This is a genomic window from Streptomyces sp. NRRL F-5122, from assembly GCF_001507435.1.
Lineage (GTDB): Bacteria > Actinomycetota > Actinomycetes > Streptomycetales > Streptomycetaceae > Streptomyces > Streptomyces lannensis.
This window is the reverse complement of the sequence record NZ_LMWH01000059.1, coordinates 53,930-111,600: the sequence shown is the minus strand read 5'-3', so window position 1 is coordinate 111,600 and position 57,671 is coordinate 53,930. Positions and strand designations below refer to the sequence as shown.

Annotated in this window: 49 protein-coding genes (2 of these 49 running past the window's edge); 15 read left to right on the top strand and 34 right to left on the bottom strand. The window is 71.0% G+C overall.

Annotated features, from left to right (window positions below; translation table 11 throughout):
* The 5 genes from ADL25_RS09595 to ADL25_RS09575 all read right to left on the bottom strand — a co-directional run.
* Positions 1 to 1,324 carry the 5' portion of a serine/threonine-protein kinase gene (locus tag ADL25_RS09595; RefSeq protein ID WP_079050265.1) on the bottom strand. 326 nt of this gene lie to the left of the window's left edge, so the window shows 1,324 of its 1,650 coding nt (coding positions 1–1,324); the start codon lies at positions 1,322 to 1,324; its stop codon lies beyond the left edge, outside the window.
* A gap of 92 nt (positions 1,325 to 1,416) precedes the next feature.
* Entirely contained in the window at positions 1,417 to 3,072 is a 1,656-nt protein-coding gene (locus ADL25_RS09590; RefSeq protein ID WP_059127228.1) for a serine/threonine-protein kinase, read from the bottom strand.
* 138 nt (positions 3,073 to 3,210) lie between these two features.
* Positions 3,211 to 4,839 carry a serine/threonine-protein kinase gene (locus tag ADL25_RS09585; RefSeq protein WP_059127227.1) on the bottom strand — a complete coding sequence of 543 codons (1,629 nt, stop codon included), beginning with the start codon at positions 4,837 to 4,839 and terminating at the stop codon, positions 3,211 to 3,213.
* Between the two features lie 230 nt (positions 4,840 to 5,069).
* Complete coding sequence (locus ADL25_RS09580) at positions 5,070 to 7,664, bottom strand: protein kinase (RefSeq protein WP_059127226.1); 2,595 nt, start codon at positions 7,662 to 7,664, stop codon at positions 5,070 to 5,072.
* 170 nt (positions 7,665 to 7,834) lie between these two features.
* On the bottom strand, positions 7,835 to 9,874 hold the full coding sequence (locus ADL25_RS09575; protein WP_059127225.1) for a serine/threonine-protein kinase: 2,040 nt from the start codon (positions 9,872 to 9,874) through the stop codon (positions 7,835 to 7,837).
* 278 nt (positions 9,875 to 10,152) lie between these two features.
* Here ADL25_RS09575 and ADL25_RS09570 point away from each other — a divergent pair, with 278 nt between their 5' ends.
* A complete protein-coding gene (locus tag ADL25_RS09570) occupies positions 10,153 to 11,217 on the top strand; it encodes a serine hydrolase domain-containing protein (protein WP_059127224.1) in 1,065 nt (354 codons plus the stop codon).
* Between the two features lie 107 nt (positions 11,218 to 11,324).
* Here ADL25_RS09570 and ADL25_RS09565 read toward each other — a convergent pair whose 3' ends face one another.
* On the bottom strand, positions 11,325 to 13,031 hold the full coding sequence (locus tag ADL25_RS09565) for a glycerol-3-phosphate dehydrogenase/oxidase (RefSeq protein ID WP_079050264.1): 1,707 nt from the start codon (positions 13,029 to 13,031) through the stop codon (positions 11,325 to 11,327).
* Positions 13,032 to 13,289: 258 nt separating this feature from the next.
* On the opposite strand from ADL25_RS09565, the gene ADL25_RS09560 reads away from it, so the two are divergent.
* Positions 13,290 to 14,498: a nucleotide sugar dehydrogenase gene (locus tag ADL25_RS09560; protein ID WP_059127222.1), complete on the top strand. Its 1,209-nt coding sequence runs from the start codon at positions 13,290 to 13,292 to the stop codon at positions 14,496 to 14,498.
* Positions 14,499 to 14,626: 128 nt separating this feature from the next.
* On the opposite strand, the gene ADL25_RS09555 is transcribed toward ADL25_RS09560, so the two are convergent.
* The 4 genes from ADL25_RS09555 to ADL25_RS09540 form a co-directional block, all read right to left on the bottom strand.
* Positions 14,627 to 15,751 (bottom strand): GuaB3 family IMP dehydrogenase-related protein, encoded by a 1,125-nt coding sequence (locus ADL25_RS09555; RefSeq protein WP_059127221.1) that lies wholly within the window; start codon positions 15,749 to 15,751, stop codon positions 14,627 to 14,629.
* Positions 15,752 to 15,912: 161 nt separating this feature from the next.
* Complete coding sequence (gene guaB, locus ADL25_RS09550; protein ID WP_059127220.1) at positions 15,913 to 17,421, bottom strand: IMP dehydrogenase; 1,509 nt, start codon at positions 17,419 to 17,421, stop codon at positions 15,913 to 15,915.
* Between the two features lie 232 nt (positions 17,422 to 17,653).
* Positions 17,654 to 18,229: a sigma-70 family RNA polymerase sigma factor gene (locus ADL25_RS09545; RefSeq protein WP_059127219.1), complete on the bottom strand. Its 576-nt coding sequence runs from the start codon at positions 18,227 to 18,229 to the stop codon at positions 17,654 to 17,656.
* A 257-nt stretch (positions 18,230 to 18,486) separates the two neighbouring features.
* Positions 18,487 to 19,098, bottom strand: coding sequence for a response regulator transcription factor (locus tag ADL25_RS09540; RefSeq protein WP_003948568.1), 612 nt, complete (start codon positions 19,096 to 19,098; stop codon positions 18,487 to 18,489).
* Positions 19,099 to 19,479: 381 nt separating this feature from the next.
* Here ADL25_RS09540 and ADL25_RS09535 point away from each other — a divergent pair, with 381 nt between their 5' ends.
* On the top strand, positions 19,480 to 19,812 hold the full coding sequence (locus ADL25_RS09535; RefSeq protein ID WP_059127218.1) for a WhiB family transcriptional regulator: 333 nt from the start codon (positions 19,480 to 19,482) through the stop codon (positions 19,810 to 19,812).
* 167 nt (positions 19,813 to 19,979) lie between these two features.
* Here the strand turns inward: ADL25_RS09535 and ADL25_RS09530 are convergent, their stop codons facing one another.
* The gene (locus ADL25_RS09530; protein ID WP_059127217.1) at positions 19,980 to 20,876 is read right to left on the bottom strand and encodes a LysR family transcriptional regulator; all 897 of its coding nucleotides are present in this window, start codon (positions 20,874 to 20,876) and stop codon (positions 19,980 to 19,982) included.
* Between the two features lie 80 nt (positions 20,877 to 20,956).
* Here ADL25_RS09530 and ADL25_RS09525 point away from each other — a divergent pair, with 80 nt between their 5' ends.
* From ADL25_RS09525 to ADL25_RS09515, 3 genes are all read left to right on the top strand, one after another.
* Positions 20,957 to 21,631 carry an MOSC domain-containing protein gene (locus tag ADL25_RS09525; RefSeq protein WP_059127216.1) on the top strand — a complete coding sequence of 225 codons (675 nt, stop codon included), beginning with the start codon at positions 20,957 to 20,959 and terminating at the stop codon, positions 21,629 to 21,631.
* Positions 21,632 to 21,720: 89 nt separating this feature from the next.
* On the top strand, positions 21,721 to 22,494 hold the full coding sequence (locus tag ADL25_RS09520; RefSeq protein WP_059127278.1) for an SDR family NAD(P)-dependent oxidoreductase: 774 nt from the start codon (positions 21,721 to 21,723) through the stop codon (positions 22,492 to 22,494).
* A 117-nt stretch (positions 22,495 to 22,611) separates the two neighbouring features.
* Complete coding sequence (locus ADL25_RS09515; RefSeq protein ID WP_059127215.1) at positions 22,612 to 23,319, top strand: ester cyclase; 708 nt, start codon at positions 22,612 to 22,614, stop codon at positions 23,317 to 23,319.
* Between the two features lie 182 nt (positions 23,320 to 23,501).
* Here ADL25_RS09515 and groL read toward each other — a convergent pair whose 3' ends face one another.
* The 3 genes from groL to ADL25_RS09500 all read right to left on the bottom strand — a co-directional run bounded on the left by groL (position 23,502) and on the right by ADL25_RS09500 (position 26,614).
* Positions 23,502 to 25,127 (bottom strand): chaperonin GroEL, encoded by a 1,626-nt coding sequence (gene groL, locus ADL25_RS09510; protein ID WP_059127214.1) that lies wholly within the window; start codon positions 25,125 to 25,127, stop codon positions 23,502 to 23,504.
* Positions 25,128 to 25,274: 147 nt separating this feature from the next.
* Complete coding sequence (gene groES / locus ADL25_RS09505) at positions 25,275 to 25,583, bottom strand: co-chaperone GroES (RefSeq protein WP_003998759.1); 309 nt, start codon at positions 25,581 to 25,583, stop codon at positions 25,275 to 25,277.
* Between the two features lie 242 nt (positions 25,584 to 25,825).
* Complete coding sequence (locus tag ADL25_RS09500) at positions 25,826 to 26,614, bottom strand: polysaccharide deacetylase family protein (RefSeq protein WP_059127213.1); 789 nt, start codon at positions 26,612 to 26,614, stop codon at positions 25,826 to 25,828.
* A 260-nt stretch (positions 26,615 to 26,874) separates the two neighbouring features.
* On the opposite strand from ADL25_RS09500, the gene ADL25_RS09495 reads away from it, so the two are divergent.
* Positions 26,875 to 28,047, top strand: coding sequence for a class I SAM-dependent methyltransferase (locus ADL25_RS09495; protein ID WP_059127212.1), 1,173 nt, complete (start codon positions 26,875 to 26,877; stop codon positions 28,045 to 28,047).
* 1 nt (position 28,048) lies between these two features.
* On the opposite strand, the gene ADL25_RS09490 is transcribed toward ADL25_RS09495, so the two are convergent.
* The 7 genes from ADL25_RS09490 to tsaB all read right to left on the bottom strand — a co-directional run bounded on the left by ADL25_RS09490 (position 28,049) and on the right by tsaB (position 33,611).
* Entirely contained in the window at positions 28,049 to 29,257 is a 1,209-nt protein-coding gene (locus tag ADL25_RS09490) for an RNA polymerase sigma factor (RefSeq protein ID WP_079050270.1), read from the bottom strand.
* A gap of 114 nt (positions 29,258 to 29,371) precedes the next feature.
* A complete protein-coding gene (locus ADL25_RS09485) occupies positions 29,372 to 29,728 on the bottom strand; it encodes a YciI family protein (RefSeq protein ID WP_059127210.1) in 357 nt (118 codons plus the stop codon).
* Positions 29,729 to 29,883: 155 nt separating this feature from the next.
* Positions 29,884 to 30,963, bottom strand: a complete 1,080-nt coding sequence (locus ADL25_RS09480; RefSeq protein ID WP_059127209.1) for an LCP family protein — start codon at positions 30,961 to 30,963, stop codon at positions 29,884 to 29,886.
* Positions 30,964 to 31,086: 123 nt separating this feature from the next.
* On the bottom strand, positions 31,087 to 31,344 hold the full coding sequence (locus tag ADL25_RS09475; RefSeq protein ID WP_059127208.1) for a hypothetical protein: 258 nt from the start codon (positions 31,342 to 31,344) through the stop codon (positions 31,087 to 31,089).
* On the bottom strand, positions 31,341 to 32,438 hold the full coding sequence (gene tsaD / locus ADL25_RS09470; protein ID WP_059127207.1) for a tRNA (adenosine(37)-N6)-threonylcarbamoyltransferase complex transferase subunit TsaD: 1,098 nt from the start codon (positions 32,436 to 32,438) through the stop codon (positions 31,341 to 31,343). The genes ADL25_RS09475 and tsaD overlap by 4 nt, the downstream gene beginning before the upstream one ends.
* Positions 32,431 to 32,961, bottom strand: a complete 531-nt coding sequence (gene rimI / locus ADL25_RS09465) for a ribosomal protein S18-alanine N-acetyltransferase (protein WP_059127206.1) — start codon at positions 32,959 to 32,961, stop codon at positions 32,431 to 32,433. Before rimI ends, tsaD begins: the two co-directional genes overlap by 8 nt.
* Positions 32,958 to 33,611 (bottom strand): tRNA (adenosine(37)-N6)-threonylcarbamoyltransferase complex dimerization subunit type 1 TsaB, encoded by a 654-nt coding sequence (tsaB, locus tag ADL25_RS09460; RefSeq protein WP_059127205.1) that lies wholly within the window; start codon positions 33,609 to 33,611, stop codon positions 32,958 to 32,960. The genes rimI and tsaB overlap by 4 nt, the downstream gene beginning before the upstream one ends.
* A 178-nt stretch (positions 33,612 to 33,789) precedes the next feature.
* On the opposite strand from tsaB, the gene ADL25_RS09455 reads away from it, so the two are divergent.
* Positions 33,790 to 34,344 carry a hypothetical protein gene (locus ADL25_RS09455; protein ID WP_079050262.1) on the top strand — a complete coding sequence of 185 codons (555 nt, stop codon included), beginning with the start codon at positions 33,790 to 33,792 and terminating at the stop codon, positions 34,342 to 34,344.
* A 46-nt stretch (positions 34,345 to 34,390) separates the two neighbouring features.
* Here the strand turns inward: ADL25_RS09455 and ADL25_RS45905 are convergent, their stop codons facing one another.
* The 7 genes from ADL25_RS45905 to glmS form a co-directional block, all read right to left on the bottom strand.
* Positions 34,391 to 34,573, bottom strand: coding sequence for a hypothetical protein (locus tag ADL25_RS45905; RefSeq protein ID WP_079050261.1), 183 nt, complete (start codon positions 34,571 to 34,573; stop codon positions 34,391 to 34,393).
* Positions 34,574 to 34,821: 248 nt separating this feature from the next.
* A complete protein-coding gene (tsaE, locus tag ADL25_RS09450) occupies positions 34,822 to 35,352 on the bottom strand; it encodes a tRNA (adenosine(37)-N6)-threonylcarbamoyltransferase complex ATPase subunit type 1 TsaE (protein WP_059127203.1) in 531 nt (176 codons plus the stop codon).
* Positions 35,321 to 36,550 carry an alpha/beta fold hydrolase gene (locus tag ADL25_RS09445; RefSeq protein WP_059127202.1) on the bottom strand — a complete coding sequence of 410 codons (1,230 nt, stop codon included), beginning with the start codon at positions 36,548 to 36,550 and terminating at the stop codon, positions 35,321 to 35,323. The genes tsaE and ADL25_RS09445 overlap by 32 nt, the downstream gene beginning before the upstream one ends.
* Before the next feature lie 68 nt (positions 36,551 to 36,618).
* A complete protein-coding gene (gene alr / locus ADL25_RS09440) occupies positions 36,619 to 37,782 on the bottom strand; it encodes an alanine racemase (protein ID WP_059127201.1) in 1,164 nt (387 codons plus the stop codon).
* 86 nt (positions 37,783 to 37,868) lie between these two features.
* Positions 37,869 to 39,314: an NAD(P)H-hydrate dehydratase gene (locus tag ADL25_RS09435; RefSeq protein ID WP_107116557.1), complete on the bottom strand. Its 1,446-nt coding sequence runs from the start codon at positions 39,312 to 39,314 to the stop codon at positions 37,869 to 37,871.
* 40 nt (positions 39,315 to 39,354) lie between these two features.
* On the bottom strand, positions 39,355 to 39,726 hold the full coding sequence (locus tag ADL25_RS09430; protein ID WP_059127200.1) for a holo-ACP synthase: 372 nt from the start codon (positions 39,724 to 39,726) through the stop codon (positions 39,355 to 39,357).
* Positions 39,727 to 39,988: 262 nt separating this feature from the next.
* Positions 39,989 to 41,836: a glutamine--fructose-6-phosphate transaminase (isomerizing) gene (gene glmS, locus ADL25_RS09425; protein WP_059127199.1), complete on the bottom strand. Its 1,848-nt coding sequence runs from the start codon at positions 41,834 to 41,836 to the stop codon at positions 39,989 to 39,991.
* A 570-nt stretch (positions 41,837 to 42,406) separates the two neighbouring features.
* Here glmS and coaA point away from each other — a divergent pair.
* The gene (gene coaA, locus ADL25_RS09420) at positions 42,407 to 43,375 is read left to right on the top strand and encodes a type I pantothenate kinase (RefSeq protein WP_059127198.1); all 969 of its coding nucleotides are present in this window, start codon (positions 42,407 to 42,409) and stop codon (positions 43,373 to 43,375) included.
* Between the two features lie 190 nt (positions 43,376 to 43,565).
* Here the strand turns inward: coaA and glmM are convergent, their stop codons facing one another.
* The 3 genes from glmM to rplM form a co-directional block, all read right to left on the bottom strand.
* Positions 43,566 to 44,924 (bottom strand): phosphoglucosamine mutase, encoded by a 1,359-nt coding sequence (gene glmM / locus ADL25_RS09415; RefSeq protein WP_059127197.1) that lies wholly within the window; start codon positions 44,922 to 44,924, stop codon positions 43,566 to 43,568.
* Positions 44,925 to 45,163: 239 nt separating this feature from the next.
* Positions 45,164 to 45,676 carry a 30S ribosomal protein S9 gene (rpsI, locus tag ADL25_RS09410; protein ID WP_059127196.1) on the bottom strand — a complete coding sequence of 171 codons (513 nt, stop codon included), beginning with the start codon at positions 45,674 to 45,676 and terminating at the stop codon, positions 45,164 to 45,166.
* 42 nt (positions 45,677 to 45,718) lie between these two features.
* Positions 45,719 to 46,162 carry a 50S ribosomal protein L13 gene (gene rplM / locus ADL25_RS09405; protein WP_059127195.1) on the bottom strand — a complete coding sequence of 148 codons (444 nt, stop codon included), beginning with the start codon at positions 46,160 to 46,162 and terminating at the stop codon, positions 45,719 to 45,721.
* A gap of 448 nt (positions 46,163 to 46,610) precedes the next feature.
* Between rplM and ADL25_RS09400 the strand changes: the two genes are divergently transcribed.
* The 6 genes from ADL25_RS09400 to ADL25_RS09375 all read left to right on the top strand — a co-directional run bounded on the left by ADL25_RS09400 (position 46,611) and on the right by ADL25_RS09375 (position 55,121).
* Positions 46,611 to 47,486: a hypothetical protein gene (locus ADL25_RS09400; RefSeq protein ID WP_059127276.1), complete on the top strand. Its 876-nt coding sequence runs from the start codon at positions 46,611 to 46,613 to the stop codon at positions 47,484 to 47,486.
* 87 nt (positions 47,487 to 47,573) lie between these two features.
* A complete protein-coding gene (locus ADL25_RS09395) occupies positions 47,574 to 48,920 on the top strand; it encodes a glycoside hydrolase family 26 protein (protein WP_159044906.1) in 1,347 nt (448 codons plus the stop codon).
* A 263-nt stretch (positions 48,921 to 49,183) separates the two neighbouring features.
* The gene (locus tag ADL25_RS09390) at positions 49,184 to 50,635 is read left to right on the top strand and encodes a glycosyltransferase family 2 protein (RefSeq protein WP_234380772.1); all 1,452 of its coding nucleotides are present in this window, start codon (positions 49,184 to 49,186) and stop codon (positions 50,633 to 50,635) included.
* A gap of 20 nt (positions 50,636 to 50,655) precedes the next feature.
* Positions 50,656 to 51,882, top strand: a complete 1,227-nt coding sequence (locus ADL25_RS09385; protein ID WP_059127193.1) for a glycoside hydrolase family 113 — start codon at positions 50,656 to 50,658, stop codon at positions 51,880 to 51,882.
* Between the two features lie 16 nt (positions 51,883 to 51,898).
* On the top strand, positions 51,899 to 52,999 hold the full coding sequence (locus ADL25_RS09380) for a nucleotidyltransferase family protein (protein WP_059127192.1): 1,101 nt from the start codon (positions 51,899 to 51,901) through the stop codon (positions 52,997 to 52,999).
* Positions 53,000 to 53,048: 49 nt separating this feature from the next.
* Positions 53,049 to 55,121, top strand: coding sequence for an acyltransferase family protein (locus ADL25_RS09375; RefSeq protein ID WP_059127191.1), 2,073 nt, complete (start codon positions 53,049 to 53,051; stop codon positions 55,119 to 55,121).
* Between the two features lie 50 nt (positions 55,122 to 55,171).
* Here ADL25_RS09375 and truA read toward each other — a convergent pair whose 3' ends face one another.
* The 3 genes from truA to ADL25_RS09360 form a co-directional block, all read right to left on the bottom strand.
* Positions 55,172 to 56,014, bottom strand: a complete 843-nt coding sequence (gene truA, locus ADL25_RS09370) for a tRNA pseudouridine(38-40) synthase TruA (RefSeq protein ID WP_059127190.1) — start codon at positions 56,012 to 56,014, stop codon at positions 55,172 to 55,174.
* 71 nt (positions 56,015 to 56,085) lie between these two features.
* On the bottom strand, positions 56,086 to 56,601 hold the full coding sequence (rplQ, locus tag ADL25_RS09365; protein ID WP_059127189.1) for a 50S ribosomal protein L17: 516 nt from the start codon (positions 56,599 to 56,601) through the stop codon (positions 56,086 to 56,088).
* 133 nt (positions 56,602 to 56,734) lie between these two features.
* Positions 56,735 to 57,671, bottom strand: partial view of a DNA-directed RNA polymerase subunit alpha gene (locus tag ADL25_RS09360; RefSeq protein ID WP_003966937.1) — the 3' portion only. 86 nt of this gene lie beyond the right edge of the window; only the last 937 of its 1,023 coding nucleotides appear in the window; its start codon lies beyond the right edge, outside the window; its stop codon occupies positions 56,735 to 56,737.

Genomic DNA, 57,671 nt, shown 5'->3' with positions numbered 1-57,671 from the left:
CCTTGATCTGATGGGAGCTGTCCTCGGACCCCCGCGCCAGATGCAGCACGACCGAGATGCTGCCGCTCAGATCGGAGTACGTCACCCAGTTCTTGTCGGTGTCGTCCTTCGCGGGCCTGTACACCCGGTAGTTCGCGGGCACCGCGAGCGTCGCGCCCAGCGCCTTCTCCCGGTGCTGCTTCCAGCCGTCCGGCAGCGGCCCCGCGAACGGGTCCGCGACGACCAGAGCGATCACCGCCGCCGCCGCTACGACCGCGGCGCCGATCCCGAGCAGCGCCTTGCGGCCGAGACGCACGCCTCGGCCGCCGGGGACGGTGAGCGGCACACCCTGCGTCGGCTGCGGCTCTCTCACCGCCTCCTGCAGCAGACGCCGGACCTCGGCCGCGTCCGGGCGTCGCTCGGGCTCCTTGGTCAGCAGGCCGTTGATCACGTCGGCGAGCGGACCGCGGGCCGGGGCCGTCGGAGTGGCGTGGAGGACGGACTGGAGAGTGGCGGGGGTGTTGGCGCGGCGGAACGGCGAGACACCCTCCGTCGCCGCGTACAGCACCACACCGAGCGACCACAGATCGGACGCCGGCCCGGGGCGCCGGCCCAGCACCCGCTCCGGCGCGATGTACTCGGGCGAGCCGACGAAGCCACCCGTGTCCGTCAGATTCGTCTCGCCCTCGATCTGCGCGATGCCGAAGTCGGTCAGCACGACCCGGTCGTACCGGCCGAGCAGGACGTTGGCGGGCTTCACATCGCGGTGCAGGATGCCCGCCGCGTGCGCGGCCTCCAGCGCGCCGAGCACCTCGAGGCCGATCCTCGCCGCCTCGCGCACCCCGAGCGTGCCCTCCTGGAGTACATCGCCCAGGGACCGGCCCTGCACCAGCTCCATCACGATCCAGGGCCTGCCGTCGACGACCGCCACGTCGTGCACGTTCACGACGGAGGGATGGTCCAGACGCGCGGCGGCCCGTGCCTCACGGCGCATCCGCTCGTAGGCGTTGGCCTGTTCGCGCTCGGGGAGGTGGTCGGGGACCCTCGGTTCCTTGACGGCCACCTCACGGTCCACCGTCTCGTCCTTGGCCCGCCACACCGTGCCCATGCCCCCGTGGCCGAGCTTGGCGAGCAGCCGGTAGCGGCCTGCGACGAGCCGCCCGGCCCCCGGCTCCCGCGGCGCGTCCGGTGCGACCCGGGTGGGGACGGCCTGGGGCTGGGAGGTCGCCTGCGGTTGCGGCTGTGCGTACGGGTTTCCCGGGTACGGCACGCCGGGCCGCGGCGCCTGCAGTCCGAAACTCGTCGGCTCGTCGGGCCGTTGAGGCCCTCCCCCGTATGTGCTCATGCGCTCATGCTTATCGTGCGGGCGCTCCTTCAGCCACCCCCCGTCCCACACCGGTCACAGACCCGTGACGCACCGGGTGAGATGTCTCCGGTTCAGGACGGGACGAACGTGTCCACCGCGACGTCGAAGTACTCCTTCGCCTCCCGCACCTTCCCGACCGGCGCCGACACCCACACGTCGTACATCCGGCCGCCCTGCTCCCAGCACAGGTCGTAGGTGTGCCGCGGGCCCTCGGCCGCGGAGAAGCCGTTCCAGGTGAACTCCCAGAGCGCCGCCGGGTTCCCGCCGTGCGACGTGCCGACGACCCGGCCGTCCCGGTAACCCGGGTTGTTGTCCGGCCCGTCGGCGGCCGAGCGCCGCATCACCGCGAGCGGGCCGCCCTCTTCGGGTTCGGCCGCCTTGATGCCGATGCGGAACGTCCGGCCGGGCGACATGTAGAAGATCCGCTCGCCCTGCGGGACACGCGTGAACCCTTCCGGCACGGCGAGCGAGAACCTTCCCGCGTCCCGTATGCGCCGGTACCCGGAGGGCGCCCCGGGTACCGGGGCCGATGCCGCAGGAGACGCCGGGGCCGAGGAGGGCGGGCGCGTCACCGTCACCGTGGGGGCGGGCGCGGACCCCAGGCCGGACGGCTCCGTGCCCACCGATGTACGCGGCGGCGACGAACTCGCGGGCGTGCCGGGGGCGCCACCGCCGTCGCGCAGCAGCAGCGCAGCCGCCGAGACGCCTGCTCCGGCCATCGCCGCGACCAGCGCGGCCGCGACCAGGGCGCCCCGTGCGGACGGCTTGCCCGCCGTGGATCCGGCTCCCGCCTGCCGCGCGGCCGCCTCGCGCCCGTCCCACGGGACCGGCGGCACGACGCGCCGGGGCATGTCCCGCTGCGTCGGTGTGTACGCCACCGGCACCCTCGGCGTCCGTCCGGTCTCCAGGAACTCCCGCAGCAGCCGCTCCGCCTCCGCTCCGTCCAGACGCCGGCCCGGATCGCGCTCCAGCAGCCCTCGTACGACGGGAAGGATCGGCTGAGCCTGCGCGGGAGGCCGGATCTCGTCGACGACCACCGCATGCAGGATCCCGCCCAACGAGTCCCGCCGGAACGGCGACTCGCCGCTGAGCACGGCGCACAGCAGCGCACCCAGTGACCACAGATCGGACTCGGGCCCGGTGCGCACCCCGGACATCCGCTCGGGCGCGGTGTACTCGGGCGAGCCGACGAAGGAGCCGCTCTCGGTGAGCGTGGTGGCGCCCTCGACCTGCGCGATACCGAAGTCGGTGAGGACGACGCGGTCGGTCTCCGCCTCCATCAGCACGTTCGCGGGCTTGAGGTCGCGGTGCAGCACACCCGATTCGTGCGCGCGGCGCAGCGCGCCCAGCAGGGCGATGCCGATCCGGGCGGCCTCGCGCGCGTCGACGGGTCCGCGGTCGGCCAGGCGCTCGGCGAGCGAGCCTCCGACGATCAGCTCCATCACGATGTAGGGACGCTCGTCGTGCTCGACGACGTCGTGCACGACGATGATGTGCGGGTGCCGCAACTGCGCGACCGCGCGCGCCTCCCGCAGGGTGCGCTCGCGCTGCAGCCGGGCCTCTTCGGTGGAGAGCGAGGTGTCGAGGACGAGCTCCTTGACCGCGACCTGCCGGCCGAGCAACTCGTCGGTCGCCCGCCAGACGACGCCCATGCCGCCCCGGCCGATCCGCTCCTGAAGCCGGTAGCGGCCCGCTATCACACGGACGTGTCCCCCCTCGGTCCCCATGAGCCCCATGATGCCGCACGGGACACGAACCCTCCCGGACGCTGTCGTCACAGTGGCCGACAAGCGACGCAAGAGGGCGTACGGACGAGGTGCGGTGGACGTTCGGGGGCGCACGAGGGGGCGTGCTGGCCCCGGCCGTCAGCCGGTCGGCTGACGCCAGGCCCTCAGCAGCACGTCGAACTGCTTGCGCATCGTGTCCCAGTCCTCCGCCGGACCGGACATGTAGATGGCGTACTCGACTCCGTTGCGGCCGATGTACGTCTCCTCGATGTCATGGCGCGGACCGGGGAACGGCGTCACCGCGGTGAACGTGAACTCCCATTCGGAGCCTGGGCAGTCGCGGTAGATGTTCTTGTGCAGCGTCACCCGGTTGTAGTCGGTCAGCCCCTGAATCTGCTGTTCGAGGTCGACCTGGTGCTCGTACGACTCGTCGAAGTCCGGCGAGTCGTCGATGGCTATGCGGATGAAGTGCCGGCCGCCGTCGGGCGTGTAGTCGGTCTGGAAGGAGTCGTACTTCTTGCGCTTCCACTGCTTGCCCGGAAGGGCGATGGTGAAGCCCACCACCGGATCCTTCTTGCGCACCCACCCGTCGGGCAGGCCGCTCCCGGCCTGCTGCGAACCCTGGGCGGGCGAGGCCGAGGTGGAGGTGGAGGTGGAGGTGGAGGTGGAGGTGGAACCGACGGACAGGCCGGTACCGGTGTCCCGGTCGGCGAACCAGTTCACGGCCACCGCGCCCGCCGCGCCGACGACCGCGGCCACCGCGAGGACCAGCGCGACCGTGCGGCCGCGGCGCCGCGCACGCGGTGCGGGCGGCGCCGCGGGCTGAAGCCGGGTGCGCCCGACCGCCTGGGCCTCGTGCTCCTCGCGCCGCCCCGGGGAGTTCACCGTGGTGTCCTCGCGGTGCGGCAGGTCGACGTGCTGCGTCGATACGTACTCCTGTGCCGACCTCGGCCGCCGTCCCTCGGCGGCCTCGGCCAGCATCTGCTCCAGCTGTGCCGCGCCCGGCCGGTGCACCGGATCCTTGCTCAGCAGGGCCGCGATCACCGGGCCCAGCGCACCCGCGAACTGCGGCGGCGCCGGGTTCTCGTCCACCACGGCCTGCATGGTGGTCAGCGGCGAGGTGCGGCGGAACGGCGACCTGCCCTCCACCGCCGTGTACAGGGTGGCGCCGAGCGCCCAGAGGTCGGAGGCGGGGCCCGGGTCGTGGCCGCGGACCCGCTCGGGTGCGAGGTAGTCGACGGACCCGACGATCTCCCCCGTGCGCGTGATGGTCGAGTCGCCCTCGACCTGCGCGATGCCGAAGTCGGTGAGCAGCACACGTCCGTCGGTGGCGAGCAGCACGTTGCCCGGCTTCACGTCGCGGTGGAGGACGCCCGCCGCGTGCGCGGCGCCCAGCGCGCGCAGGACCCACAGCCCGATGCGCGCCGCCTCGGGTGCCTCGATACGGCCGCGTTCCTTGACCGCGTCCGCCAGCGAGCCGCCCTCGACCAGCTCCATGACGATCCAGGGCCGGTTGTCGTGCTCCAGGACGTCGTGGATGGTGACGACGGCGGAGTGGTTGATACGCGCGGCGGCCCTGGCTTCGGCGTGGGTCCGGGCGAGCAGTACCGCACGGTCACTTTCCGTGACGTACAGGGCGGCCGTCAGTTCCTTGATGGCGACAGCCCGGTGCAGCACCTCGTCGTGGGCGCGCCACACCCGGCCCATGCCGCCGCTGCCGATGGAATCGACGAGCCGGTAGCGGCCCGCGAGGAGCAGGCCCTGCATCTGATTCACGTTTCCCCGCAATGCTCTTGACGAGGTCACATTAAAGAGGGGCCCCCACCCAGGGAACCGGCGGGGGCGGAACGGAGACCGCACTGTGACGGTTCTCCCTTCCACGTACGGGACGGAACCACCGCACACTCAGCCCAATCGGACCCCGTTGCTTGTGCGTTGAACGAGCTTTGCGAGGTTCGCGGGGCGTGCGGAACGGGGCGAGCGGTGACGGACCGTGCTCAGCCGGTCGCCTGGTAGGTCTGCTCCGCCTGCTCGTACAGGCGGGTCACCTCGTCGCGTTCGGCCTCCGGACCGCGGACCTGCACCACGTGGTAGCGGCCGCCCACGGTGACGACGAGATTGCGCACGAACAGCTCCCGGCCGTCACCGTCGGTCCAGGTGAACTGCCCCTCGACCAGGGTCCGTCCGCCGACGTCGATGCGCCGCATCCCGCTGGAGGTGGCCCAGGTCGAATCGCGGAACGGCTGCAGTTCGGGCTCCGACTCCCGCTGGTAGGACAGCGGATCCGTGCCGTACGTGGCGGTGCTGTCGCGTCCGGGCACGACGATCAGCTCGAAGTCGCCCCGGGAGTAGACGACCTGGGAGCGCCCGTTCTTCGGCGTGCGCTCCCATCCCTCGGCCACTGCGACACGGAAGCCCTCGGGGTCCTCTCGCACCGTGAAGCCCTGGGCGGCCTGGCCCCCGCTCGTCTGCGTCTCCGCCGAACCGGCGGTCGGCGAAGGGCTCTTGGAACCCTCCCGGCCGGGCCGCCCGGCGGCGCTCGTGGCGGACTGCCGTGGGGCGGGGCCCACTTCACCGGCGGCGCGGGTGCGCTCCCCCACCGTGCCGCCGCCGCGGCTGCCGGAGTCGGCCTTCGGCATGAACACCATCGCGTACGCGAGCGCCGCGGCCAGTGCGAGCAGGATCAGCAGAAGCAGGGTGCGGCCGAGTCTCCGGGGCCGCGGTGGCCGGTCGTCCCTGACCCGCCTGTGACGGGCGTGGGTGGTCGCGGGAACCCCGGCGCGACGCCTGCGGACCAGCTCGCCGCGGCGGCGCACGATCGGCAGTCGCCCGGGGTCGACCGGCGGCGCCGCGACGACATGCGCGCCCGCATCCGGCTCCGGGGCGGATCTGACGAGGGAGCGCAGCCAGCCCCGCAGTTCCTCGAAGTCGGGGCGGTCGATGGGGTCCTGACGCAGCAGCGACTCCACGACAGGGCGCAGCGATCCGCACTCCTCGGCGAAGGCGGGCGGTTCCGCACAGACGAGCTGAACCAGCTCGGCGGTGTTCTCCTCGGGGTAGGGCGCGTGGCCCTGGACCGCACGGAACAGCAGCGCGCCCAGGGCCCAGAGGTCGGTCGCGGGCCCGATCGGCGCGGCCAACTGCCAGTTCTCGTGCACCGGTCCGGCCTGCTCGGGCGCCCACCGCTCGGTGACGGGCCCGACGACGGCCATCCGCGCCTGCCGCGCGCGCTCGGCGGCCAGTGCGGTCGCGGGGCCGCGGTGGTTCCACTGGGTACCGGGAGCGGCCGGGGCGGCGCCGGGCACTCCCGCGGCCGCGGTCTCGTACGGCCTGCCCGTACGGGAGCCGGGGGCGGCGTACGGGCCGCCGCCCTCTCCCTGCGGCGCGGAGGTGCCGCCCGGCAGCGCGGCGTGCCCCCGGCCGTCGGTCACGGGCGCCGCGGGACGTGGGACCGCGCCGTGCCAGGACGTCGTGCGGCCCACTCCATAGGGGTCGACGATCTGCCCGGGCGGGGTGTCGGTGCGGCGCTCCACCACCTCCCCGGACGCCTGGGACGGTGCCGCGGGGCCGGTGCCGGCAGTACGGGGTCCGGGCAACGCCGTCCGGTCGCCGCGCTGTTCCTCCTGCACCCGGGCCGCGGCCCGCGCGCCCGCGCGGTACGCAGCGATCGCCCCGGCCCGGGCCGCGCGCACATCTCCGGCGGACTCCAGCGCATGGGGTCCCGCCGCGGGCACAACACCATCGGGGATGCCGGCACCGGGCGCCGTGCCGCCCGCCCGCGCTTCGATCGCGGCCCGCCGCGCGGCCTCCGGGTCCATGCCCTGCGCGGCCCCGCCCACGGGCCCGTGCGTACCGCCGGTGGGCCGCCCACCGGGACCTCCGGCTGCGGGACCGCGGTCCGCCGGGGCACCGGGCCGGGAGCCGGGGGCGTCACCGGCCCCGGTCGTGGTTGCGTCGGCCTGCTCGGACTCCCGTGGTGGCACCGGGTCGTAGCCGCACAGCGCTTCCTCCGCGGCGCCGGCCGCCAGACCGGTCAGGACCACGCGTCCGTCGTCGCAGACGAGGACCGTGCGCGCGGTGATGTTGCGGTGCACCCAGCCGTGGGCGTGCAGCACGCGCAGCGCCATGAGGACGTCGGAGGCGACCTCGGCGGCCCGGTACGGCGTCAGCGGGCTCTGCCCGAGCAGGTCCTCCAGCGGACGTGCCGCCACCAGTTCGCTCACTATCCACAGCGAACCGCCCTCGGCGAACACGTCGAAGACCTGGTCGAGCCGGGGGTGGTCGGGTATCTGCGCGGCGGCCTGCGCCGCCTCGATCGCACGGCGCACCGCGGGTTCGGCCGGCCGTCGTGTGGCCGCCGTGCGGGCGGAGGCGCCCCGGGACCGGCCCTCGCGCGCCACGAATCCGTCGGGCAGTCCGTCCGCGCCGAGCACCTCGGCCTCGACCACCTCGGGCAACGGCACCTGGCGTACCAGGACTTCCTGACCGCTGTAGGTGTCGAAGGCGCGTGTCTCGGCCAGTTCGTATTCATCGGGGGGTGGCAGCGGCAGGCGGTAGCGGTCGGCGAGTACCCGACCCGCATAGTCGTCCACGATGCCTCCCCCTGCCGCCCGGTTGGTCAATTCCGTTCGCCTTGCGTCCCGTTCTGGATGCGTACGGTCCGCAATCCCTCACGATACGTGCCGGAGGCAACCGGCAACCCGGGGATGTCATATCTCCCCGCCACACAACCGCGTCGAACATCAGCGCGATGCGTGGAACGTCACGACTTGGGGCGGAAGGTCTCCGTCAGCGCCTTCCAGGTGTCCTTGCGCGGATCGCCGTCCCAGCCGGACGCCTTCGCCGTGTACAGCAGTGCGTAACCCTGGTGCGCGTTGACGACGAACCCGCGGTCGATGACCCGGTAGGCGGTGCCTCCGTCGGAGTACGAGAACTCCCAGTCGGCGGTGTTCCAGCCGCGGTAGTCCACCTTCTCGATCCGGATCCGCTTGTACTGGGAGCGCGTCATGTAGCGCTCCTGGTTCTTCCAGTCGGCCACCGGATCGTCCTTGGGCGTGGACGTCCAGGCGACGAGCAGCCGCTGTCCGTCGGGGCCGGTGAAGCGGTCCCCGGCGGAGTCCGACGAGCTGTACTTCCAGCCGTCCGGCAGCCCGATCGAGTAGCCCTGACCGCCCTTGTACGGCGTCGTCGCCTCGTTGTCGTCCGACGGGGCTGACGGGGCGCTGCCGCTCGCACTGGCGCTCGCCGCCGGCGAACCGCCCCCGGTGTTCTGCTCGTCCGGATCGCCGGTCGCGGTGCCGCTGTCCGTGTGCGAACCGTCGTCCTTGGTCCCGCCGCCGGCGGTGGCCTCCCCGGACACGGCCGACTTGGCGGCCCCCTTCTTGCTGTCCTGCGAGCCGCCGTCACCACCGTGGAGCGCGATCGCGAGCACCGTCCCGAGCACGGCGAGGGCCACCACGACGGCGACGATCACCAACGTGCGCTTCGGCACCACATCGGTGATCGGGGCCCGCGGCGGCTGGGCCGGGCGCGGCGGCCGGTCCGGGTCGGGCACGATGGGCCAGCCCGAACTCGGCTTCGCCGTACCGGAGTCCGATCCGACGACGGCGGTGGTGTCCCTCTCGCCGGACGAGGCGTCCGCCGGACGGGGCACACCGGGCGTCCCGGCCGCGGGCGCCGCCGGGCTCCCGGACGACGCGGCCTCGGACGTCTCGTCGTTCGTGGATCCCGAGGTCCTGGACCGCGCAGCCGTCGCGGCGGCGGCCGTGGCCGCGCCGGCCGACACCGCGGCCTTGCGCACGGACCTGAGCGCCCCGCGCAGCCGCTCGGCGGCCTCCTCACCCCGCTTGGCGGGCTCCGGGCTGTCGGCCCCCGTGCTCGCAGGCCCCTCGGGTGCCGGCGGCAGGGCCACGACCCGGGTCGCGTCGGCCGGCTGCGCCTCCTTGGGATCGGGCGCGTGGATGACCTCGGCGAGCATCGCCCGCGCGCCCCGGTCGTCCAGCCGCTGCTGGGGATCCTTGGCGAGCAGCCCGTAGATGACGTTCTTCAACGGGCCCGCGTGCTTCGGCTCCTCGACCGGTTCGGTCATCACCGCCGTCAGCGTGGCGATGGCCGATCCCTTGTCGTAGGGCGGCACGCCCTCGACCGCCGCGTACAGCAGTCCGCCGAGCGACCACAGGTCCGCCGCCGGGCCCGGCTTGTGACCGCGCGCCCGCTCCGGCGAGATGTAGGAGGGCGCGCCGACGAGCATGCCGGTGGAGGTGATGGACGGGTCGCCCTCGACCTGCGCGATGCCGAAGTCCGTGAGAACGACGCGGCCGTCCTCGGCGATCAGCACGTTCGACGGCTTCACGTCGCGGTGCAGGATGCCCTCGCGGTGCGCGGCGCGCAGCACGTCGAGGACCGCGAGCCCGACCTCCGCGGCGCGCTTCGGCTCCAGCAGGCCGTCCTCGCGGATGACCTCGGCGAGGGACTTGCCCTCGATCAGCTCCATCACGATCCAGGGCCGGTCGTCCTCGTGGACCACGTCGAAGACGGTCACCGCGCCGTTGTTGCGGATCCGGGCGATCGCCTTGGCCTCACGCAGCGTGCGTGTGATGAGCCGGCGCTTCTCGTCCTCGTCGATGCTCGAGGGGAACCGCAGCTCCTTCACGGCGACCGTGCGGCCCAGGGTCTCGTCCTTGGCGCGCCACACGGTGCCCATGCCGCCGCGGCCGAGTACATCCCCCAGCCGGTAGCGCCCGGCGAGGAGACGTTCGCTCTTGTCCTGACGGGGTGTGCCCGCCCGCTCCGCCTCCGACATGCGTCCCCTCATGCAACCCGCCCTGACAGAGCCTCCATTGTCCCTCACGCACGGACCGTCCAACGCCCAGGGTGCCCCTGATCCTGCGGCTCGCCCCGCGCCCGAGGACGTCCCTCCGGACGGACACCGTGCCGTCGAGGCCTCGGGGTGCGCCACGGTGCCCGGCACGGGCCGCCGTCACGCCCCTGCCCCGCCGCCGGAGCCGGTGCCGCGCGGGCCCTGCCCGACCCCGTCACAGGGTCGTCCTCCATGATGGGCCGCGACGAGGAAGGAATCCGATGCCGCTGCGCCGGACACCCCGGACCCGGACCCTATTGGGCGTACCGGTATGCCTGGCGCTGCTCGGAATCGCCCCGGGCGGCTCGCAGGCCCGCCTGCCCGCGGAGACGGACGTCGTCCTGCCCCGGCTCGCGGTGGCGGCCCGCGCGCCCGCGGCCTCGGCCGCGCTGCTGGCCCGGGACGGGACGGACTCGCGCTTCGCGCACGCCGGTCCCGGGATCGCCCGCGCCGACCACTTCCGCGCCGGCAGCGTCACCAAGACCTTCATCGCCACGGTGGTGCTGCAACTGGCCGCCGAGCACCGGCTGTCCCTGTCGGACTCGGTGGAGGACCATCTGCCGGGACTGGTACGCGGCGCGGGCAACGACGGCCGCACGCTGACCCTGCGCGCCCTGCTCACCCACACCAGCGGCCTGGCCGACTTCACCGCGGACACCAGGGGCCTCGTCCCCCTGACCCCGCTCCAGGCCGTGCGCATCGCGCTCGCCCACCCGCCGACCGCGCGGGGTCGCTTCGCGTACTCCAACACCAACTACGTCGTGCTCGGCATGATCGTCCAGCAGGTCACCGGTCACTCCTACGCCGTCGAGGCCGAGCAGCGCATCATCGCTCCCCTCCGGCTGACGGGCACGTCCTTCCCGGGCAGCCGCACCGCCCTTCCCGCGCCGCACGGCCGCGCCTATGCCGCCGACGGGTCCGACGTCACCGAGCTCGACCCCCGCGTGGCCGGGGCGTCCGGCGAGCTGGTGACCACGCTGGCCGATCTCGACCGCTTCTACGCGGCCCTGCTCGGCGGCTCACTGCTGCCCAGGCGCCAGCTCGGCGAGATGCTCGACACCCGCGCCGCACAGGGCGTGTACGGCATGGGGCTCTATCCGGAGAAGCTTTCGTGCGGCACGACGGTGTGGGGACACGACGGGCGGATCTCCGGCAGCTATGTGCGCAGCGCGGCGACCGTCGACGGCCGACACGTCCTCACCTTCCGTGTCGACACGGACGGATTCGAGGACCCCGGACTGGAACGGTCCCTGCTCACGTCGGAGTTCTGCCCCCGCACCTTCTAGAGCGGCCCTGCTCGCGGGGGCCGTCCCGGACCGCCTCACTCGTCCGGGCGATCCGCTCCGCGCACGGGGGTCCGATCCGCGGCGGCTGTGAGCGGACTGGTGTCCGTCTACAGCGGCACGATGTCCGGTGCGCCGAGCCGGGCCGCGTCCGCCGTCAGGTCGTCGGGCTGCCGCTGCGACTCCCGCTCCGCCTCAACCCGCTTGTCGTAGTGCTCGATTTCCCGTTCTATCTGGTCCCGGTCCCAGCCGAGCACCGGCGCCATCAGCTCGGCCGCCTCCCGGGCGCTGCGCGTGCCGCGGTCGAACGTCTCGATGGAGATGCGCGTCCGCCTGGTCAGCACGTCGTCGAGGTGCCGCGCGCCTTCGTGCGAGGCGGCGTAGACGATCTCCGCACGGAGATAGTCGTCCGCCGCCCGGAGCGGCTCGCCCAGCGAAGGATCGGCCACGATCAGGTCGAGCACCTCCTCGGCGAGCGACCCGTAGCGGTTCAGCAGATGCTCCACCCGCACCACATGCAGGCCGGTGCGTTCCGCAATCCGCGCCCGCCCGTTCCACAGCGCCCGGTAGCCCTCGGCGCCGAGCAGCGGGATGTCCTCGGTGACGCACTCGGCCACGCGCCGGTCGAGGCCGCGTACCGCCTCGTCGACGGCGTCCTTGGCCATCACCCGGTAGGTGGTGTACTTGCCGCCCGCCACCACCACGAGACCCGGCACCGGGTGGGCCACCGTGTGCTCGCGGGACAGCTTGCTGGTGGCGTCCGACTCCCCGGCGAGCAGGGGCCTCAGGCCCGCGTACACGCCCTCCACGTCGTCCCGGGTGAGCGGGACCGCGAGCACCGAGTTCACATGCTCCAGCAGATAGTCGATGTCCGCGCTGGAGGCCGCCGGATGCGCCTTGTCGAGGTTCCATTCGGTGTCGGTCGTGCCGATGATCCAGTGCCTGCCCCACGGTATGACGAAGAGGACGGACTTCTCGGTGCGCAGGATCAGGCCGGTCGACGAGCTGACCCGGTCCTTCGGTACGACCAGATGGATGCCCTTGGACGCCCTGACGTGGAACTGCCCCCGCTCGCCCACCATGGCCTGGGTGTCGTCCGTCCACACCCCTGTCGCGTTCACGATCTGGTGGGCGCGGATCTGGTACTCGCCGCCTCCTTCCACGTCCTGCACCGTGGCACCGACGACCCGCTCGCCCTCGCGCAGAAATCCCGTCACGCGCGCGCGATTGGCGACCTTCGCCCCGTACCAGGCGGCCGTGCGGACCAGGGTGGCGACATAGCGGGCGTCATCCATCTGCGCGTCGTAGTACTGCAGGGCGCCGACCAGCGCGCCCTTCTTCAAGCAGGGCGCGATGCGCAGCGCGTGACTGCGGGTCAGGTGCCGGTGCAGCGGAAGGCCGCGGCCGTGACCGCGGGCCATCGACATGGCGTCGTAGAGCGCCACGCCGGAACCCGCGTACAGCCGCTCCCAGCCCTTGTGCTGGAGCGGGTACAGAAAGGGGACCGGCTTCACGAGGTGCGGGGCCAGACGCTCCAGCAGCAACCCGCGCTCCTTCAGCGCCTCGCGCACCAGCGCGAAGTCGAGCATCTCCAGGTAGCGCAGGCCGCCGTGTATGAGTTTGCTGGACCGGCTGGAAGTGCCGGACGCCCAGTCACGCGCCTCCACCAGGCCCGTGGACAGACCGCGTGTGACGGCGTCCAGCGCGGTGCCGGCGCCGACCACTCCCGCGCCCACCACCAGCACGTCCAGCTCGCGCTCGGCCATCGCCGCCAGTGACTCGGCGCGTTGCGCCGGCCCCAGTGTCCCTGTCCTCACCGCTGCCTCCCGCTCAGTCGCGCTGGCCACACCCGTCCGGCGAAGCCCGGCTCATCTCCCCATGCCCAAAGTCTGACCGTGATGCCCGACTTCGGCCACCACGCACCCGCGGCCTGTGGACGACACTCATGGAAACGCGCCACGTCAATCCCGCAAATCGGTCATATTTACTCCTAGTGTGACATTGCGCTCCCTCATTGTGTCCACAGGGCTTGCGCACCACATCCGACTCGGCTAGAGAGAAGGACGGCCCACTCCATGCCCGCAGATCTCGCCGTCATCGGACTCGGCCATCTGGGCCTTCCCCTGGCCCAGGCCGCCGTCGCCGCCGGTATCTCCACGCTCGGGTACCGGACGGGGCCGGAAGCCGGTTCCCTCACCGCCGCCGAACTGCGTCGCATGCTCTCGCGGGGATTCCGTCCGACCACCAACCCGGCCGAACTCGGCCGCGTCCGCACCGCCGTCATCTGCGCGCCCGCCCAACGCAGCGCCGACGGCACCATCGACCTCGGCCAGGTGGAGGCGGCCGCCCGCACCCTCGCCGAACAGCTGCGCCCGCACACCACCGTGATCCTGGAGTCGCCGGTGCCGCCCGGCACCACGGAGCAGTTCCTGCGCCCTCTGCTGGAGGAGGGCTCCGGGCTGCGCGCCGGACGCGACTTCCACCTCGCCTGCTCGCCCAGCCGGGTCGATCCGGGCAACCGCGAGTTCGGGGCCGCCAACACACCCAAGGTGATCGGCGGTCTCACCCCCGCCTGCACCGAGTCCGCCGCCACCTTCTACGGACGCCTCACCGACAAGGTGGTACGCGCGCGTGGGCCCCGCGAGGCGGAGACCGTGCAGGTACTGGAGACGAACTACCGTCAGGTCAACATCGCCCTGGTCAACGAGATGGCGGTCCTCTGCCACGACCTGGGGGTCGACCTGTGGGACGTCATCCGCTGCGCGGAGACCAAGCCGTTCGGTTTCCAGGCCTTCCGCCCCGGCCCCGGCACCGGCGGCCACGCCGTCCCGCAGGACTTGGCGGGTCTGACCGGCCGCACCCTGCGCATGGTCGAGCTGGCGCAGCAGGTCAACAACCACATGCCCCAGTACGTCGTCCAGCGGGCCGCCACCCTGCTGAACGAGCACGGCAAGTCGGCCCGCGGCGCCCGTGTCCTGCTGCTGGGCGTCACCTACAAGCCGGACCTCGCCGACCAGCAGGGCTCCCCCGCGCCCGAGATCGCGCTGCGCCTGATGCAGTTGGGCGCCTCCGTCAGCTACCACGACCCGCACGTCCCCGCCTGGAGCGTCCTGGACCGCCCGATCCCGCGCGCGGACTCCCTCTACGAGGCGGCGGCGGGCGCCGACCTGACGATCCTGCTCCAGCACCACCGCACGTACGACCTCCAGGGCCTGTCGGTGAAGGCGCAACTGCTTCTGGACACACGGGGCGCCACGCCCACCGGGGCGGCCCATCGGCTGTGAACCGGACGCGTGCTCGGCGCCCGTCCCCGATCGCACCCCGCCCGCGACATCGGGCACGCGAAGGGGCCCGTCCACCCCGACGGGTGGACCGGGCCCCTTCAGTGCTTAGCGCGCGGTGCGACGTCACCTCACCGCTTGTGCTGCGAGTCCGCCACCGTCACCTCGACCCGCTGGAACTCCTTCAGTTCGCTGTAGCCGGTGGTGGCCATGGCGCGGCGCAGGGCACCGAAGAAGTTCATCGAGCCGTCCGGGGTGTGCGAGGGGCCGGTGAGGACCTCCTCGATGGTGCCGACCGTGCCGAGGTCGACCTTCTTGCCGCGCGGCAGCTCCTCGTTGACGGCCTCCATGCCCCAGTGGTGGCCCTTGCCGGGTGCGTCCGTGGCACGGGCGAGCGGCGAGCCCATCATGACGGAGTCGGCACCGCAGGCGATCGCCTTGGGCAGGTCGCCCGACCAGCCGACGCCGCCGTCCGCGATCACGTGCACATACCTGCCGCCCGACTCGTCCATGTAGTCGCGCCGGGCCGCCGCCACGTCCGCGACCGCGGTGGCCATGGGGACCTGGATGCCGAGCACGTTGCGCGTGGTGTGCGCGGCGCCGCCGCCGAAGCCGACCAGCACACCGGCCGCGCCGGAGCGCATCAGGTGCAGGGCGGCCGTGTAGGTGGCACAGCCGCCGACGATCACCGGGACGTCGAGCTCGTAGATGAACTGCTTCAGGTTCAGCGGTTCGTGCGAGTGGGAGACGTGCTCCGCCGACACCGTCGTACCGCGGATGACGAAGATGTCCACGCCCGCGTCCACGACGGCCTTGGAGAACTGTGCCGTGCGCTGCGGGGAGAGCGCGGCCGCGGTCACCACCCCGGAGTCGCGCACCTCCTTGATCCGCTGCCCGATCAGCTCCTCCTTGATGGGAGCCGCGTAGATCTCCTGGATCCGGCGGGTCGCGGAGTCGGAAGGCAGCTCGGCGATCTCGTCGAGCAGCGGCTGCGGCTCCTCGTACCGCGTCCACAGGCCCTCGAGATTCAGCACGCCGAGGCCGCCGAGCTCGCCGATGTGGATGGCGGTGGCCGGGGAGACGACCGAGTCCATGGGGGCGGCCAGGAAGGGCAGCTCGAAACGGTAGGCGTCGATCTGCCAGGTGATCGAGACCTCCTTCGGGTCCCGCGTACGGCGGCTGGGGACGACGGCGATGTCGTCGAAGGCGTACGCCCGGCGGCCGCGCTTGCCGCGCCCGATCTCGATCTCAGTCACGTCTGTGGCCTTTCCCTGATGCGTTTCAGCGTCTTCCAGTATCGCCGACGCCATTGCCGGAGGGCGCCCCGGACGTACGGCGAGGGCGGTCCCGGAAGCTCCGGGACCGCCCTCGGACGCCGTCTCGCCCGCGTGTCACACCCGCTCCACGCGGGCGTGGATCACTTCTTGCCGCTGTAGTTCGGCGCCTCGACCGTCATCTGGATGTCGTGCGGGTGGCTCTCCTTGAGGCCCGCGGAGGTGATCCGGACGAACCGCCCCTTCGTCTGGAGGTCCGGCACCGTCCTGCCGCCGACGTAGAACATCGACTGGCGCAGACCGCCGACCAGCTGGTGGACCACCGAGGACAGCGGGCCGCGGTAGGGCACCTGGCCCTCGATGCCCTCGGGGATCAGCTCGTCGTCGGAGGCGATGCGCTCCTGGAAGTAGCGGTCCTTGGAGAAGGACTTGCGGTCGCCGCGGGACTGCATGGCGCCCAGCGAGCCCATGCCGCGGTACGACTTGAACTGCTTGCCGTTGATGAAGAGCAGCTCTCCGGGGGACTCCTCGCAGCCGGCCAGCAGCGAGCCCAGCATCACCGTGTCGGCGCCGGCGACCAGGGCCTTCGCGATGTCGCCGGAGTACTGCAGGCCACCGTCGCCGATGACCGGGACGCCGGCCTCCTTGGCGGCCAGCGCCGCCTCGTAGATGGCGGTGACCTGGGGGACGCCGATGCCGGCGACCACCCGGGTGGTGCAGATGGAGCCGGGGCCGACACCGACCTTGATGCCGTCCACGCCGGCGTCGATGAGCGCCTGGGCGCCGTCGCGGGTGGCGATGTTGCCGCCGATGACGTCGACGCCCGAGGAGTTCGACTTGATCTTGGCGACCATGTCGCCGACCAGTCGCGAGTGGCCGTGCGCGGTGTCGACGACGATGAAGTCGACGCCCGCCTCGATCAGGGCCTGGGCACGCTCGAAGGCGTCACCCGCGACACCCACGGCGGCGCCGACGATGAGGCGGCCCTCGGTGTCCTTCGCCGCATTCGGGTACTGCTCGGCCTTCACGAAGTCCTTGACCGTGATCAGGCCCTTGAGGACGTTCTCGTCGTCGACCAGCGGAAGCTTCTCGATCTTGTGGCGGCGCAGCAGCTGCATGGCCTCGTCGCCGGTGATGCCCACCTGACCGGTGACCAGCGGCATCGGAGTCATGACCTCGCTGACCCGGCGCGAGCGGTCGCTCTCGAAGGCCATGTCGCGGTTGGTGACGATGCCGAGCAGCTTGCCCGCCGGGTCGGTGACCGGGACACCGCTGATGCGGAACTTCGCGCACAGGGCGTCCGCCTCGCCGAGCGTGGCGTCCGGGTGGATGGTGATGGGGTTGGCCACCATGCCGGACTCGGAGCGCTTGACGAGGTCGACCTGGTTGGCCTGGTCCTCGATGGACAGGTTGCGGTGCAGCACCCCGACGCCGCCCTGGCGCGCCATCGCGATCGCCATCCGCGACTCGGTCACCTTGTCCATGGCGGCGGACAGAAGCGGGATGTTGACCCGGACGTTCTTGGAGACGTACGAGGCGGTGTCGATCTCGTCGGGTGCCATGTCGGACGCGCCCGGCAACAGCAGCACGTCGTCGTAGGTCAGCCCGAGTGTCGCGAACTTCTCGGGCACTCCGTCGACGTATGCAGTCATGACACCTTCCCCAAATGGCCTTGATCGGTGCGGATGTCCATGCTAACGGGAAGCACGGCTCTCTCATTCCACGGTTCGATGTGACCCTCGGCTTCGTATGTTCGTACGGAACCGAGGGGACGCCTGTTCATATGGGGGCCGGGGCACGGACCGCCGTGCTCGGCCGGTACCGACCCGGAGCCGACGGATCATGACCGCCAGGGCGACCGCCGCACCGCCGGGGGAGCCGCGTCTACTGCTCCGCGAGCGCGCGCAGCCGGCTCAGGGCCCTGTGCTGGGCCACCCGCACCGCTCCCGGTGACATTCCCAACATCTGACCCGTCTCCTCGGCAGTCAAGCCCACCGCGATGCGCAGCAGGAGCAGTTCCCGCTGGTTCTCGGGCAGGTTGGCCAGGAGCTTCTTGGCCCATTCGGCGTCGCTGCTGAGCAGCGCGCGCTCCTCGGGCCCGAGGGAGTCGTCCGGGCGCTCCGGCATCTCGTCCGACGGGACGACCGTCGAGCCGGGGTGACGCATCGCCGCGCGCTGAAGGTCCGCGACCTTGTGCGCGGCGATCGCGAAGACGAACGCCTCGAAGGGGCGCCCGGTGTCCTTGTAACGCGGCAGCGCGAGGAGGACGGCGACGCAGACCTCCTGCGCCAGGTCCTCGACGAAGTGCCGGGCGTCTCCGGGCAGACGGGACAGCCGCGTACGGCAGTAGCGCAGCGCCAGTGGATGGACGCGCGCGAGCAGGTCATGGGTCGCCTGCTCGTCGCCGTCGACGGCACGATGGACGAGCGCACCGATCACCGTTGTCTCGTCGTCGCGCATCGGTCCATGGTGCCTTGGCGTCGTCCGGTCCGTGGCACCGCGTCCGTAGTTGTGCACCGAAGCGTTATGAGCAGGTGCGCCGGAACTCATCTCCTGCGCCCTCCCCTCCCGCTCGATCGACTCGTCCCCGAGGAACTCCACACCTCCAAGGATGCGGCATCCGCGGCGAAACGAGCAGCGGGCACCCGGCGGGCCGTGTTGCCAACCCCGCCCACCGTGCGGTAGGCGGGGATCTGCGTACCCCCGCGGTGATCCACTTAGCGGACCAGGCCCCACCGGAAGCCGAGCGCCACGGCGTGCGCGCGGTCCGAGGCGCCGAGCTTCTTGAACAACCGCCGGGCGTGCGTCTTCACGGTGTCCTCGGAGAGGAAGAGCTCGCGACCGATCTCCGCGTTGGAGCGGCCGTGACTCATGCCCTCGAGCACCTGGATCTCACGCGCGGTGAGTGTCGGCGCGGCGCCCATCTCGGCGGAGCGCAGCCGCCGCGGCGCGAGCCGCCAGGTGGGGTCGGCGAGGGCCTGCGTCACGGTCGCCCGCAGCTCGGCGCGCGAGGCGTCCTTGTGCAGATATCCGCGCGCCCCGGCGGCGACCGCGAGCGCCACACCGTCCAGGTCCTCGGCGACGGTGAGCATGATGATGCGCGCACCGGGGTCGGCGGACAGCAGACGCCGCACGGTCTCGACGCCGCCCAGACCGGGCATGCGTACGTCCATCAGAATCAGGTCCGAGCGGTCGGCCCCCCAGCGGCGGAGGACTTCCTCGCCGTTGGCCGCCGTCGTCACGCGCTCGACGCCGGGCACGGTCGCCACCGCGCGGCGGAGCGCCTCTCGGGCAAGCGGGGAGTCGTCGCAGACGAGGACGGATGTCATGACCGCCCTCCGCAGCTGATGCGCGTCACCTTGAGCCTCCAGGCTGGTACGAATCGTCACCTGTGCGGTCGACGCCCTCGGACGCCTGCCCGAGCGCTTGTTGTTTCAACCGCCTCCGCACTCTCAACGATGGTCACTCGAAAGAGTTACGGTGCAGCAAGCCATCTTCGGCACTGTACGTGAGGGCGCGGACACGGTGCAGACATGCGCGGCGGACCCTCGAACTTTCACCACAACCTATGCCCCATTTAGCCGTTTTTCTTCCCGTTTGCTGGTGTCTAGGGCTAGATTCGCAATGAGTCATATTTTCATCTCCTAAGATCGTCGTTGTACGGTCGGGGACACACATATCCGCCCAGAACGGCAACAAGGGGACACGCAATGGCAGATTTCTCCCGCCTTCCCGGTCCGAACGCGGATCTGTGGGACTGGCAGCTCCATGCGGCCTGCCGTGGAGTCGACAGTTCGCTCTTCTTCCATCCGGAGGGCGAACGAGGGGCGGCTCGGAGCGCTCGTGAGAACTCGGCCAAGGAGGTCTGTATGAGGTGCCCCGTACGCGCGGAGTGCGCGGCCCACGCACTGGCGGTGCGCGAGCCGTACGGCGTGTGGGGCGGGCTGACCGAGGACGAACGGGAAGAACTCATGGGACGGGCGCGGAACCGGCTGGTACCGGCCTCCACGACCAGCGGGGGCAGTAGCCCCTCGAACAACTGAAGGAACGTTTCTTCACTACGGGCGCGCATTTGTGTGCCCATTTTTGGCATGGGCACCGCCCGGGAGGCGTTTCGGGGGTGAGGGGGACAGGGGGCTTTTCGGGGGGATGGAGCCCAGGGGACCGCTCGTCGGGGGACCGCTCCGCATCCGGAGGATCCGCTCCTGCTCTATCGGCGCGCCGCCCGCGCCAGTTCCTCGAGCGTCGCCGCCACCGCGGGCACCTGTGCCAGATCCGGCAGAGTGAGCGCGACGATCTCCCGCCGTACCGCGGGCTCCAGGGTGACGGGCCGCGCACCCCTCGGCCGCACGGACTCGATCGCGAGCTGCGGCAGTACGGCCACACCGAGACCGGCGCCGACCAGGCCGACCACCGCCGGATAGTCGTCGGTCGCGAAGTCGATACGGGGCGTGAAGCCCGCGCTCTCGCATGCCTGCACCAGTTGCCCACGGCAGCGCGGGCAGCCCGCGATCCACGGTTCCCCGGCGAGCTCGCCGATGGCGACCGACTCCGCGCGCGCCAGCCGGTGCCCCTCGGGAACGAGCCCGACGAGACGGTCGACGAGCAGCGGGCGGACGACCAGGTCGTCCCACTCCTCGGCGCCGGCGGCCCCTTCGTAGCGGAACGCGAGCGCGATGTCGCAGTCTCCCGCGCGCAGCGTCTCCACCGACTCGGGCGGTTCGGCCTCCTCCAGGGAGACGCGGGTGCCGGGATGCGCGGCGCGCAGGGCGGCGAGCGCGGTGGGCACGAGGGTGGAACTGCCGCTCGGGAAGGAGACGAGGCGGACCCGGCCGGCCCTCAGTCCCGCGATGGCGGCGACCTCCTCCTCGGCGGCGGTCAGCCCGGCGAGGATGCCCGCCGCGTGCCGCACCAGCGCCTCGCCGGCCTGGGTCAGACGCATCTCGCGGCCGTTGCGGACGAGCAGGGGGGTACCGGCCGACGCCTCGAGCGCCTTCATCTGCTGACTGACCGCGGGCTGGGTGCAGCCCAGCTCGCGCCCTGCCGCGGAGAAGGAACCGGTGGCGGCCACGGCGCGCAGCACACGGAGATGTCGAGCCTCGATCACCCTGCAAGCATAAGCGAATCTTGGACAAGGCGGCTGATATTGCGTCGACGCTTTGACCTTTCGTCCCCTACGGTGCGGACATGAAGCTTCTGTCTCTGAATCTGGGCCGGCCCGTGGCCGTCGACTACACCGACCAGCCGCTGGGGGTGACGGGCATCGACAAGCGGCCCGTGGACGGGCGGGTGCGCGTGACCGCCCCCGGGCCCAAGGGAACCGGGGCGAGCGGGCTGGCCGGGGACGCGGTGTGCGACCTGCGGCATCACGGTGGCGACGACCAGGCAGTGTACGCGTTCGCCCGTGAGGACCTGGACGCGTGGGAGCGCGAGCTCGGCCGCCCGCTGCCGAACGGCTCGTTCGGCGAGAACCTCACCACGGAGGAACTCGACGTGTCCGGCGCCCTGATCGGCGAGCGCTGGCGCGTCGGCTCGGAGCTGGTGCTCGAGGTGACCTCCGGGCGGATCCCCTGCCGCACCTTCCAGGGACACCTGGGCGAGCGGGGCTGGGTCAGGCGGTTCACGCACCGGGGGGCACCCGGAGCGTATCTGCGCGTGATCGAACCGGGTGAGACGCGGACGGGCGACCCCATCGAGATCGTGCACCGGCCCGGGCACGACATCACCGTCGCCCTTCAGTTCCGCGCGTCCACCACGGAACGGCATCTGCTGCCGGACCTGTTGGCGGCGGGCGATGCGCTGCACCCGGAGACCGCCGCGGCGGCACGTCGATACATGCAGATGCGCCCCGCCGGGAACTGACGCACCCCATAGGGACGTTGGCGGTGGAGCCGGTGGAATGCCCGGTCCGGCAGGCGGACTCGATCCGTCCGGGTCACTATCGTTGGCCCATGACAACGGCTCTGATTACGGGAGCGACCGCGGGCATCGGCGCCGCGTTCGCACGACGGCTGGCCGCCGACGGCCATGACCTCGTCCTGGTGGCGCGCGACACCAAGCGGCTGCGCGAGCACGCGACGGAGTTGCACGACCGGCACGGCATCGAGGCGGAGGTGCTGACCGCGGACCTCGCCACCGACGAGGGCATCGAGGCGGTGGCCGCGCGTCTGTCCGAGCTGAAGAACCCGGTCGACCTGCTCGTCAACAACGCGGGCTTCGGCAACAAGGGCCACTATCTCGACGTCCCCATGGCGGACGAGCTGCGCATGCTCAAGGTGCACTGCGAGGCGGTGCTGCGGCTGACGAGCGCGGCGGCGGAGTCGATGCGCACCCGCGGCCGCGGCGGGATCGTCAACGTGGCCTCGGTGGCGGCGTTCGTCCCGCGCGGCACGTACGGCGCGTCCAAGGCGTGGGTCGTGCAGTTCACCCAGGGCGCGGCACGGGAACTGGCCGGATCGGGAGTACGGCTGATGGTGCTGTGCCCCGGCTTCGTACGCACGGAGTTCCACGATCGCGCCGGAATGGGGACGGAGACCATCCCCGGCTGGATGTGGCTGGACGCCGACAAGCTGGTCGCCACCGCACTCGCGGATCTGGCCCGGGGCAGGACGGTGTCCATTCCCGACCCTCGGTACAAGGCGCTGATGGGTGTGGTCAAGGTGACGCCGCGTGCGCTGCTGGGCGGGATCACCACCCGGACGGGGCGCAGGTTCGGACCGCAGTAGCAACCGGGCACGGCCGTGCGGCGCCGCAGGCGCGGGCCGCTGCGGGAGAGGTGACGCCGCCCCTCGGGTGGGAGGATGGGCGTATCTGCCGGACCCAGGGGGGCCGGAGGCGGCGTCATGACATTCGTGCAGCTCATAGATTGCAGGACCAGCCGGTTCGACGAGATGAACCGGCTCGTGGACACATGGCTCGAACAGACCGGCGGCAGACGGAGTGCGACACACAGCCTGATCGGCAAGGACAGGTCGGACGCCTCGCACTTCATCGAGATCGTGGAGTTCCCCTCCTACGAGGAGGCGATGCGGACCTCGAACCTTCCGGAGACCGACCGCATCTTCCACGACATGATCGCCCTCTGCGACGAGATGCCCGTCTTCACGGACCTGGTGGTGGTGCGGGACGAGCAGTTGTACGTGGCGAACGTACGGCGGTACTTCGACGTCGTCGCCGCCCGGGGCGAGCTGCCGCCGCTCGACGGACTGCTCGCCGAGAACTACCACGGCCACGATCCCGCCAACGAGCAGGACACCATCGGGATGGACGCGATGCGGCGCGAGATCCGGGAGTGGCGGGCCGGTTTCGACTTCGCGTTCACCGTCGAGGACCAGATCGCCGAGGGGGACAAGGTGTGCACCCGCTGGTCCTGGAAGGGCAGGCACACGGGCGAGTTCCTCGGCATCCCGCCCACGGGCAGGGAGGTCACCACGACCGGCACGACGGTCTTCCGGTGCGGAGCCGACGGAAAGATCGTCGAGGGCTGGTGGCAGTACGACCGGCTGGGCCTGATGGAACAACTGGGGGAACTGGACGTGCTCGAGGTCTAGAAGGCAACGGGCCGTCGGGCCGCGAACCGCCCGGCCGGGTCCCGTTGTCGTGGGTGAGGCCGATGACGGCCCGAATGCGCCCGGCAGAGTAAGCCATCGGCCGCCGGCGGGTCGGGGGGCGGACAGCGCAAGGCCCGGCACCCCCGAGGGTGCCGGGCCTCAGTACCGCTTGTCGGCTCGCGTCAGTGGGAGTGACCGTGGCCGTGACCGGCCGCCGCCGGCTCCTCCTCTTCCTTCTTCTCGACGACCAGGGTCTCGGTCGTCAGCAGCAGGGAGGCGATGGAGGCGGCGTTCTCCAGGGCGGAGCGGGTGACCTTGACCGGGTCGATGACGCCGGCCTTGATCAGGTCGCCGTACTCGCCGGTGGCGGCGTTGTAGCCCTGGCCCTTCTCGAGCTCGGCGACCTTGGAGGCGATGACATAGCCCTCGAGGCCGGCGTTCTCGGCGATCCAGCGCAGCGGCTCGACGACCGCGCGGCGGACGATGGCGACACCGGTCGCCTCGTCGCCCTGCTTGCCGAGGCCGCCGTCCAGCACCTTGGAGGCGTGGACCAGAGCGGAGCCACCACCGGAGACGATGCCCTCCTCGACCGCGGCGCGGGTCGCGGAGATGGCGTCCTCCAGACGGTGCTTCTTCTCCTTCAGCTCCACCTCGGTGGCGGCGCCGACCTTGATCACGCACACGCCGCCGGCCAGCTTGGCAAGACGCTCCTGGAGCTTCTCGCGGTCCCAGTCGGAGTCGGTGTTCTCGATCTCGGCCTTGATCTGGGCGACACGGCCGGTGACGTCACCGGACTTGCCACCGCCGTCGACGATGGTCGTGTCGTCCTTGGTGACCGTCACGCGGCGAGCGGAGCCCAGCACGTCCAGGCCGACCTGGTCGAGCTTGAGGCCGACCTCCTCGGAGATGACCGTGGCGCCGGTGAGGACGGCCATGTCCTCCAGCATCGCCTTGCGGCGGTCGCCGAAGCCGGGGGCCTTCACCGCGACGGCGTTGAAGGTGCCGCGGATCTTGTTCACGACGAGCGTGGACAGGGCCTCGCCCTCGACGTCCTCGGCGATGATCAGCAGCGGCTTGGAGGAGCCGGCCTGGATGACCTTCTCCAGCAGCGGCAGCAGGTCCGCGATCGAGGAGATCTTGCCCTGGTTGATGAGGATGTACGGGTCGTCGAGGACGGCCTCCATGCGCTCCTGGTCCGTCACGAAGTACGGCGACAGGTAGCCCTTGTCGAACGCCATGCCCTCGGTGAAGTCCAGCTCGAGACCGAAGGTGTTGGACTCCTCGACGGTGATGACACCGTCCTTGCCGACCTTGTCCATCGCCTCGGCGATCAGCTCGCCGACCTGCTGGTCCTGGGCGGACAGCGCGGCGACGGCGGCGATGTCGGACTTCTCGTCGATCGGGCGGGCGGTGGCGAGCAGGTCCTCGGACACCGCGGCGACGGCGGCGTCGATGCCCTTCTTCAGGGAGGCCGGGGAGGCACCCGCGGCGACGTTCTTCAGACCCTCGCGCACCAGCGCCTGGGCGAGCACGGTGGCGGTGGTCGTACCGTCACCCGCGATGTCGTTGGTCTTGGTCGCCACCTCCTTCACCAGCTGGGCGCCGAGGTTCTCGTACGGGTCGTCGACCTCGACCTCACGGGCGATGGTGACACCGTCGTTGGTGATGGTGGGGGCGCCGAACTTCTTGTCGATCACGACGTTCCGGCCCTTGGGACCGATCGTCACCTTGACCGTGTCGGCAAGCTTGTTGACGCCGCGCTCGAGGGCGCGACGGGCGTCCTCGTCGAACTTCAGGATCTTCGCCATGGAGCGTTTCAGTCCTCTCGGATGCGATGCCCGGCAGCCCCCGGGGAACGGCCGTCATCACGGTGAAGAACGAACCGCGCCCCCGGCGCCCGGCTGATCGGTCGCGGGGGGCCAGGGGCGCAGTTCAGAGCAATCTGCTTCGGTGAATTACTTCTCGATGATCGCGAGCACGTCGCGAGCCGAGAGGACGAGGTACTCCTCGCCGTTGTACTTCACCTCGGTGCCGCCGTACTTGCTGTACAGCACGATGTCGCCGGTCTTGACGTCGAGCGGAAGACGCTCGCCGTTCTCGAAGCGGCCCGGGCCCACGGCCAGGACGACGCCCTCCTGGGGCTTCTCCTTGGCGGTGTCCGGAATGACCAGGCCAGAGGCGGTGGTCTGCTCAGCATCCAGCGGCTGGACCACGATGCGGTCCTCGAGCGGCTTGATGGCAACCTTGGAGCTGGTGGTCGTCACGATCCGACCTCCCCCTTCGGAGATCTCACGGGGTTAACTGTCTGAGGTGGCGACCAGGTGGATCCGTCGTCGCGGGTGCCGGACCTGCCCGTCGCTTTGTTGGCACTCGTCACTGCCGAGTGCCAGAGCCGAGACTATGACCGCGATTAGCACTCGGTCAAGCGGAGTGCCAGTCGGCCGCGGCGCGGCGCCGAGGACGGGCTGACCCGGGGGTCGTTCCGCACCCCGTTCCCCGGCCCGCGCTACAGGTAGTCCTCCAGACGGGCCACCGTGAACCCGCTCGCCTGGATGCGGCGCAGCAGGCGCGCCGTCTCAGCGGTCGGGGAGGCGAGTCGGCGGCCGGTCCCGCGGGGGCGGACGATGTCGCCCGGATGCAGGGCCGTGCCCGCGCCGTACGGTTGCGGTACGGGGCGCCACAGGATCACCGCCGAGACGCCGCAGTCCGCCGCCGCGCGGAGGGTGGTGCGGTCGTAGACGCCGTGCGGTGGGCGGAGCAGCCGCGGACCCGGGCCCGCGCGCGCCGTCAGCCGGTCCCGCTGTCCGCAGATCTCGGCACGCTGTTCGCCGTAGGAGCGGCCGCGCAGCACGAAGTGGCCCAGGGCGTGGTTCTGGACGGCCGCACCGGCCGCCCGCAGGCGCGCGGCATCCGCACCCTTCGGCCCGGCGCCGTCGGCCGTGAGGAACACACTGACGGGGAGCCGCAGTTCACGGACCATGTCCACGAACCGGGGGTCGCCCTCGACGTCTTCGTCGTACGCCAGGAAGACGACCTTGTCCTGGGTGGGAACTCGATCGAGGACCGGTGGCAGCCCATCTCCCGTCCGGCCCGGGCCGCCCGCGGGCCGGGCCGGACGGGGCGCGGGGGTGAGCGGAGCGCTCAGACCCCAGCGGCGGTACGCCCGATCCGGACGCTGCACCTTCTGCGCCGCCTTCTTGCCCAGCCGTTCGATCGGGTCGACGGACTGGGCGCAGCCGGACAGGAGCACGGCGGCGAGTGTCGCGGCGAGCAGGGCCCGCGGCCGTGCCCTCACGGGTGGACCTCCGCGCCCGCTTCCGCGAACCTCCCGTCCGTGGCCCTGCGCAGGAACCGTTGCGGCACGCCCGCGCCCGCCGTACCCCTGCCCGTGCGCTTCGCCGCCCGAACAGCACGCCGCAAGGGGCACCCGGCCCACTTTTCGTCGTTTTGTCGTACGAGCCACATGGTGTCGGATCCTTCCAGCGACCGGCGCCCCTGCCAGGCCGACACCGCGGCCGGACGCACGCCGTCCACCGACTGGTCGACAATGTCCGGGTGAACGACCTCTCCTTCGCCTCCCTGCTCACCCCCGAGGGCCGCGCTCTCCTGGACGAGGTGCGCGGCACCGCTCCGGCGCAGGAACTGGCCGTCGCCACCCGGTTGCGCCGCGAACACCCCGCCGATCTGGTCTCGGCGGCCCTCGCGCAGGCGCGGCTGCGCCAACGGGCGGCTGCGAAGTTCGGCGCCGAGGACGCGGAGCAGATGTTCTTCACGGCGAACGGGGTCGAGCAGTCCACCAGGACCGCCGTCGCGGCCCATCGCGCGGGGCGGCTGCGGGAACTCGGCGCGACCTCGGTCGCCGATCTGTGCTGCGGCATCGGCGGCGACGCGATCGCGTTCGCCCGGGCGGGAATCCGGGTCCTCGCCGTGGACCGGGACCCTCTGACGGCAGCCGCGGCGCGGGCGAACGCCGAGGCGCTGGGCCTGTCCGCACTGATCGAGGTGCGCGAGGCGGACGTCACGGACGTGGACGTGTCCGGCTACGACGCCGTCTTCGTCGACCCGGCGCGGCGCGGCGGGCGCGGCCGGATCTTCGATCCCGAGGCGTACTCACCCCCGCTGTCCTGGGCCGTGGCAACGGCCCTGAAGGCACCGCACGCGGCCCTGAAGGTCGCACCGGGCATCCCGCACGAGGCGGTGCCCACCGCGGCGGAGGCCGAATGGATCTCGGACGGCGGCGATGTGAAGGAGGCCGTGCTCTGGTTCGGCACGCAGCCGGGGCTCGTACGCGCCACCCTGCTGCCCGGCCCGCGTGTGCTGCGCGGCCGCGCGCTGCCCGACCCGCCCGTGCGCGCGCCCGGCCGCTACCTCTACGAGCCGGACGGCGCCGCGATCCGCGCGCACCTGGTCGCGGAGGTGGCGGAGGAACTCGACGGCGGTCTGATCGACGAGACGATCGCGTATGTGACGGCGGACGAGCACCGGGACTCGCCCTACGCCACCGCGTACGAGATCACCGACCGGCTCCCGTTCAACGTGAAGAGGCTGAAGGCGCTGCTGCGCGAGCGGGAGGTCGGGGTCGTGACCGTCAAGAAGCGCGGCTCGGCGGTCGAGCCGGAGGAGCTGCGCCGGAAGGTCCTGCCCAAACCGCACGGACCCAACGCCGTGACCGTGTTCCTGACCCGGGTGGCCGGTGCGCCGACGATGCTGCTCGGGCACCCGGCCTAGTTCAGCGGCAGTCCTGCGCACGCGCCCGGAGCAGTTCCCGCTCCCGCTCGTTGCGGGCGAGCGAAGCGGCGCGCTCGAACTCCGCACGGGCCTCGGACGTACGCCCCAGCCGGGCCAGCAGATCGCCGCGGACGCTCGGCAGCAGGTGGTAGCCGCGCAGGGCCGGCTCGCCCGCCAGCCGGTCGACGATCTCCAGGGCCGGACCCGGGCCCTCGGCCATCGAGACGGCGACCGCGCGGTTCAACTCGACGACGGGCGACGGCGACCGGGCGGCCAGCAGACCGTAGAGAGCGACGATGCGCGCCCAGTCCGTGTCCTCGTACCGGTGCGCATGGGCATGGCAGGCGGCGATCGCGGCCTGGAGGGCGTACGGGCCGGGGACCCCGGTGGCGACCGCGTCGGCGCGGCCGAGCGCGGTCACACCGCGGGCGATGAGCAGGCGGTTCCAGCGGGTCCGGTTCTGGTCCCCGAGCAGAACCGGCTCGCCGTTCGGTCCGGTGCGGGCGGCCGAGCGGGACGCCTGGAACTCCAGCAGCGAGGCGAGCCCGTGCACTTCGGGCTCCTTGGGCATCAACTCGGCCAGCACACGGGCCAGCCGCAGCGCGTCCTCGCACAGGGCGGGACGCAGCAGATCGTCACCCGCGGTGGCCGAGTACCCCTCGTTGAAGATCAGATAGATGACCTCGAGCACCGATCCGAGCCGCGCGTCCCGTTCGGGCCCGTAGGGCACCTCGAAGGCGACGCCCTTCGCCGCGAGGGTGCGCTTGGCCCGCACGATGCGCTGCGCGACGGTGGTCTCGGCAACGAGGAACGCCCGGGCGATCTCGGCCGTGGTCAGTCCGCCGAGCAGGCGCAGGGTGAGCGCGATGCGGGACTCGGCGGGCAGGACGGGGTGGCAGGCCGTGAAGACGAGCCGCAGCAGGTCGTCGTCGATGTCGTCCGGATCGGCCGGCTCGTCGACGTGGTACGGCGTCGCCTCCAGGTCCCGCCCGACCTCCGCCAGCTTGCGCGCATACCGCTCCCGGCGGCGTACGAGGTCGATCGCGCGGTGCTTGGCGGTGGCCGTCAGCCAGGCGCCGGGGTTGTCGGGCACGCCGTCGCGCGGCCACTGCTCCAGGGCGGCGACCAGTGCGTCCTGCGCCAGCTCCTCGGCGATGGCCACATCGCGCACGATCCGTGCGACACCGGCGATGACGCGCGGCGACTCCATCCGGAAGACGGTCTCGATCACGCGGGAGGGGTCGCCCGCGGCCGGGGAGGGGGTGGGCTGATGTTCCACAGCCCACCATGCAACACCCCCCGGCGGACGAGCGCCAAGGGACGCTCAGCCCTGGACGATCTCCCGCACCTCACAGGTGACCGTCCAGAACTCCTCATGGACCTTCACGAAGCGCTTGGCCCACTCGATCGCCTCGGCCATGTCCTTGCACTGCATGATCGCGTAGCCGCCGATGACCTCCTTGGACTCGGTGAAGGGACCGTCCGTGACGGAGAGCTCTCCACCTTCCCAGCGCACCCGGGTGCCCTGGGCGGTCGGCGTCAGCCCGGCGGTGTCGAGCATCACCCCGGCCTTGGTGACCTCCTCGATCAGCTCCCCCATGCGTTCCATCAGCTCGGGGCTCGGGCCCTCCTGGGGTGCGGTGGTCTCGTCGATGCGAACGAGCGACATGTAACGCGGCACGGTGACTCCTCGATACGGCGGCCGGGTCCGTCCCGGCCTCTCACCCATGCGTCGAACGGGGACGGCGTGCCTCGACACGAGCCGCGAACTTTTTCGCGGAATCTTTTTCCGTGGCCGTAGCCGCAGGCCGGACGCTCAGGTCCGGGCCCGGGGCCTCACCGGAGCGACTTCCACAACGCGCTCGCCGCCGGTTCCTTCGCCACCACTCGATCGTGGTCGGAAGCCGCCGGCACCACCGGCATCATCACCGTCTTCATGTTCTGCGACGTCAGCCCCTGCAGGCTCTGGGCGAAGCGCACCAGTTCCGGCAGCGAGTCCAGGCCGGTGTCCGTGGTCAGGCTGCCCGTGATCGCGTCGGCGACCCGGTAGAGGGCGGTGGGGTCGGTCAGCAGCTTCGACGACGCGATCTGTTCCAGCAGTGCCTTCACCACCTTCTGCTGCAGGCCTATGCGGCCGAGGTCGCTGCCGTCGCCTATGCCGTGCCGTGTGCGGGCCAGGGCCAGGGCCTGCTCGCCGTCGAGCCTGTGCGTGCCCGCCTGAAGGTGCAGATGGCTCTTGTCGTCGTCGATGTCCTGGTCGGTGGTGACCGTGATCCCGCCGAGCGTGTCCACCAGCTTCGCGAACCCCGAGAAGTCGATCTCGAGGTAGTGGTCCATGCGGATACCCGTCATCGACTCGACCGTCTTCACCGCGCAGGCCGGGCCGCCCACCGAGTACGCGCTGTTGAACATCGAGCTGTACGCCACCGCCGTCGTACCGCCCGAGGGCAGTGGGCACGACGGGCGGGTGACCAGGGTGTCGCGCGGAATGCTCACCACCGTCGCCCCGGCGCGGCCCGCGTCGACGTGCACCACCATCGCCGTGTCCGAGCGGGCGCCGGAGCTGTCGCCGCCGCCGAGTGCCGCGTTCGCCCGGCCGCCACGCGAGTCGGAGCCGAGGACCAGGAGGCTCAGCGCGCCGCTGGGCAGCGGAGAGGCGGAGGCCGAGGCCGAGGGCGCCGGGGTTGTCATCGCCCGCGCCGGCCGATCACTGCCCAGGGCACCGTCGATGTCGACGCTCTTGATGTTCTGGTTGAGGTGCCAGTACGCCCAGCCCGCCCCGGCCATCGCCAGAACGAGCCCGCAGGCGACGAGGGCTCCCGCGGCCCTGATCAGACGGGTCCGCCCATCGCCCCGCCGCGTTTCGCCACCCTTGCCGTCCCCGTGCGCGTCTTCTGAAGTCACGCGCAGGAACATAAGTCCGAATTATGGGGAGCAGAGACCCCTGTGCGTCATTCTTCGGAAAATCTCACGCTTCTTACCGCCCGCTCAGCCGTCCACCGGCATGATCCGAACGACGGGTCCCGGGACCCCGCCGCGTCAGTCCGCCGCCACCGACTCGAAGCGCCAGCGGTGCACCGCCCGGGTGACCAACCGGCTTTCCGGCTCGGGGAGTTCGGGGAGATCGGCGGCGTAGTCCGTATCCCACCAGGTGATGACGAGGACGCGGTCCTGGGGCGCACGGAGCATCTCCCGGCGCAGGGGCGGGGGCGTCAACTCCTGCGCCCTCGCCCACGACAGCAGTTCCTCGCCCCGGCCGGCGACCGCACGTGCCTCCCACATCAGCGCGACGGTCACGAGTACAGGTTCTCCTTGCTCACCTCGTGGACGTGGTCGTGGGAGTGCGCATTGCCCGGCACATGCGGATCCGTCACCGGAAGCGACGAGTCCGCCGACAGATCCCAGTCCGACGCCGCGCGGCCCCGGGCGACCATCTCCGCGCCCAGCGAGGCGACCATCGCGCCGTTGTCCGTGCACAGCTTGGGACGGGGCACCCTGAGCCGGATCCCGGCCGCCTCGCAGCGCTCCTGGGCGAGCGCGCGCAGCCGTGAATTGGCCGCCACGCCGCCACCGATCATCAGATGGTCGACGCCCTCGTCCTTGCAGGCCCTGACGGCCTTGCGGGTCAGCACATCGACCACAGCCTCCTGGAAGGAGGCCGCCACATCGCGCACCGGCACCTCCTCGCCTGCCGCGCGCCTGGCCTCGATCCAGCGGGCCACGGCCGTCTTCAGGCCGGAGAAGGAGAAGTCGTACGCGGGGTCGCGCGGACCGGTCAGACCGCGCGGGAACGTGATCGCCTCCGGGTCGCCCTCCCTCGCGTACCGGTCGATGACCGGGCCGCCCGGGAAGCCGAGGTTCAGCACGCGTGCGATCTTGTCGAACGCCTCGCCCGCCGCGTCGTCGATGGTCGCGCCCATCGGCCGCACATCGGAGGTGATGTCCGTGGACAACAGGAGCGAGGAGTGCCCGCCGCTGACCAGCAGCGCCATCGTCGGTTCCGGCAGCGCGCCGTGCTCCAGCTGGTCCACGCAGATGTGCGAGGCGAGGTGGTTGACCCCGTAGAGGGGCTTACCCAGCGCGTACGCGTACGCCTTCGCCGCCGAGACACCGACCAGCAGCGCACCCGCGAGCCCGGGCCCGGCGGTGACCGCGATACCGTCCAGATCCCGCGCGCTCACCCCAGCTTCCTTCAGGGCGCGGTCGATCGTCGGCACCATGGCCTCCAGATGCGCCCGGGAGGCCACCTCCGGCACGACGCCGCCGAAGCGCGCGTGCTCGTCGACGCTGGAGGCGATGGCGTCGGCGAGCAGGGTGCTACCGCGGACGATGCCGACGCCGGTCTCGTCGCAGGAGGTCTCGATCCCCAGGACCAGGGGTTCGTCAGCCATTGTTCTCGGTTCCTTGCACTGAGGAGTTGCCCGCAGCGGAACCGCCGTCGGGTGCTGTGCTGAGCCGCATCACCAGGGCGTCCACGTTCCCCGGCTGGTAGTAGCCGCGCCGGAAGCCGATGGGTTCGAAGCCGTAGCGCTCGTAGAGCTTCTGGGCGCGCACGTTGTCGACCCGGCACTCGAGCATCACCTCGGCGCACTCGAACGCGGTCGCCGCCCGCAGCAGCTCGGTGAGGAGCCGGCCGCCGAGCCCCGTGGCCCAGCGCTCGCGGGCGACGGCGATGGTCTGGATGTCGCCCAGGTCGCCCTGGGCGGCCAGCCCCGCGTAGCCGACCACGCGCTCGCCCTCCACGGCCACGACATAGCGCCGGGTCGCCTCCGGGCCGCGCGAGTGCGCGAGCTCGGACCAGAACATGCCCCGCGACCAGGCGTCCTCGGGGAACAGGTCCTTCTCCAGCTCCAGCACGGCATCGATGTCCCACCAGCGCATCTCGCGCAACGCGGGCGTCACGGGCACGGTCACTTGGGGGTGACCACCTTGTAGTTCTTGGGCACCTGCGCGTCGGGGCGGCGCAGATACAGCGGTCGGGGGGCGGGCAGTTCCTCACCCGCGGCCAGCTTCTCCACCGCCAGGGACGCGAGCGCGGCCGCCGTGACGTGCTCGGGCTCCCGCGCCTGCGGGAACGTGTCCGGATAGAGCAGCGCCCCGGCTCCGATGGCCGGCAGGTCGGCGACCGCCTCCGCGATGTCCGCGGGCCGGTCGACGGCGGGTTCGGTGACGCGGGTGCGGGAGTCGTCGTACCGCGCCCAGTAGACCTCCTTGCGCCGCGCGTCCGTGGCCACCACGAACGGCACGGTGAGGTCGGAGGCGTAGGCGAGGCCGTCGAGCGTGCACACGCCGTGCACGGGCACGCCGAGCGCGAGCCCGAACGTGTCGGCGGTCATCAGGCCGACGCGCAGCCCGGTGTACGGACCGGGGCCCACACCGACGACGATGCCGGTGACGGCGTCGAGGCGCGTGCCCGCCTCGGCGAGGACCCGGTCGACGGCGGGCAGCAGGAGTTCCCCGTGCCGACGCGCGTCCACCTGGCTCGACGAGGCGACGACGGACGTTCCGTCGTGCAGGGCGACGGTGACGGCGGGGGTGGCGGTATCCAGAGCGAGCAAGAGCACGCAAACAGCCTACGGCGCCGACGCCCGGCGCACGGCCGGGCCGGTCCGCGCGGTGCCTGCTGCTACCGTCACAGCAATGGAGTACGACGCGGTCGGTCCGTCAACGAATCGGTGAGTCGTACGAGACGGACACGGCTTGACGGGGACTTCCGCGTGCGGGGGCGAGAGGTGGGCACAGGTGGCTAGGGGCAGCTCGGGATTCGTGGCCGCGCTCACCGCGGCGGCGATCGCCGTGGTCGGTTTCCTCGCCTATCAGGCGTCGGCACACGTGCCCGACACCCTGGGCAAGCCCCAGGTGAAGAAGTCCCCCTCGGCCACGGCGTCGAAGCCGCCGCAGGACAAGAAGAACCCGGCGCCGCTGCCCGCCGCCTCGGGCACCGGTGAGCGGGTCGTGTACTCGACCGTCGACGACCGGGTGTGGCTGGTCGGCGCGGGCAACAAGGTGCGGCGCACCTTCACGGTGATGCCGGGGACGGTGGATCCGGCACCGGGCACGTACGCGGTGACCTCGCGCGGCGCCGTGGGCACGGGATCCGACGGCACGACGGTCGAGCACATCGTGCGGTTCGCACTGATCGACGGTGTGGTGTTCGGCTTCAGTGCGGCGGTCGACGGCAGCACGCCCAAGCCCGACGCCTCGAAGAAGCTGGGCGGCATCCGCGAGTCCCGTGCCGACGGCACCGCGATGTGGTCGTTCGCCACGGGCGGTCAGAAAGTCGTCGTCGTCAAGTAGGCGAAGGGCGGCACGCGCGGGGGGAAAACGCCCCGCCGGCCCCGTCCTATGCGGCCCTGCGCGGTTCCGGGGGCTCGTGGGCCGTGCGCGGCGCCCGGGGGACGGGGTCGCACGGCGGTGTCGAGACCGCCTTCGCCGCGGCACACGCCGCCAGCAGGTCCCGCATCGACACCCCGGCCGCTCCGGCCGGAACACGCGGCTGCGCCTCGTCACGTTCTGAAGCCGGCATGGACGCCTCCTGGTGTCGCGGGGGCGGCATGGTTAGGCAGACCTAACCACGAACTGATTCCCATGGGACCATGCCCGGCACCTGCGGCGCAATATCTTGCCGACGAGTTGTCGGAACGCCGGGTGACGAAGGTCGCCGCGCCGGGGGACCCTTCCGAAGGTGACCCGGCGGGTACACCTCGCGGGCGAAGACCCCCGTCGACCGGGCGGCTCCGCGCCGGGGACCCGGGACGGATCGCGTGCCGGCTCTCAGGCCGACAGGGCCGCGAGATCCACGGCCGACCAGCGCCGGCCGAGGCCCGTGAGGGTCACGCGCCGCACCTCGTCGGTGGTGTCTCCTACGGCGCGGTGGATGACCACGTGCAGCCGGTCGTCCGCGAGGTCCTCGACCTTGCCCTCGCCCCACTCCACGACGACGACGGAATCCGGCAGCGAGACGTCGAGGTCGAGGTCCTCCATCTCGTCCAGGCCGCCGCCCAGACGGTAGGCGTCCACGTGGACCAGCGGGGGGCCGTCCACGAGGGACGGATGCACCCGGGCGATCACGAAGGTCGGCGAGGTCACCGCACCCCGTACGCCGAGCCCCTCGCCGAGCCCGCGGGTCAGCGTGGTCTTGCCCGCGCCCAGCTCGCCGTTCAGCAACACGAGGTCGCCCGCGCGCAGCAGCTCGGCCAGCCGGCGCCCCAGCTCCTGCATCTGTTCGGGGGAGGTGACGGTGAACTCTGTGCTGACGCCCGGCATCGGGGCCTCAGCCGGGCTGTACGGTGCTGGTGCTTCCATAGCCACCCACGGTAGCCCCTGCCGGGACCGCCCCCGAGCGCATCAGGAGGTCGGCGAGACGGTCGGTGACCACCTCGGGGTGTTCCAGCATCACGAGATGACCCGCGTCCGGTACGAGCACCAGTTCGGCGTCCGGCAGCAGACCGGCGATCGCCTCGCTGTGCTCGCTGGGTGTGACCAGGTCCTGGATGCCCGCGAGGACGAGCACCGGCAGCTCGGCGAAGCGGGCCAGCGCCTTCGTCTTGTCGTGATCGGTGAAGGCCGGATAGAACTCGGCGACCACATCGATCGGGGTGCCCTCGATCATCCGCTCCGCGAACCGCGCGACGGCCGGGTCGACGTCGCGGGACGCGAACGAGTACCGCTTGATGATCCCGGCGAACAGGTCGGCCGTCGCCCGGCGCCCCCTCTCCACCAGCTCCGCCTGCTGGCCCAGCGCCTTCAGCACACCGGGGAGGATGCGCCGCACGGCGTTGACGCCCGCGACGGGCAGTCCGAAGTTGACCTCGCCGAGCCGTCCGGACGACGTGCCGACGAGCGCGACACCGACGACCCGGTCGCGGATCAGCTCCGGGTACTGGTCGGCGAGCGCCATCACCGTCATGCCGCCCATGGAGTGTCCGACGAGCACCAGGGGGCCCTCGGGCGCGGCCGCGTCTATCACGGCCTTGAGATCGCGGCCGAGCTGATCGATGGTGACCGGCGTGCCCTCGGCCTGGGCCATGCCGCGTGCGGAACGGCCGTGGCTGCGCTGGTCCCAGTGCACGGTGCGGACGACGCCGCGCAGCGCGGCCCGCTGGAAGTGCCAGGAATCCTGGTTGAGGCAGTAGCCGTGGCTGAAGACGACGGTGACCGGCGCCGGCGCCTTGCGCCCGAAGAGCCGGCGGCGCCGCGGAACCGTTCCGCCCTCCGGCTCGATGTCGTCGACCTCGTAGTGCAACGCGGTGCCGTCGTCCGCGTGGGCCTTGCCGGGGGCACCCCGCAGGGTGCCGTACGGTCCCGTCGAGTCGAGGGCGAGCCGGGCCTTGCGCCGCATGCCGCGGCCGACCGTCATCCGCTCTATGGCGACGCCGGCGGCGGCGCCCGCGGCCACCACGCCTATCGCGGCGCCGGCGATACCGGCTATGCGCCAACTCCCGCCGGCGGAGGCGGTGGCGCCGGTGACGGCCTCCACAACCTCGGCACTGCTCTCGCTCACGACCCGTTTCCTCCCCGCCGGAGGCTCCGCCCGTCCGGCCTTCCGCTGCCCACCCTCACTCGTGTGGGTTACCCAACTTGTTCCGCATTCACATTCACGTAGACGCGGGGAACTCGGGATCCGATCCGGGTCACGATTTCGTAAGCGATGGTTCCGGCCGCCTGCGCCCAGTCCTCGGCGGTGGGCTCACCGTGCTCGCCGGAGCCGAAGAGAATCGCCTGCGTGCCGGGCGCCGGCTCGTCGCCGCCCAGGTCCACCACGAACTGGTCCATGGCGATCCGGCCCGCCACCGTCCGCAGCTTGCCGTCGACCAGGACCGGGCCGCTGCCGGAGGCGTGTCGCGGGACGCCGTCCGCGTAGCCGACGGGGATCAGGCCGAGGGTCGTCGTACCGGAGGTCGTGTACTGGTGCCCGTAACTGACGCCGTGACCGCCGGGGACCTGCTTCACCAGGGCCAGCGAAGCCTTCAGCGTCATCACCGGGCGCAGCCCGAGGTCCGCCGGGGTGCCGAGCTCGGGGCTGGGCGACAGGCCGTAGACGGCGATGCCGGTCCGGACGAGGTCGAAATGGGCCTCGGGCAGGGTCAGCGTGGCCGGCGAGTTGGCGATGTGGCGCACCTCGGGCCGTACGCCCCGCTCCTCGGCGTGCGCCACCATCTCGCGGAAGCGGCCGAGTTGGGACGCGATGGAGGGATGTCCGGGCTCGTCGGCGCAGGCGAAGTGCGACCACAGGCCGACGACCCTGACCAGGCCGTCCGCCTGGGCCCGCAGGGCCTCGGCGACGAGTTCCGGCCAGTCCGCGGGCTGGCAGCCGGCCCGCCCCAGGCCGGTGTCGGCCTTGAGGTGGACGCGGGCCGGCATGCCGGCGGCGGCCGCGGCCTCGCGCACCTCTTCCAGGGCCCACAGATCGCTCACGGACACGTCGACGTCGGACTCGATCGCGCGGCGCCAGGGCCCGCCGGGGGTCCAGAGCCAGCACAGGACACGTCCGTGCAGGCCCGCCTCACGCAGCGCGAACGCCTCCTCGGGCGTGGCCGTGCCAAGCCACTCGGCACCGGCTTCGAGGGCGGCGCGGGCGCACGGCACCGCCCCGTGGCCGTACGCGTCCGACTTCACCACGGCCATCAGGGCGGCGCGGGGAGCGAGGGCGCGCAGGGCACGGACGTTCGCCCGCAGAGCCGCCAGGTCGATCTCGGCACGGGCGCGCAGAGGTGCCGTCTCAGTACTTGTCATCGCGCCCCAGTCTCTCAGAGGGCTCCGCCGCCTCTTCGACGCCGGTGCGGCGCGTGCCGATGACGTACCGCAGGCGGGGCGGCCGGTCAGCCCCGTACGTCCCGCCAGGCCTCCGGGATGGCGTTCGCCACGTCGTGTGCCCCCGCGGGCGCGCCGTCCGCCGCGTACCGGCCCGCGAGACCGTGCAGATACGCGGCCACGCCGGCCGCGTCCCGGGCGGAAAGACCCGATGCGAGCAGTGAACCGGACAACCCTGACAGCACGTCCCCGCTCCCGGCGGTCGCGAGCCAGGGCGTGCCCGTGGCGTTCACCAGGACGGGCCCGCCCCCGGCGTCCGCCACCAGCGTGGTGGAACCCTTGAGCAGCACGGTCGCCCGGTAACGCGCCGCCAGTTCCCGCACCGCCGCGAGCCGGGCCCCCTCGACCTCCTCGCGCGACACCCCGAGCAGTGCGGCGGCCTCCCCCGCATGCGGGGTCATCACAGTGGGCGCGCCGCGGCCCCGGACGACGTCCCGGTCGGCCAGCCGCAGCCCGTCGGCGTCGACGAGCACGGGCACGTCCGCCTCCAGCACCTCCGCCACGGTCGCCGCGTCGTCACCGACGCCCGGCCCCACGACCCATGCCTGCACCCGCCCCGCCTTCGCGGGCCCGGTGTCGGAGACCAGCGTCTCGGGGAAGCGCGCGATCACCGCTCCCCCGGCGGGCCCCACGTACCGCACGGCTCCGGCCCCGCCCCGCAGCGCGCCCGACACCGCGAGCACGGCCGCCCCGGGGTAGCGCGCGGATCCGGCGGCGATACCGACCACCCCGCGCCGGTACTTGTCGCTCTCGGCCTGCGGCAGGGGCAGCAGCGCCGCCACGTCCGCGTGCTGCAGCGCCTCGAGTTCGGCCTGCCCGGGCAGTTCGAGCCCGATGTCCACGAGGCGTACGGAACCGGCGTACTCCCGGGCCGGGTCGATGAGCAGGGCCGGCTTGTGGGTGCCGAAGGTCACGGTCAGATCGGCCCGTACGGCCGGGCCGAGCACCTCGCCGGTGTCGGCCTCCACCCCGCTCGGCAGGTCGACGGCGACCACGGCCGCCCGCGACTGCCCGACGATCGCGGCGAGCCGCGCCGCGTCCGGCCGCAGGCCGCCCTTGCCGCCGATCCCGACGATTCCGTCGACCACGAGGTCGGCACGCCGGATCGCCTCCTCGGCGGCGCCCACGGACTCGGGGCCGCCCGGCACCACCGTGCCGCCCGCCCCCCGCAGGGCCGCGAGCCCGCCCTGATGGGTCCTTTCCGGCGCGAGCAGCACCGCCGTGACGCCCGCTCCGCGTCGGGCCAGCCGCGCCCCGGCGTACAGGGCGTCACCGCCGTTGTCCCCGCTGCCCACCAGCAGCACCGTCCGGCTGCCGTACACCCGTCGCAGCAACTGAGCGCAGGCCGCGGCCAGTCCGGCGGCGGCGCGCTGCATCAGCGCACCCTCCGCAAGCCGTGCCATGAGCGAACGCTCGGCCGCCCTCACCGTCTCCACGCTGTACGCAGTACGCATACCGTCGAGTCTCCCTCACGACCGCCGGTCGGGAGCGGACCTACCCCTCCGCCACGACGACCGCCGAGGCCACGCCCGCGTCATGACTGAGCGACACGTGCCAGGACTTCACGCCGAGTTCGGCGGCGCGGACCGCGACCGTGCCCGTCACCCGCAGCCTCGGCTGGCCGCTGTCCTCGACGTAGACCTCGGCGTCGGTCCAGTGCAGCCCGGCGGGCGCACCCAGAGCCTTGGCCACCGCCTCCTTGGCCGCGAACCGCGCGGCCAGGGAGGCGACACCGCGCCGCTCCCCGTTCGGCAGCAGCAACTCCTGGTGCAGGAAGAGGCGTCCGGCCAGACCCGGCGTGCGCCTCAGCGACGCCGCGAACCGGTCGATCTCGGCCACGTCGATGCCGACCCCGATGATGCTCATACGGAGCACCCTACGGCGGCCCGCCTCCGCTCCCCGGTCTCCGACGACGCGTCCGTCACGACCGGCTGCCGGCCTGCGGCGACCGGTCGGCACACGGCTGTCCCGAACGCCGGAGAGCGCCCGCTCCGGAGGGGTCCCGGAATCCCCGGCCCCCGGCGAACAGGCCGCCACCGCTGCGGCCGTCGACTCCCCCGTCCCGTGTCCCTGCCCGACTCGCACTCCCCGGCCGGGCGTTCGAGTCGTGTTCACAGGCCCCGAGGACTCATTCCACCGTCACCGACTTCGCCAGGTTCCGCGGCTGGTCCACCTCGTTGCCCCGGGCCGTCGCCAGTTCGCAGGCGAAGACCTGGAGGGGCACCGTCGCGACCAGCGGCTGCAACAAGGTGGGCGTCGCGGGGATGCGGATCAGATGGTCCGCGTACGGGGCCACCGCCTCGTCGCCCTCCTCCGCGATCACGATGGTGCGCGCACCCCTCGCACGGATCTCCTGGATATTGGAGACGATCTTGTCGTGCAGGACCGAGCGCGCTCGGGGCGACGGCGCGACCACGACGACCGGCAGGTCCTCCTCGATCAGCGCGATCGGCCCGTGCTTCAGCTCGCCCGCCGCGAAGCCCTCGGCGTGCATGTACGCCAACTCCTTGAGCTTGAGGGCGCCTTCTAGGGCCACCGGATAGCCGACGTGCCGGCCCAGGAAGAGCACGGTGTTCTTGTCGGCGAGCGAGCGCGCCAGCTTGCGTACCGGCTCCATGGTCCCGAGCACCCGCTCGACCGCGCGGGAGATCTGCGACAGGTCGCGGATGACGACATGGATCTCGTCACCCCACTTGGTGCCGCGCACCTGTCCCAGGTAGAGGGCCACGAGATAGCAGGCGACGAGCTGGGTCAGGAACGCCTTGGTCGAGGCGACCGCGACCTCCGGGCCCGCATGCGTGTACAGCACGGCGTCCGACTCCCGGGGAATCGTCGACCCGTTGGTGTTGCAGATGGCCAGCACCTTGGAACCCTGCTCACGGGCGTGCCGCAGGGCCATCAGCGTGTCCATGGTCTCGCCGGACTGCGAGATGGCGATGACCAGCGTGCGCGGGTCGAGGATCGGGTCCCGGTAGCGGAACTCGCTGGCCAGCTCGACCTCGCACGGAATGCGTGTCCAGTGCTCGATGGCGTACTTGGCGATCATCCCGGCGTGGAAGGCCGTGCCGCACGCCACGACCACGATCTTGTCGACCTCGCGCAGTTCGGCGGCCGAGATCCGCAGTTCGTCCAGGCGCAGCGAGCCGGAGGCGTCGATACGGCCGAGCAGGGTGTCGGCGACCGCCTTGGGCTGCTCGGCGATCTCCTTGAGCATGAAGTAGTCGTAGCCGCCCTTCTCGGCGGCCGAGGCATCCCAATCCACGTGATAGGAGCGGACGTCGGCGGGGCGGCCGTCGAAGCCGGTGACCGTGACGCCGTCGCGGCGCAGTTCGACCACCTGGTCCTGGCCCAGCTCGATCGCGGACCGGGTGTGGGCGATGAACGCCGCGACGTCCGAGGCGAGGAAGGCCTCGCCCTCACCGACGCCCACCACCAGCGGGGAGTTCCGCCGGGCGCCGACAACCACGTCCGGCTCGTCGGCGTGCACCGCCACCAGGGTGAACGCGCCGTCCAGCCGCCGGCACACCAGCCGCATCGCTTCCGCCAGGTCCGCCGTCACCGCGAACTCCTCGGCGAGCAGATGGGCGACGACCTCGGTGTCCGTGTCGGAGGCGAGCACATGGCCCCGCTCCGCCAGTTCGGCCCGCAGGAGCGCGAAGTTCTCGATGATCCCGTTGTGGACGACGGCGACGCGGCCCGCGTTGTCGAGATGCGGATGCGCGTTGACGTCGGTCGGTGCGCCATGGGTGGCCCAGCGGGTGTGCCCGAGACCCGTGGTGCCGGCCGGCAGCGGCCGATCCACCAGCTCCTTCTCCAGGTTGACCAGCTTGCCCGCCTTCTTGGCGGCGGCCAGGCCCCCGTCCGCGAGCACGGCGACGCCCGCCGAGTCGTATCCCCGGTACTCCAGCCGCTTCAATCCCGCCACGACCACATCGAGCGCCGACTGCGGCCCCACGTATCCCACAATTCCGCACATGTGCCGCAGCCTACGGTCCGGGGGACGTCCCGACCTCTCGAAGCGTGCCCGAAATCGGAAATTCCCACTGGCGTACGAACACCCGCGCGCCGAAGCACACATGGCAGACCGGGCACTCGTGATCAACCAGTGATGGAGCGCGGCACCGAGTGTGTCGAAAAGTGCTCGCCCGGACGACCGGGGCGGGGGGGGATCCCCCTGTTCGCCACCAAAGCCGAACTCCGCCGGGCCAAGGGGCTGGGACAGGAACGCGTCATCGCGCGCATCCAGGCGCGCCACGAGGCGATGGACACCGCCGGCGGGCAGGCGGCTGCAAGCCCTCAGCCGACACGGCCCGTCGCGACACCGCCGGCGGCCGGTCCGTCGTCCGGCCTCGGCGGGCGATTGAGCCATCCGGATTACCCGGTCCGCGAAGGCACCACGGACCGGCCGGATCGGCCAACGGACGCGACGGCGGACGAAATCAGCCCACCCTTCGACATGTCCGCGCCAGGCGGACGTGACGCACCCCACCCCACAGTCCGGTTCGAACTCCGTTAACAATGGACTGTGATCTCTCCGGTCTCCTCGATGCCCCGGAGCGCCCACCGGCCAAGGCCGGAGGCGACTCCCTACGTCGACCTCACCCGTGCCGAGTGGAGCGCGCTGCGCGACAAGACGCCGCTGCCGCTGACGGCCGAGGAGGTCGAGAAGCTGCGCGGTCTCGGCGACGTGATCGACCTCGACGAGGTGCGGGACGTCTACCTCCCGCTGTCGCGGCTGCTCAACCTCTACGTCGGCGCCACCGACGGCCTGCGCGGGGCCCTGAACACCTTTCTCGGCGAGCAGGGCTCCCAGTCCGGCACCCCGTTCGTCATAGGTGTCGCGGGCTCCGTGGCGGTCGGCAAGTCGACCGTCGCCCGTCTGCTGCAGGCCCTGCTCTCCCGCTGGCCCGAGCACCCGCGGGTGGAGCGGGTGACCACCGACGGCTTCCTGCTGCCCACCGGGGAACTCCAGGCCCGCGGGCTGATGGCGCGCAAGGGCTTCCCCGAGTCGTACGACCGCCGGGCGCTGACCCGTTTCGTCGCCGACATCAAGGCCGGCAAGGACGAGGTGACGGCCCCGGTCTACTCGCACCTGATCTACGACATCGTGCCCGGTCGCACGCTCACCGTCCGCCGCCCGGACATCCTCATCGTCGAGGGCCTCAACGTGCTCCAGCCGGCCCTCCCGGGCAAGGACGGCCGTACCCGGGTCGGCCTCGCCGACTACTTCGACTTCAGCGTGTACGTCGACGCCCGCACCGAGGACGTCGAACGCTGGTACCTCAACCGCTTCCGCAAGCTCCGCCAGACCGCCTTCCAGGACCCCTCGTCGTACTTCCGCAAGTACACGCAGGTCGCCGAGGAGGAGGCCCTCGACTACGCCCGCACGATGTGGCAGACGATCAACAAGCCGAACCTCGTGGAGAACATCGCACCGACCCGCGGCCGCGCCACCCTGGTGGTGCGCAAGGGCCCGGACCACAAGGTGCAGCGGCTGAGCCTGCGCAAGCTGTAGAAGACCGACGACGTGGTGCCGCGAACGCAGCCGTCGCCTTCACCAGCAACGAGTACCGCCGGGCATGGGGCTCCACCGCGCAGCTCCTGCTGAACCTGCTGGGTATCGTGCTCGCGGGCACGGTCACCCTGCCGACCCAGAAGTGGTTCTGGGCCGGACAGCGTGAACGCAACTCCGGAGCCGGGCGTCTCTAGCCGAGCGCCGACTTCACCGCGTCCGCGAGACGGCCGGCCACGGACCGCGCCTGGTCGATGTCTGCGGCCTCCACCATGACCCGCACCAGCGGCTCGGTGCCCGAGGGACGCAGCAGCACCCGCCCGGTCGACCCCAGCTCCCGCTCGGCCTCGGTGACGGCGGAGGCGACGTCGGCGGACGTACCGACACGGGACTTGTCGACGTCGGGGACGTTCACGAGGACCTGCGGCAGCCGCTGCATCACCGAGGCGAGGTCCTTGAGCGTGCGGCCGGTCTGCGCCACCCGCGCGGCCAGCAGCAGGCCGGTCAGCGTGCCGTCACCGGTGGTGGCGTGGTCGAGGATGATGACGTGCCCGGACTGCTCGCCGCCGAGCGCGTAGCCCTTCTCCTTCATCTCCTCCAGCACGTACCGGTCACCGACCGCGGTCTGCACCAGGTGGATGCCCTCGCGCTCCATGGCCAGCTTGAAGCCCAGATTCGACATGACCGTCGCGACGACGGTGCCGGAGCGCAGTGCGGAACGCTCCCGCATCGCCAGCGCGAGTACGGCCAGGATCTGGTCGCCGTCCACCTCCTCGCCCGTGTGGTCCACGGCGAGGCAGCGGTCGGCGTCGCCGTCGTGCGCGATACCGAGATCGGCGCCGTGCTCGACGACGGCGGCCTTGAGCTTGTCCAGGTGGGTCGAGCCGCAGCCGGCGTTGATGTTGAGGCCGTCGGGCTCCGCGCCGATCGTGACGATCTCGGCGCCCGCCCGAGTGAACGCCTCCGGGGAGACCCGGGCGGCGGCGCCGTGGGCCTCGTCGAGGACGATCTTGAGCCCTTCGATGCGGTTCGGCAGGACGTCGAGGAGGTGGCCCACGTACCGGTCGAGGCCCTCGCGGTAGGACCTCACACGTCCGACCCCGGCGCCCGTGGGCCGGTCCCAGGGAGCGCCGGTGCGGTGCTCCTCGTACACGGTCTCGATCTTGTCCTCGAGATCGTCGGCCAGTTTGTGGCCACCGCGGGCAAAGAACTTGATCCCGTTGTCGGGCATGGCGTTGTGGCTGGCGGAGAGCATCACACCGAGGTCGGCGCCGAGCGCACCGGTCAGATACGCGACGGCCGGGGTGGGCAGGACTCCCACGCGCAGCACGTCCACGCCCGCGCTGGCGAGCCCAGCGACCACGGCGGCTTCCAGGAACTCCCCGGACGCACGCGGATCCCGTCCGACCACCGCCTTCGGCTTGTGGCCCTCGAACGTACCCGCCTCGGCCAGTACGTGTGCCGCTGCCACGGACAGACCGAGCGCCATCTCGGCCGTCAAATCCGCGTTGGCGACGCCGCGTACGCCGTCCGTACCGAAGAGTCGTCCCACTGTGTCGTCCTCCGAACGTTGCTGCGATTGTGCGGCTCCGGATCTGTCTTCAGGCTTATCACCCGCGTCCGTACCGAGACCGTCGGGATTGCTCCATAAGCTCCACAAGCCGAACTCCATAAGCCGGGGATAAGCGCCACTCCCCGTAAACGAACCGCCCCGGCGGCACAGAGCGTGCTGCCGGGGCGATGCGTGCGCGCTGCAGGCGGTACGACGCCCGCAGCGACCAGCGGATGCGATCAGCGCTTGCTGTACTGCGGGGCCTTGCGGGCCTTCTTCAGACCGGCCTTCTTCCGCTCGACCGCGCGGTCGTCGCGGCGCAGGAAGCCGGCCTTCTTCAGCGCGCCACGGTTGTTGTCGACGTCCGCCTCGTTCAGCGCACGGGCGACACCGAGACGGAGCGCACCGGCCTGACCGGAGACGCCGCCACCCGCGATGCGGGCGATGACGTCGTAGCGGCCGTCCAGCTCGAGCACCTTGAAGGGCTCGTTGACTTCCTGCTGGTGCACCTTGTTCGGGAAGTAGTCCTCGAGGGTGCGACCGTTGATCTTCCACTTTCCGGAGCCCGGAACGATCCGGACGCGGGCGATGGCGTTCTTGCGACGGCCCAGGCCGGCGGCCGGCTGGGGCTCGCCGAAGCGGGACGCGAGGGACTCGGAGGTGTACTCACCCTCCACCGGGACATCGGTCTCGGTGGTGTAGCTGTCGATGTCAAGCTCTTCGAGCGGCTGCTCGGCAGTGGTCTCGGCCACGATTCTCCTCAGATTCTCTTCGGTCTTAGGGGGTGGCCGGACTTACTGCGCGACCTGGGTGATCTCGAACGGCACCGGCTGCTGGGCAGCGTGCGGGTGCTGGTCACCCTTGTAGACCTTCAGCTTCGAGAGCATCTGACGGCCCAGGGAGTTCTTGGGGAGCATGCCCTTGACGGCCTTCTCGACGGCCTTCTCGGGGTTGTTCGCCAGCAGGTCGTCGTAGCGGACGGAACGCAGACCACCCGGGTAGCCGGAGTGGCGGTACGCCATCTTCTGGGTCCGCTTGTTACCGGACAGGTGCACCTTGTCCGCGTTGATGATGATGACGAAATCGCCGGTGTCCACGTGGGGCGCATAGATCGGCTTGTGCTTGCCGCGCAGCAGCGTGGCGGCGGTGGTGGCCAGACGGCCCAGGACGACGTCCTGAGCGTCGATGACGTGCCACTGACGCGTCACATCGCCGGGCTTGGGGCTGTACGTACGCACGGTTCGTAGCCTTCGCTTCTTCAGTGAGGATCCTGACAAGGTCACCGAAGACGATCACGACAGCCCAGACCGCACTGCGGTGACGCAAGCCGCGTGCAGGTCGCTGGTCATCGGCCCGGTGGACCGGTGTAAGGGCCCCTCACGTGAGAATGAGCAAGCCAATACACATAACGAACAGCCAGGATAACGGGGGCATCCACATGGGTCAAAACGAAGGGGCCCGCGCCGGTCCTGGCGGTTTCGGCGCCGCGGCACCGCCGATCGTCCCCGCGACCGCACCCCGCCGCGCGTGCCGGACCCGGTGACCTCGCCCTCAAAGGTCGGACAGGCTGGTTTTGCCGGGGCTGCCACACAAAGCGGGAGCCTGTCCATTCTGCCTCCCGGTCGCGCCGTCCCGGGGGCCACCGAAGGGAACGGGACCCTTCGCGGCCCGTCTAAGATGCGCCGCATGAGTTATGGGCAGGGGGAGCCCCCGTGGGATCCCTGGAAACCGACTTCCCAGCAGTCCGAGCGGGGTAGCCGCAGCGACACCCCCGACTGGGCCGCGCTCGCCGAAGCCTCCGAGGCGCGCAACAAGCGCCGTCGGCTGCTGCTGATCCTCGGCGGCGCCCTGGCCACGGTCGCCGTCGGCGCCGCCGTCGCCGTGGCCGTCGTGTCCGCGAACGGCAGCCCCGAGGCATCGGGCAAGCCGTCCGGCTCGCTGCCGGGCACCGCGGACCTCCCCAGCGGGAGTGCCGCGACCGTTCCGACGTTCGCCCCGACCTCGGCTCCTCCTCCGCTGGACCCGATGGACTTCATATCCAGCGTGCAGAAGGACAAGGCACCGATCAGCGCGGACACGCTGTTCCCCGGCACCCAGCTGACCGTGGGCACGAACGTCTACAAGAAGGGGCCGACGGCGGACACCACGAAGTGCGCCTCGGCCGCTCAGAACACGCTGCCCGCGGTGCTCACCAAGAACCGCTGCACCCGTGTCATCCGTGCCACCTACACCAAGGACGGCGTCGCGGTGACGGTCGGCGTGGCGCTCTTCGACACCACCGACCAGGCGACGAAGACCAAGCAGCAGGCGGACAAGAAGAGCTTCATCACCTCGCTGTTCGGCAAGGGCGTGCCCACGTTCTGCCGCAAGACGGTCTGCCGTTCCACCACCAATTCCTACGGTCGCTACGCCTACTTCACGCTCGCCGGCTTCACCAACGGCAAGGACGTGACGGCCAAGGACGCCAAGGTCTTCACGGCTGGCGACGACATGGCCGCGTTCGCCTTCCGGCAGATCCGCCGCCGCGGCGAGGTGCAGGCGGCCGCGGCCGCCGACCAGTGATACGCCGCGCGTCCGCAGACCACAGGCGTCCCGGGGAACACCGGGACGCCGTGCGGTCGATCACGGGATCGGCCTGACGTCATGCGGATGCGAGGACGCATCGGTCTGCTGGGAGCGATCGGCGCGGCGGTGACGGCGCCACTGGCGGTGTGGGCCTGGCCGGACAAGGCACCGGTGACGGTCGCGACCGATCTGCGGGAGCGCGACCCCAGGGCCACCCCGGCCGCACGCCGGGTGTACGCGATGCTGGCCGGCCTGGAGAACGACGCACGGCACGGCCGCCCGAGCCGCACGGTCATCGGGCAGCACGTGGAGCTGCAGAACGAGCGGTACAACCCCCAGTACGGCGACTACCGCGGCACCAAGCAGCCGGGCTACTACTACCGCAAGGCACAGGACATCACCGGGCGGCTGCCCGGGTTCGTGGAGCTGGACCTTGGGCCCGGTTACGGACAGCCGGGCTGGGCGGTGGGCGAGTCCCGCTCCTACTCACGCTCCTGGCCGAGCTGCCGCCGGATGTGGGGGTACGTCGACGACGCCGTGGATCTCGCCCTGGGCGTCTGGGCGGGCCTGCCGCGGCCGGACGACGGCTCGTACCGTCCCTCCGGCAGCCACTGGGACTGCACGTCCGGCACCGAGGTCTCGCTGCCGCACAACGGGGGCGGCCCCGCGGGCATCGTCGGTTTCTCCTTCCACCAGCCGTACCCCGGAAGCCCGGTCAAGGGATTCGCACAGACACAGCAGCGCAACTCCCCCGCCGCCCACGACCCCGGCTGGTTCGCCCGGGTGATCACCCCGGGCACCTCGGAGCACCAGGACCTGCTGCACGACCTCGACTTCCTCGCCGACCATCTGGGCTATCTCGCCGACCACGGGGTTCCGGTGCTGCTGCGCCCGTACCACGAGATGAACACGAAGCCCGGGCACGGCTTTTGGTGGGGGGGCCAGGACCCGGACCACTTCCGGCAGTTGTGGCGCGTGACGTACGACCACCTCGTGGGGCGGCGCGGACTGCACAACCTGATCTTCGTATGGGCGCCCAACTCCTGGGACGGCTCCTACGGGCGCGAGCCCCGGCCCTACTACCCTGGCGACCGTTACGTGGACGTGGTGGGGGTCGACGACTACAGCGGCAGCCCCGCCGAGCCGTTCGGTGCGGGGGCCTGGACGGAGGTCTGGTACCGCGGACTGGAGCAGTACGGCAAGCCGCGGATCGTCGCCGAGTCCTTCCACGTGCCACTCAACGCCGCCCGGCCGGACACCCTGGACAGGACGCCGTGGGTGCTGTGGACCGTGTGGGGCCAAGCGTTGTCGTACGACAACGCCTCGTCCCCCCGAAAGAAGAACACGGGGGCGGATGTGCAGCGGACCTACCGGTCTCCCAAAGTGATCAGTGGCGGAAACTGGGCACACTCAGTCACGAATCGACATTGAACGTCTACAAGTCGGTTAACTTTTGACTACAACATTCACACCCGCTTCTCTTACACGCCTAAAATGTGTAAGCATCATTCACCTGTTCGGCCGGTGATCTGGGCGCCCGAGGGGGGGCATCTGAGGGGCAGCGGCCGAGACGCCGAAGAGGCGTTCGAGGACGCGTAACCCAGGGCACAAGCATGCGACGCGCACAGTGCGTCATGCCCGCCTGCCCGCTTCCTCGAGGCGCCGACCGATCTCACGGGAGTTCCGCAGTCGTCATGGCATCGACACTGGTCGACGGGAGCGTGCCGCATTCGCGGCACAATCAGAAGCTCACCCAGCGCACCGCGGCATGGAAGCCAGGGATCATCCCCTTCCTGCTGCCCTTCGTCCTGCTGGTCGCCATGGGCCTGTGGACCTACCGGCCCAGTTCGTCGGCACTGAGCTGGGTCCTGACCATCGTCTGGTCCCTGCCGGTGGTGGGCGTGATGGTCGGCATCCAGGGTGCCCTGCTGATCCGCCGCCGGGTCCGCCAGAGCGACCGGATGATGGATCCCGCACCGGTCGACCAGGACTTCCTGATCGTCCTCTGCCCCACCATCGGACGGCACGACACCTACCCGGCCCTTGAGCGCTCGGTACTGTCGTACGTCGAGCACATGCCCGAGTGGTTCCCGTACATGCGCGTGGACATCCTCACCGAGGAGGGCTGCGAGGCGGCGGAGGCCATCGACCGGCTCGCCCAGTCCCACCCGCTGATCCGGGTGATCACCGTGCCCAAGGACTACGTCCCGGCCAACGGCACCCGGTTCAAGGCCCGTGCCAACCACTACGCCCACGAGCTGCGCATCGCGGAGGGCGAGGCCCTCGACTACGTCTGGGTGCTGCACATGGACGACGACACCGGCGTCGGCCCCGACACCGCGACCTCGCTGGCCCAGTTCATCAACCGGCAGCGTCGTGCCCACCCCGACGAGGCCAAGCACATGGCCCAGGGCATCCTCACGTACCCCCGCGAGAACGCGGTCAACCGTTTCACCTGGCTCGCGGACGCGGTGCGGCCCGCCGACGACATCGCCCGTTTCCGCGCGCTGACCGGCCTCGGCACCCCGGCCGCCGGCGTGCACGGCGAGCTGCTGGTGCTGCGCGCCTCCATCGAGGCCACCATCGGCTGGGACTTCGGCCCCAAGGAGATCGTCGAGGACGCCCGACTCGCCCTGACCTTCTGCCGCAAGTACCCCGGCCGCAGCGACTGGTTCAACGGCCGCTGCTACGGCGCATCCCCCGCGAACTCGGCCGACTTCGTCAAGCAGCGGGAGCGGTGGGCCTGGGGCCTGGTGGCGCTCTGCTTCAACAAGGCCGTGCCCTGGCGCTACCGCTGGTTCCTGTCGATCTGCGTGGCCACCTGGATCCTCGGCCCGCTCCAGCACATCGCCGCCGTGCTGCTCCTCGGCTGGCTCGTCAACGACATGAACACCTCGCCCGTGACCCAGTCCGTGGTCATCCTGTGGGCCCTCAACTTCGCCTACGTGATCTGGACCTACTGGGAGGGCCTGCGACTGAACGCGCTCGCGTCGGTCAGTGGCCGGCGCAAGTGGTGGGAGCCGATCGTCGTGGTCGCGCTCATCCCCGTCTTCTCGGTGCTGGAGGGCCTCGGAGGCTTCAAGGGCTTCCTGAAGTTCGTCCGGCGCGAGGAGAACAAGTTCGTCGTGATCGCCAAGCCCGCCTGACCGCCCGGAAGACAACTGACATGCGCTCGCGACTTCCCCTGCTCGCCATCTTTCCGGTGACCGTCCTCGCCGTCGTGGTGGGCACCCCCTTCGTCCTCGGCGACCACCCGGTGCGCTGGGAGGCGGGCTCGGCCATGCCCAAGATCGTCAAGGGCGACGCCGAGGAGCCCGCCGGCCCGGCCGGCCACTCCACGGACAAGACACCCGGCTCCTCCGCGTCCTCCTCCACCGACGCCCTCCAGGTCACCAAGCCCTGGAAGAAGGGCATGCCGCAGTGGGGCGTACAGCTCTACTGGGAGGAGGAGAAGAACAAGCGATCCGACACGTTCATCGAGGCACAGGCCGGCAAGCAAGCGAAGTACCTCATCGGCCTGGGCGCGAACTCGGTGTCGGTCTCGTTCCCGTTCTTCATCGAGGACTCCACGTCCAACAAACTCTCGGCCGGCGCCAAGACCCCGTCCCCGGAACGTCTCGAACGGGTGCTGAAGGTGTTCAAGGACGCCGGGTTCCGCACCACGGTCCGCCCGATCCTGGACGAAGGCACCCTGGAGCAGTCGAACGGCTGGCGCGGCAGCATCGAGCCCGCCTCGCGCTCCGCCTGGTTCGCCTCGTACAAGCAGTTCCTCACCCCGTACCTCAAGGCCGCCGAGGACACGAAGGCGGACACCTTCGTCATCGGTACCGAGCTGAACTCCTTGGAAGGCGACGCCGGCTGGGACACCCTGGTCAGCTACGCCGAGAAGGACTTCTCCGGCGAGGTCGCCTACGACGCCAACTGGGACAACTACGTCACCCGCCGGATCAACATGCCGGTCAACCACCTCGGCGTCGACGCCTACTTCCCCGTCAAGGTGCCGGACACCGCTCCGGTCCAGGACCTGGTCAAGGGCTGGAACGACTGGCTGGACAAGAAGGCCACCGGTTCGCTGCCGAACATCCTCGTCTCCGAGACCGGCATCGGCGCCATGAACGGCGCCTACCACGCCCCCGGTGACTTCTACGTCAAGCGAGCCGTCAACCCCCAGGTGCAGGCCAATTGGTACAACGCCGTCTGCCAGGTGGTGCAGGACCGGAAGATGCAAGGCATCTACTGGTGGTCGCTCTGGTTCGACGACGACCCCAACACCAAGCCCGACGACAAGGTCGCCTCCCGGCTCGACTTCGCCGGACGCCCCCTCTCGGAGAGAGCCATCAAGTCCTGCTTCACCTCTGACTACGCGGGACCCGGTACCGCCCCCACCAGCTGACCGAGCGGAGGCAATCGTGCAAGAAGCCATCATCCTGGTGGGCGGCAAGGGAACTCGCCTGCGCCCGCTGACCAACCACACCCCGAAACCGCTGCTCAATGTCGCGGGCTCGTCCTTCATCCGGCACCAGATCGCCAAGCTGATGGACGCAGGGGTCGAGCACGTGGTGTTCGCCACCTCGTACCTCGCCAGCCTCTTCGAGGAGGAGTTCAAGGACTTCTCCCGGGATCTGGAGATCTCCTACGCCGTCGAGGAAGTCCCGCTCGGCACCGGCGGGGCCATCCGCAATGCCGCACGCCTGCTGCGCGGCGGTCCTGCCGACGGGCCGGTGCTCATCCTCAACGGCGACATCCTGTCCGGCGTGGACCTGCGCGCCATCCTGGCGCGGCACCAGGACAAGGACGCGGACGTCACCCTGTACCTCACCCGGGTCGCCGACCCGCGTGCCTTCGGTCTCGTCCCCACCGACGAGGACGGCCGGGTGCTGTCCTTCCTCGAGAAGCCGAAGACGGCCGAGGAATGCGTCACCGACCAGATCAACGCCGGCTGCTACGTCTTCGGCCGGTCCGTCCTGGACACCATCCCCGCCGACCGCGAGGTCTCGGTCGAGCAGGAGACCTTCCCGCAACTCGTCGCCCAGGGACGGCGCGTGTTCGGACACACCACTGAGGACTACTGGCGTGACCTCGGTACGCCGCTGGCCTTCGTCCACGGCTCGGCCGACCTGGTCACCGGCAAGGCGACCTCCCCCCTCGTGGAGACGCCCGCCGAAAACCTGATCCATCCCACGGCCGTGATCGACCCGACGGCCCGCGTCACCGGTGGTTCGACGATCGGCCCGCAGGCCGTCGTCGGTCCGCATGTGCTCGTCGACCGCTCCATCATCGGCGCGAACGTCACCGTGGCCGAGGGCGCCCGCATCCGGGAGTCCGTGGTCGACCACGACTCCTCGATCGGCAGCGAATCGTTCCTTCACGAGGTCGTTGTGGGCTGCCACTCCCATATCGGCGCGCAGAACGAGCTACCCGCCCAGCTGCGGCTGTCGTGCGGCATCCGCATTCCCGCCCAAGGGGTGCGCGTCAGCGGAACGGCTGTCGCCTGCCCGACGGTCCACTGAAGCAGCCGGCCGGCCCCCGCGGCCTCAACCGGGCATTTTCTGGAGAATCGTGACCACCCACGCCTCAACGGCCGTCAGCCCGCAGCTTCCGCGACGGCACCGTTCGGAGTCCCAGCCGGACAAGACGGACCGCCTGCGCAAGTACCGCCCCGACATCCAGGGCCTGCGCGCGGTCGCCATCATGATGGTGGTCGCCATGCACTGCGGCATCCTCGACATCCACGGCGGCGTGGACGTCAGCTTCGTGCTCAGCGGCTTTCTCATCGGCGGTCAGCTCCTGGCCGAGATCGACAAGACCGGGAAGGTCTCGCTCGGCAAGTTCTGGGCACGGCGCTTCCGTCGCCTCTCCCCGTCCATGGCGATCACCATCGTCGGCACCGCCGCCGCCGCGTGGATCTTCGGCAGCCCGCTGCGCTTCCGCGACTACGTGGCCGACGGTCTCAGCGCCTCTCTCAGCTTCCTGAACTGGCGCCTGGTCGAGAACGGCACGGACTACTTCGCCAACGACGGCAGCCAGTCCCCGTACCAGCACTTCTGGTCGCTGGGCATCGAGGAGCAGTTCTACGTCGTCGCCCCGATCCTGCTGGTCGTCGCGGTATGGCTCAGCCGCAAGATCTTCCGCAACCGATTCCTGGTGGTCCTGGGGCTGCTGGCCGTCATCGCAGGATCCTTCTACCTGGGCTGGACGAAGACGGCGGAGAACCAGCCGCTCGCCTACTTCGCCACCCACACCCGGATCTGGGAGATCACCACCGGCGTCCTGCTCGCCCTCGCCGCCCCGCTCGTTTCTCGCATGAACACCGGCTTCGCGGCTGTCCTCACCTGGCTCGGTCTGGGCACCGCGCTGGTCACGGCCATGCTCATATCCGACGCGACCCCGCTGCCCGGCTACGCGGTGGCCGGTCCCGTCGCGGGCGCCCTGCTGGTGATCGCGGGGGGCTGCGCCAACCCCAGGTTCGGCGCGGAACGGCTGCTCGACAACCCCGTGCTCGACTTCATCGGCAACGCCAGCTACGGCTGGTACCTGCTGCACTGGCCGCTGCTGGTGCTCTGGCCGTCCATCGTGGACCGCCCGTTCACCATGTCCGACCGGTTCCGGGTGGCGGTGCTGTCCTTCCTGCTGGCCGTCGTCATGCACTACGCGGTGGAGCGCCGGTTCAAGCGGAACACACAGTTGGTGGCGCGGCCGTGGAAGGGCGTCCTCACCGGATTCGTCCTCACCGGCGTCACTTCCGGGGCGATGGTCCTCGCCACGATCGTCCCGCTGCACCTGGCAACCTCCTCCTCGTCGAGCACGGTCGCGGTCGGATACACGAGCGAGGCGTCGGTCGAAAAGTCCGTGCACCGCACGCAACTCTCCGCGGCGGTGCAGAGTGCTCTGCCCAGCGCCCCCAAGAACTCCGCCGAGCACGGGTGCATCGACAACTTCGACGTCAAGAAGTTCGTGATGCGCGACGGCTGTGTCGTCGGCGATCCGAAGGGCTCGAAGACGGTCGTCCTCATGGGTGACTCTCACGCCTGGCAGTGGAGCGACACCTACCACGAGGTCGGCAAGGAACTCGGCGTACGCGTGGTGACCATGACGAAGGGCGGCTGCTCGCCGCAGATCTACCACATCATCAACCCTCAGGTGAATCGCGAGTACACCGAGTGCGACAGTTGGCGCCAGTCGGCGTTCGCGGAGCTCAAGAAGATGCACCCGGATGTCCTCGTCATCGCGGACCGAGCCCGCCGTGAGGCGAACCGGGCCGGTGCCGAGGCCTCGTTCAAGGTGTTCAAAGAGACCGGCGCCAAGCTCGTCTACATGACGGACACCCCGGAACCCGGCCAGAACATCCCGGACTGTCTCGCCACGCACATCGACAACACCACCCTCTGCAACCGCAAGCAGTGGCAGGCGCTGGAGTACACGGAGTTCCGCACCATGGAGCGGGAAGTGGCCGAGAAATACGGCGCGGACATCATCGACACGACACCCGCGTTCTGCGCCGCTGACGTGTGTCCGGCGGTCATCGGCGACCAGATCGTCTACTTCGACAACAGCCACATCACGTCGTCGTACTCGAAGACCCTGAAGCCCTTCCTGGAGCCGGCCCTGAAGCAGATCCTGGACAAGGCGTAGCATCCTTCCAGGCCCCGGGGGCTCCGCGGCGACCGCCGCGGAGCCCCTTTTCAGTGCACCGCGCCCCGTACCCGCCGCGCCACCCGCTGCCGTTCGGCGAGTTGGTCGTCCGCCGGGTACGCGACCTCTTCCAAGGTCAGCCCGAGCGGCCGTACGACATGGACGGCGCTGTCGCGGACACGGGCGTCGAGAACCTTCCGCGGCCACTCCGCACCCCGATGTCCGTCGCCCACGAACAGCAGGGCCCCGACCATGGAGCGCACCTGGTTGTGGCAGAAGGCGTCGGCGCGGACCTCGATCTCGACGATGCCGTCCGCACCCCGGCGCACCCCGAAGTCGAGGATCTCGCGGATCGTCGTCGCCCCCTCGCGCTTCTTCGCGTACGCCTCGAAATCGTGCTCCCCGACCAGGGTCTTGGCGGCGGCGTCCATCGCGGCGACGTCCAGGGGCCAGTCGTGCCACAGGACGTGGTTGCGCAGCAGCGGATCCGTGCCCCCGGGGTTGTCGGTGACGCGATAGACATAGCGCCGCCACATCGCGGCGAAACGGGCGTTGAAGCCGCTGGGCGCCTCCCTGAGCGCCCAGACCCGTACGTCCCTGGGCAGACGCCCGGCAAGCCGCTTCAGCAGCTTGCCGCTCTGTTCGGCCCAGACCTCCCGGGGCAGATCGACGTGGGCGACCTGTCCGCGCGCGTGCACCCCGGCATCGGTGCGCCCGGCCACGGTCAGCTCGTAGGTCTCCCGGGACCGGGTGACGGTACGCAGGGCGTCCTCGATCTCCCCCTGCACGGTCCGCCTGCCGCCGGCCTGCTTGGCCCAGCCGTGGAAGTCGGTGCCGTCGTACGACAGGTCCAGCCGCACCCGTACGAACCCGGGCTGCACTTCGTCACTCACGTAGAGATCCTCTCAGGAACGCGAAAGCGGGCCCGCCCGGACGGACGGACCCGCTTTCTGCGAGGTCAACCTCAGGCGTCCTTGGACTCCTCGGCAGCCTCGACGGCCTCGGCCGGCTTGGCGTCCTCGACGACCTCTTCGGCCTTGGTCTCCTCGGCCTTGGTCTCGGCCTCCTTGACGGCGCGCTTCGTCGCCGCCTCGGCCTCACCGGTCGCCTGCTGGGCCACCGTCAGCGCCTCGACCAGCTCGATGACAGCCATGGGCGCGTTGTCGCCACGGCGGTTACCGATCTTGGTGATGCGCGTGTAGCCACCCGGACGGTTCTCGTACCGCGGGCCGATCTCGGTGAAGAGCGTGTGGACGACGCTCTTGTCCGTGATGACCTGGAGCACCTGACGGCGGTTGTGAAGGTCGCCCTTCTTCGCCTTGGTGACCAGACGCTCGGCGTACGGCCGCAGGCGGCGGGCCTTCGCCTCGGTGGTGGTGATACGGCCGTGTTCGAAGAGCGACTTCGCGAGGTTCGCGAGAAGCAGCTTCTCGTGCGCGGCACTGCCGCCCAGACGGGCACCCTTGGTGGGCTTCGGCATTGTTCTTCTCCTGTGTGTCTGCCCCGGCCGTATCAGGTACCGAGGTCAGTATCCGAGCAGGCGGGCGCCTGTCGGAGACCCCGCGCCCCGAGGGGCGCGGGGAGCTGCGCGACCAGCCGCAGCCGAAGACCGATCAGTACTGCTCGGTCTCCACAAAACCCGCGTCCGCGTCGTCGTCGGCACCGAAGGCGTCGGCGGCGGCGGTCGGGTCGAATCCGGGCGGGCTGTCCTTCAGGGCCAGGCCCATGCCGGCCAGCTTCGCCTTGACCTCGTCGATGGACTTCGCACCGAAGTTGCGGATGTCCAGCAGGTCCGCCTCGGAACGCGCCACGAGCTCACCCACCGAGTGGATGCCCTCGCGCTTGAGGCAGTTGTAGGAGCGGACGGTGAGTTCCAGCTCCTCGATCGGGAGCGCCAGGTCGGCGGCAAGGGCGGCGTCCGTCGGGGACGGGCCCATGTCGATGCCCTCGGCGTCGATGTTGAGCTCACGTGCCAGACCGAACAGCTCGACCAGGGTCTTGCCCGCCGACGCCATGGCGTCGCGGGGACGCATGGCCTGCTTGGTCTCGACGTCGACGATCAGCTTGTCGAAGTCGGTGCGCTGCTCGACACGGGTCGCCTCGACCTTGTAGGTGACCTTGAGAACGGGCGAGTAGATGGAGTCGACCGGGATACGGCCGATCTCCTGGCCCACCTGCTTGTTCTGCACGGCGGAGACGTAGCCGCGACCGCGTTCCACGGTCAGCTCCATCTCCAGCTTGCCCTTGCCGTTGAGCGTGGCGAGGACGAGGTCGGGGTTGTGCACCTCGACACCGGCCGGGGGCGCGATGTCGGCGGCGGTGACCAGACCCGGGCCCTGCTTGCGCAGGTACATCACGACCGGCTCGTCGTGCTCCGAGGAGACGACCAGCTGCTTGATGTTGAGGATCAGGTCGGTGACGTCCTCCTTGACGCCCGGCACGGTGGTGAACTCGTGCAGGACACCGTCGATGCGGATGCTGGTGACAGCGGCACCGGGGATCGACGACAGGAGGGTACGGCGCAGGGAGTTGCCGAGGGTGTAGCCGAAG

What these genes read in the sequence shown, in the direction of transcription:
- ADL25_RS09540 (WP_003948568.1), bottom strand. Translation starts at nt 19,098, where the DNA reads ATGACATCCGTCCTCGTCTGCGACGACTCCCCGCTTGCCCGAGAGGCG.
- ADL25_RS09490 (WP_079050270.1), bottom strand. Translation starts at nt 29,257, where the DNA reads ATGGAGTCGCCGCGCGTCATCGCCGGTGTCGCACGGATCGTGCGCGAT.
- ADL25_RS09560 (WP_059127222.1), top strand. Translation starts at nt 13,290, where the DNA reads ATGCCCGCAGATCTCGCCGTCATCGGACTCGGCCATCTGGGCCTTCCC.
- ADL25_RS09590 (WP_059127228.1), bottom strand. Translation starts at nt 3,072, where the DNA reads ATGGGGACCGAGGGGGGACACGTCCGTGTGATAGCGGGCCGCTACCGG.
- ADL25_RS09385 (WP_059127193.1), top strand. Translation starts at nt 50,656, where the DNA reads ATGCGCTCGCGACTTCCCCTGCTCGCCATCTTTCCGGTGACCGTCCTC.
- coaA (WP_059127198.1), top strand. Translation starts at nt 42,407, where the DNA reads ATGCCCCGGAGCGCCCACCGGCCAAGGCCGGAGGCGACTCCCTACGTC.
- ADL25_RS09525 (WP_059127216.1), top strand. Translation starts at nt 20,957, where the DNA reads ATGAAGCTTCTGTCTCTGAATCTGGGCCGGCCCGTGGCCGTCGACTAC.
- ADL25_RS09545 (WP_059127219.1), bottom strand. Translation starts at nt 18,229, where the DNA reads ATGCGCGACGACGAGACAACGGTGATCGGTGCGCTCGTCCATCGTGCC.
- ADL25_RS09535 (WP_059127218.1), top strand. Translation starts at nt 19,480, where the DNA reads ATGGCAGATTTCTCCCGCCTTCCCGGTCCGAACGCGGATCTGTGGGAC.
- ADL25_RS45905 (WP_079050261.1), bottom strand. Translation starts at nt 34,573, where the DNA reads ATGCCGGCTTCAGAACGTGACGAGGCGCAGCCGCGTGTTCCGGCCGGA.
- tsaE (WP_059127203.1), bottom strand. Translation starts at nt 35,352, where the DNA reads ATGGAAGCACCAGCACCGTACAGCCCGGCTGAGGCCCCGATGCCGGGC.
- guaB (WP_059127220.1), bottom strand. Translation starts at nt 17,421, where the DNA reads ATGACTGCATACGTCGACGGAGTGCCCGAGAAGTTCGCGACACTCGGG.
- groL (WP_059127214.1), bottom strand. Translation starts at nt 25,127, where the DNA reads ATGGCGAAGATCCTGAAGTTCGACGAGGACGCCCGTCGCGCCCTCGAG.
- rplQ (WP_059127189.1), bottom strand. Translation starts at nt 56,601, where the DNA reads ATGCCGAAGCCCACCAAGGGTGCCCGTCTGGGCGGCAGTGCCGCGCAC.
- ADL25_RS09430 (WP_059127200.1), bottom strand. Translation starts at nt 39,726, where the DNA reads ATGAGCATCATCGGGGTCGGCATCGACGTGGCCGAGATCGACCGGTTC.
- ADL25_RS09400 (WP_059127276.1), top strand. Translation starts at nt 46,611, where the DNA reads ATGAGTTATGGGCAGGGGGAGCCCCCGTGGGATCCCTGGAAACCGACT.
- ADL25_RS09575 (WP_059127225.1), bottom strand. Translation starts at nt 9,874, where the DNA reads ATGTCGGAGGCGGAGCGGGCGGGCACACCCCGTCAGGACAAGAGCGAA.
- ADL25_RS09515 (WP_059127215.1), top strand. Translation starts at nt 22,612, where the DNA reads ATGACATTCGTGCAGCTCATAGATTGCAGGACCAGCCGGTTCGACGAG.
- ADL25_RS09585 (WP_059127227.1), bottom strand. Translation starts at nt 4,839, where the DNA reads ATGCAGGGCCTGCTCCTCGCGGGCCGCTACCGGCTCGTCGATTCCATC.
- tsaD (WP_059127207.1), bottom strand. Translation starts at nt 32,438, where the DNA reads ATGGCTGACGAACCCCTGGTCCTGGGGATCGAGACCTCCTGCGACGAG.
- alr (WP_059127201.1), bottom strand. Translation starts at nt 37,782, where the DNA reads ATGACAAGTACTGAGACGGCACCTCTGCGCGCCCGTGCCGAGATCGAC.
- ADL25_RS09480 (WP_059127209.1), bottom strand. Translation starts at nt 30,963, where the DNA reads ATGTTCCTGCGCGTGACTTCAGAAGACGCGCACGGGGACGGCAAGGGT.
- ADL25_RS09435 (WP_107116557.1), bottom strand. Translation starts at nt 39,314, where the DNA reads ATGCGTACTGCGTACAGCGTGGAGACGGTGAGGGCGGCCGAGCGTTCG.
- ADL25_RS09390 (WP_234380772.1), top strand. Translation starts at nt 49,184, where the DNA reads ATGGCATCGACACTGGTCGACGGGAGCGTGCCGCATTCGCGGCACAAT.
- ADL25_RS09395 (WP_159044906.1), top strand. Translation starts at nt 47,574, where the DNA reads ATGCGAGGACGCATCGGTCTGCTGGGAGCGATCGGCGCGGCGGTGACG.
- ADL25_RS09570 (WP_059127224.1), top strand. Translation starts at nt 10,153, where the DNA reads ATGCCGCTGCGCCGGACACCCCGGACCCGGACCCTATTGGGCGTACCG.
- glmS (WP_059127199.1), bottom strand. Translation starts at nt 41,836, where the DNA reads ATGTGCGGAATTGTGGGATACGTGGGGCCGCAGTCGGCGCTCGATGTG.
- ADL25_RS09520 (WP_059127278.1), top strand. Translation starts at nt 21,721, where the DNA reads ATGACAACGGCTCTGATTACGGGAGCGACCGCGGGCATCGGCGCCGCG.